General features: G+C 36.5%; 45 protein-coding genes and 1 pseudogene. 39 read left to right on the top strand and 7 right to left on the bottom strand.

Translation table 11 applies throughout. The annotated features are described in order from the left end of the window. Nucleotides 1–319 precede the first annotated feature (319 nt). The 12 genes from hpf (at nucleotide 320) to HMPREF1630_RS03365 (ending at nucleotide 14,256) form a co-directional block, all read left to right on the top strand. Nucleotides 320–859 carry a ribosome hibernation-promoting factor, HPF/YfiA family gene (hpf, locus tag HMPREF1630_RS03420; RefSeq protein WP_037327052.1) on the top strand — a complete coding sequence of 180 codons (540 nt, stop codon included), beginning with the start codon at nucleotides 320–322 and terminating at the stop codon, nucleotides 857–859. Nucleotides 860–980: 121 nt separating this feature from the next. Beyond that, nucleotides 981–2,510 carry a YifB family Mg chelatase-like AAA ATPase gene (locus tag HMPREF1630_RS03415; protein ID WP_037327050.1) on the top strand — a complete coding sequence of 510 codons (1,530 nt, stop codon included), beginning with the start codon at nucleotides 981–983 and terminating at the stop codon, nucleotides 2,508–2,510. Beyond that, nucleotides 2,510–3,694, top strand: coding sequence for a GspE/PulE family protein (locus tag HMPREF1630_RS03410; RefSeq protein ID WP_037327047.1), 1,185 nt, complete (start codon nucleotides 2,510–2,512; stop codon nucleotides 3,692–3,694). Before HMPREF1630_RS03415 ends, HMPREF1630_RS03410 begins: the two co-directional genes overlap by 1 nt. A 113-nt stretch (nucleotides 3,695–3,807) precedes the next feature. Then, the gene (locus tag HMPREF1630_RS03405) at nucleotides 3,808–4,062 is read left to right on the top strand and encodes a type II toxin-antitoxin system Phd/YefM family antitoxin (protein ID WP_004828424.1); all 255 of its coding nucleotides are present in this window, start codon (nucleotides 3,808–3,810) and stop codon (nucleotides 4,060–4,062) included. Then, nucleotides 4,059–4,316: a Txe/YoeB family addiction module toxin gene (locus HMPREF1630_RS03400; RefSeq protein WP_037327045.1), complete on the top strand. Its 258-nt coding sequence runs from the start codon at nucleotides 4,059–4,061 to the stop codon at nucleotides 4,314–4,316. Before HMPREF1630_RS03405 ends, HMPREF1630_RS03400 begins: the two co-directional genes overlap by 4 nt. 17 nt (nucleotides 4,317–4,333) lie before the next feature. After that, on the top strand, nucleotides 4,334–5,632 hold the full coding sequence (locus HMPREF1630_RS03395; RefSeq protein ID WP_037327043.1) for a S41 family peptidase: 1,299 nt from the start codon (nucleotides 4,334–4,336) through the stop codon (nucleotides 5,630–5,632). Nucleotides 5,633–5,774: 142 nt separating this feature from the next. After that, nucleotides 5,775–6,200 carry an Hsp20/alpha crystallin family protein gene (locus tag HMPREF1630_RS03390; RefSeq protein ID WP_037327041.1) on the top strand — a complete coding sequence of 142 codons (426 nt, stop codon included), beginning with the start codon at nucleotides 5,775–5,777 and terminating at the stop codon, nucleotides 6,198–6,200. Between the two features lie 105 nt (nucleotides 6,201–6,305). Beyond that, nucleotides 6,306–7,001, top strand: coding sequence for an isoprenyl transferase (locus tag HMPREF1630_RS03385; RefSeq protein WP_037327040.1), 696 nt, complete (start codon nucleotides 6,306–6,308; stop codon nucleotides 6,999–7,001). Further along, on the top strand, nucleotides 6,998–7,777 hold the full coding sequence (locus HMPREF1630_RS03380; RefSeq protein WP_037327038.1) for a phosphatidate cytidylyltransferase: 780 nt from the start codon (nucleotides 6,998–7,000) through the stop codon (nucleotides 7,775–7,777). Before HMPREF1630_RS03385 ends, HMPREF1630_RS03380 begins: the two co-directional genes overlap by 4 nt. A gap of 9 nt (nucleotides 7,778–7,786) precedes the next feature. Continuing rightward, nucleotides 7,787–8,806, top strand: coding sequence for a M50 family metallopeptidase (locus HMPREF1630_RS03375; protein ID WP_037327037.1), 1,020 nt, complete (start codon nucleotides 7,787–7,789; stop codon nucleotides 8,804–8,806). 10 nt (nucleotides 8,807–8,816) lie between these two features. Continuing rightward, nucleotides 8,817–9,875: a flavodoxin-dependent (E)-4-hydroxy-3-methylbut-2-enyl-diphosphate synthase gene (gene ispG, locus HMPREF1630_RS03370; protein WP_037327036.1), complete on the top strand. Its 1,059-nt coding sequence runs from the start codon at nucleotides 8,817–8,819 to the stop codon at nucleotides 9,873–9,875. Beyond that, nucleotides 9,865–14,256 carry a PolC-type DNA polymerase III gene (locus tag HMPREF1630_RS03365; protein WP_197049852.1) on the top strand — a complete coding sequence of 1,464 codons (4,392 nt, stop codon included), beginning with the start codon at nucleotides 9,865–9,867 and terminating at the stop codon, nucleotides 14,254–14,256. Before ispG ends, HMPREF1630_RS03365 begins: the two co-directional genes overlap by 11 nt. Before the next feature lie 47 nt (nucleotides 14,257–14,303). Here HMPREF1630_RS03365 and HMPREF1630_RS03360 read toward each other — a convergent pair whose 3' ends face one another. From HMPREF1630_RS03360 to HMPREF1630_RS03335, 6 genes are all read right to left on the bottom strand, one after another. Beyond that, complete coding sequence (locus tag HMPREF1630_RS03360) at nucleotides 14,304–16,541, bottom strand: FtsX-like permease family protein (protein ID WP_037327035.1); 2,238 nt, start codon at nucleotides 16,539–16,541, stop codon at nucleotides 14,304–14,306. Beyond that, nucleotides 16,541–17,236, bottom strand: a complete 696-nt coding sequence (locus HMPREF1630_RS03355; protein WP_037327033.1) for an ABC transporter ATP-binding protein — start codon at nucleotides 17,234–17,236, stop codon at nucleotides 16,541–16,543. Before HMPREF1630_RS03355 ends, HMPREF1630_RS03360 begins: the two co-directional genes overlap by 1 nt. Nucleotides 17,237–17,397: 161 nt before the next feature. Then, nucleotides 17,398–19,089, bottom strand: coding sequence for a vWA domain-containing protein (locus HMPREF1630_RS03350; RefSeq protein WP_004828448.1), 1,692 nt, complete (start codon nucleotides 19,087–19,089; stop codon nucleotides 17,398–17,400). Continuing rightward, the gene (locus HMPREF1630_RS03345) at nucleotides 19,082–19,966 is read right to left on the bottom strand and encodes an AAA family ATPase (RefSeq protein WP_004828449.1); all 885 of its coding nucleotides are present in this window, start codon (nucleotides 19,964–19,966) and stop codon (nucleotides 19,082–19,084) included. Before HMPREF1630_RS03345 ends, HMPREF1630_RS03350 begins: the two co-directional genes overlap by 8 nt. Nucleotide 19,967: 1 nt before the next feature. Beyond that, on the bottom strand, nucleotides 19,968–20,282 hold the full coding sequence (locus HMPREF1630_RS03340; protein WP_037327030.1) for a hypothetical protein: 315 nt from the start codon (nucleotides 20,280–20,282) through the stop codon (nucleotides 19,968–19,970). Nucleotides 20,283–20,342: 60 nt separating this feature from the next. Next, nucleotides 20,343–21,797 (bottom strand): carbon starvation CstA family protein, encoded by a 1,455-nt coding sequence (locus HMPREF1630_RS03335; RefSeq protein WP_004828453.1) that lies wholly within the window; start codon nucleotides 21,795–21,797, stop codon nucleotides 20,343–20,345. A 255-nt stretch (nucleotides 21,798–22,052) separates the two neighbouring features. Between HMPREF1630_RS03335 and HMPREF1630_RS03330 the strand changes: the two genes are divergently transcribed. The 18 genes and pseudogenes from HMPREF1630_RS03330 to recA all read left to right on the top strand — a co-directional run bounded on the left by HMPREF1630_RS03330 (nucleotide 22,053) and on the right by recA (nucleotide 39,567). Continuing rightward, nucleotides 22,053–22,496, top strand: coding sequence for a ribosome maturation factor RimP (locus HMPREF1630_RS03330; RefSeq protein WP_004828455.1), 444 nt, complete (start codon nucleotides 22,053–22,055; stop codon nucleotides 22,494–22,496). Between the two features lie 11 nt (nucleotides 22,497–22,507). Further along, nucleotides 22,508–23,731, top strand: coding sequence for a transcription termination factor NusA (nusA, locus tag HMPREF1630_RS03325; RefSeq protein WP_004828458.1), 1,224 nt, complete (start codon nucleotides 22,508–22,510; stop codon nucleotides 23,729–23,731). 28 nt (nucleotides 23,732–23,759) lie between these two features. Continuing rightward, nucleotides 23,760–24,026, top strand: a complete 267-nt coding sequence (gene rnpM, locus HMPREF1630_RS03320) for an RNase P modulator RnpM (RefSeq protein WP_004828461.1) — start codon at nucleotides 23,760–23,762, stop codon at nucleotides 24,024–24,026. Between the two features lie 9 nt (nucleotides 24,027–24,035). Continuing rightward, nucleotides 24,036–26,186 (top strand): translation initiation factor IF-2, encoded by a 2,151-nt coding sequence (gene infB / locus HMPREF1630_RS03315; protein ID WP_004828462.1) that lies wholly within the window; start codon nucleotides 24,036–24,038, stop codon nucleotides 26,184–26,186. Next, on the top strand, nucleotides 26,187–26,570 hold the full coding sequence (rbfA, locus tag HMPREF1630_RS03310; protein WP_037327026.1) for a 30S ribosome-binding factor RbfA: 384 nt from the start codon (nucleotides 26,187–26,189) through the stop codon (nucleotides 26,568–26,570). Next, nucleotides 26,551–27,522, top strand: coding sequence for a DHH family phosphoesterase (locus HMPREF1630_RS03305; RefSeq protein ID WP_004828466.1), 972 nt, complete (start codon nucleotides 26,551–26,553; stop codon nucleotides 27,520–27,522). Before rbfA ends, HMPREF1630_RS03305 begins: the two co-directional genes overlap by 20 nt. After that, entirely contained in the window at nucleotides 27,515–28,411 is an 897-nt protein-coding gene (gene truB, locus HMPREF1630_RS03300; RefSeq protein ID WP_004828468.1) for a tRNA pseudouridine(55) synthase TruB, read from the top strand. The genes HMPREF1630_RS03305 and truB overlap by 8 nt, the downstream gene beginning before the upstream one ends. Beyond that, complete coding sequence (locus HMPREF1630_RS03295; protein ID WP_004828470.1) at nucleotides 28,386–29,330, top strand: bifunctional riboflavin kinase/FAD synthetase; 945 nt, start codon at nucleotides 28,386–28,388, stop codon at nucleotides 29,328–29,330. Before truB ends, HMPREF1630_RS03295 begins: the two co-directional genes overlap by 26 nt. A 108-nt stretch (nucleotides 29,331–29,438) precedes the next feature. Beyond that, nucleotides 29,439–29,702: a 30S ribosomal protein S15 gene (gene rpsO, locus HMPREF1630_RS03290; protein ID WP_197049851.1), complete on the top strand. Its 264-nt coding sequence runs from the start codon at nucleotides 29,439–29,441 to the stop codon at nucleotides 29,700–29,702. 48 nt (nucleotides 29,703–29,750) lie between these two features. After that, a complete protein-coding gene (locus HMPREF1630_RS03285; RefSeq protein ID WP_004828474.1) occupies nucleotides 29,751–31,907 on the top strand; it encodes a polyribonucleotide nucleotidyltransferase in 2,157 nt (718 codons plus the stop codon). A gap of 442 nt (nucleotides 31,908–32,349) precedes the next feature. Continuing rightward, a complete protein-coding gene (locus HMPREF1630_RS03280) occupies nucleotides 32,350–33,717 on the top strand; it encodes a YjiH family protein (protein ID WP_156095804.1) in 1,368 nt (455 codons plus the stop codon). Between the two features lie 165 nt (nucleotides 33,718–33,882). Then, on the top strand, nucleotides 33,883–34,329 hold the full coding sequence (locus HMPREF1630_RS03275) for a hypothetical protein (RefSeq protein ID WP_004828479.1): 447 nt from the start codon (nucleotides 33,883–33,885) through the stop codon (nucleotides 34,327–34,329). A gap of 206 nt (nucleotides 34,330–34,535) precedes the next feature. After that, nucleotides 34,536–34,808 (top strand): type II toxin-antitoxin system RelB/DinJ family antitoxin, encoded by a 273-nt coding sequence (locus HMPREF1630_RS03270; protein ID WP_004828482.1) that lies wholly within the window; start codon nucleotides 34,536–34,538, stop codon nucleotides 34,806–34,808. Continuing rightward, nucleotides 34,798–35,076, top strand: a pseudogene (locus HMPREF1630_RS03265) (type II toxin-antitoxin system YafQ family toxin). Before HMPREF1630_RS03270 ends, HMPREF1630_RS03265 begins: the two are co-directional and overlap by 11 nt. A gap of 122 nt (nucleotides 35,077–35,198) precedes the next feature. Beyond that, nucleotides 35,199–37,484, top strand: a complete 2,286-nt coding sequence (locus tag HMPREF1630_RS03260; RefSeq protein WP_037327023.1) for a DNA translocase FtsK — start codon at nucleotides 35,199–35,201, stop codon at nucleotides 37,482–37,484. 9 nt (nucleotides 37,485–37,493) lie between these two features. Continuing rightward, nucleotides 37,494–38,024 carry a CDP-diacylglycerol--glycerol-3-phosphate 3-phosphatidyltransferase gene (pgsA, locus tag HMPREF1630_RS03255; RefSeq protein ID WP_004828489.1) on the top strand — a complete coding sequence of 177 codons (531 nt, stop codon included), beginning with the start codon at nucleotides 37,494–37,496 and terminating at the stop codon, nucleotides 38,022–38,024. A gap of 21 nt (nucleotides 38,025–38,045) precedes the next feature. After that, entirely contained in the window at nucleotides 38,046–38,459 is a 414-nt protein-coding gene (locus HMPREF1630_RS03250; protein ID WP_037327019.1) for a hypothetical protein, read from the top strand. A gap of 58 nt (nucleotides 38,460–38,517) precedes the next feature. Beyond that, on the top strand, nucleotides 38,518–39,567 hold the full coding sequence (gene recA / locus HMPREF1630_RS03245) for a recombinase RecA (RefSeq protein WP_004828493.1): 1,050 nt from the start codon (nucleotides 38,518–38,520) through the stop codon (nucleotides 39,565–39,567). 41 nt (nucleotides 39,568–39,608) lie between these two features. Here the strand turns inward: recA and HMPREF1630_RS03240 are convergent, their stop codons facing one another. After that, complete coding sequence (locus HMPREF1630_RS03240; RefSeq protein ID WP_037327016.1) at nucleotides 39,609–40,643, bottom strand: DNA polymerase IV; 1,035 nt, start codon at nucleotides 40,641–40,643, stop codon at nucleotides 39,609–39,611. 70 nt (nucleotides 40,644–40,713) lie between these two features. Here HMPREF1630_RS03240 and HMPREF1630_RS03235 point away from each other — a divergent pair, with 70 nt between their 5' ends. The 9 genes from HMPREF1630_RS03235 to lysS all read left to right on the top strand — a co-directional run bounded on the left by HMPREF1630_RS03235 (nucleotide 40,714) and on the right by lysS (nucleotide 48,104). Beyond that, nucleotides 40,714–40,959, top strand: coding sequence for an RNA-binding S4 domain-containing protein (locus HMPREF1630_RS03235; protein WP_004828496.1), 246 nt, complete (start codon nucleotides 40,714–40,716; stop codon nucleotides 40,957–40,959). Then, entirely contained in the window at nucleotides 40,952–41,485 is a 534-nt protein-coding gene (locus tag HMPREF1630_RS09485) for a hypothetical protein (RefSeq protein ID WP_197049850.1), read from the top strand. The genes HMPREF1630_RS03235 and HMPREF1630_RS09485 overlap by 8 nt, the downstream gene beginning before the upstream one ends. Continuing rightward, the gene (tilS, locus tag HMPREF1630_RS03225) at nucleotides 41,469–42,833 is read left to right on the top strand and encodes a tRNA lysidine(34) synthetase TilS (protein ID WP_037327014.1); all 1,365 of its coding nucleotides are present in this window, start codon (nucleotides 41,469–41,471) and stop codon (nucleotides 42,831–42,833) included. The genes HMPREF1630_RS09485 and tilS overlap by 17 nt, the downstream gene beginning before the upstream one ends. Next, nucleotides 42,823–43,392 carry a hypoxanthine phosphoribosyltransferase gene (gene hpt / locus HMPREF1630_RS03220; protein ID WP_037327054.1) on the top strand — a complete coding sequence of 190 codons (570 nt, stop codon included), beginning with the start codon at nucleotides 42,823–42,825 and terminating at the stop codon, nucleotides 43,390–43,392. The genes tilS and hpt overlap by 11 nt, the downstream gene beginning before the upstream one ends. A 43-nt stretch (nucleotides 43,393–43,435) precedes the next feature. Beyond that, nucleotides 43,436–43,927: a DUF986 family protein gene (locus HMPREF1630_RS03215; RefSeq protein WP_004828504.1), complete on the top strand. Its 492-nt coding sequence runs from the start codon at nucleotides 43,436–43,438 to the stop codon at nucleotides 43,925–43,927. Between the two features lie 62 nt (nucleotides 43,928–43,989). After that, nucleotides 43,990–44,781, top strand: a complete 792-nt coding sequence (locus tag HMPREF1630_RS03210; RefSeq protein ID WP_004828506.1) for a type III pantothenate kinase — start codon at nucleotides 43,990–43,992, stop codon at nucleotides 44,779–44,781. Beyond that, nucleotides 44,759–45,757, top strand: a complete 999-nt coding sequence (gene dusB / locus HMPREF1630_RS03205; protein WP_004828508.1) for a tRNA dihydrouridine synthase DusB — start codon at nucleotides 44,759–44,761, stop codon at nucleotides 45,755–45,757. The genes HMPREF1630_RS03210 and dusB overlap by 23 nt, the downstream gene beginning before the upstream one ends. After that, a complete protein-coding gene (greA, locus tag HMPREF1630_RS03200) occupies nucleotides 45,726–46,199 on the top strand; it encodes a transcription elongation factor GreA (protein WP_004828510.1) in 474 nt (157 codons plus the stop codon). The genes dusB and greA overlap by 32 nt, the downstream gene beginning before the upstream one ends. Nucleotides 46,200–46,208: 9 nt before the next feature. Next, complete coding sequence (gene lysS / locus HMPREF1630_RS03195; protein WP_037327012.1) at nucleotides 46,209–48,104, top strand: lysine--tRNA ligase; 1,896 nt, start codon at nucleotides 46,209–46,211, stop codon at nucleotides 48,102–48,104. Nucleotides 48,105–48,160 lie beyond the last annotated feature (56 nt).

Here is a 48,160-nt window from a genome sequence, read left to right as displayed (position 1 = left end):
TGATACGAAACAAAAAATGTCACCCATTGGGGCATAGAAAAAAGAGGAGCGGCCAGGCTCCTCTTTTTTTCAATCCTTGTTTCTTTTTTCTTTCCGTAATTCGAAAAGAATACTTGATAACAAGGGTAATACGAAACTTGATATAATTATAAAAATTATATCTAAAAAAATTTTCCCCATGGGACATCACCCCCTTTCAGTTGGGGATAGTTTTATTATATCACAGAAAAAAATTTTTAAAAAAGTTTAAGGAAAAGGTTTTTGGGTATAAACATAATATAAAAGTTAGCACAGTGCTAACTAAATATAGGAGGCAACTATGAAACTAAATATCAAAGCTAAAAATTTCACCTTGACAGAAGATATAAGAATCGAGTCAGAAAAGAAATTTGATAGGTTAGATAAGTACTTCCATGATGAAGAAGATATGGATCTAAAGTTTGCCAAAGAAGGTGTTGGCTACGAGCTTGAAGCTACTATGTTTTTGAAGGGTGGCACAATCTTGAGAGCCGAAGCCTACGAGGAAACTTATGAAAATGCTATCGACAGGGTAATAGATGCTCTTGTTAGACAAATTAGAAAGCATAAGACCAGACTTCAAAGGGGCAGACAAACTGGCGACAGCATCAAGTTCGAAGCTTTTGACGCAGAGGAAAAGGCTAATGAAAAAGAAGAGGAAATCAAGATAGCTAGGGAAAAAACTATTCCTGTTAAGCCAATGAGTGCAGAAGAGGCTATCCTCCAAATGGAATTATTAAACCACAACTTCTTTGTTTATGAAGACGCAGAAGACATGGAAGTAAGGGTTGTATATAAGAGGAAAAAAGGCGACTACGGCCTAATTGTTCCTACCAAATAAATTTAAACATACGATACCGTAAAGTTATTCGCGGTGTTTTTCTCCTTTCTCCCACCAACCGGTGGGAGTTTTATTTTTGCTCGTAATTTATGTTATAATTATAATAAGAAAGTGAGGAATTATGTATTCTAAAACCAATACCACATCCCTAATTGGTCTTGAGGGCAAGTTAGTGGAAGTTGAAAGCGATATTACATCAGGCATACCAGCCTTTAATATAGTTGGTCTGCCTGATTCATCTATAAAAGAATCCAAGGACAGGGTAAGAGTTGCCCTAGTCAATTCATCCTACAAATTTCCGGCAGGCAGGATTACCATCAACCTATCACCAGCAGATTTGAAAAAAGAGGGAACCCAGCTAGATTTACCGATTGCAATTTCCCTGTTAAGCTCCATGGGAGTTATAGAAAGAGCCTACGACGATTATATATTTTTGGGCGAATTATCTCTAGACGGCAGAATCCTGCCAATAAGAGGTGCCCTGGCTATGGTGATTTCCATGAGGGAGCAGGGTTTTACAAAATTTATAATTTCAGATGAAAATAAGGAAGAATGTGCGATAATTTCTGATATTGAAGTCTATCCTTTCAATAAATTAAATGATGTAGTGGCATTTTTGAATGGGGACTTGAAAAAAGATTCCTACAAGATAAATCCTGCCCTTTTGAAGGAGGAAATTTCCTATGACTTAGATTTTAAGGACCTTAAGGGTCAGGAAAATCTCAAAAGAGCGCTACAAATAGCGGCGGCAGGTGGCCACAATTTGCTTATGGTCGGCCCTCCGGGATCTGGTAAGACTTTTTCTGCCAAACACTTGCCTACAATTCTTCCAGACATGAGTTTTGAGGAGAGGGTTGAGGTGACAAAAATTTATTCAATTATGGGTCTACTTGACAGTGGACATTTGGTTAGCGCTAGGCCTTTTAGGGCTCCTCACCATTCTTCAAGCCAAGTTGCCCTCATAGGTGGTGGCCATTCTGTGCCAAAACCGGGCGAGATTACCCTTGCCCACAGGGGAGTATTATTTTTGGATGAATTTCCTGAATACCAAAAAAATGTCATCGAAGCCTTGAGGGAGCCTCTTGAGAATAAGGAAATAAATGTGGCGCGTGCCCAGGCAAGTGTAAAATATCCATCAGATTTTATTTTGATTGCAGCAATGAACCCTTGTCCATGTGGTAATTACGGCAATCCTCTTAAGGAATGCACTTGTTCTATAAATGAAATAAGGAGATATTTAAGCAAGATTTCATCCCCAATCCTAGATAGGATTGACATTCACATAGAGATTAAGCCTGTAAAATACGACGACCTAAACGATGATATCAAGTCAAAGTCATCTAGCGAGCTTAAAAGTGAAGTGGTGAGAGCGAGAAAAATCCAAGCTGAAAGATACAAGGATGAAAAAATTAAAACCAACGCCCTTCTTTCAACTAGACAGATGAAAAAATATATCAAATTAAGTCCAGAAGTTGAAAAAATGGGCCAGATGGCCTTCAACAAATATAATTTTTCTGTAAGAAGTTATAACAAAATTCTAAAAATGGCAAGGACCATAGCAGACCTTGAGGCAAGCGAGGAAATAACAAGCAAACACCTCTTGGAGGCTGTAAGATACAGGGCTCTTGACGATAAATATTGGAGTGTGTAATGCTTGATCAAAGGCAAATTGCAACAGATATTGACGGATTTATAGAAAATTTAATAGCAACTGCAGTAAATCTTTCTGCCTCAGATATCCACCTTCAACCAGAAGAGGACTTTGGCAAAATCAGACTAAGGATAGACGGAGCTTTGGTTGATAAAATGCAGATTCGTAGGGAATATTTTGACATGCTTTCTTCAAAAATCAAGCTTTCCTGTGGGATGGATATTTCCCAAAAAAGGATGCCCCAAGATAAGTCCGTCAAATACGAAGCCTTTCCCGGAATCGACTTTAGGGTCTCATCTGTGCCAACAATTTTGGGCGAGAAAATAGTAATAAGGATCTTAGCAGTAGACATATTTATGGAAAAGGCTAGACTTTTGGGTTTTTCTAGAGAAAGCAAGGAAAAATTAGAAAGAGCCATAAGGAAAAAATCCGGCATAATTTTAATGACAGGACCAACAGGGTCAGGAAAGACCACTTCTTTGTATGCCCTACTTGAAAAACTCAACAAGGAAGATGTAAATATAATCACCATCGAAGACCCAGTAGAATACAAAATTGATAACATCAACCAAATTTCAATAAACGAAAAAATTGGCCTAACCTATCCAGTCATCCTCAGGTCAATTCTCCGCCAAGACCCAGATATAATAATGATTGGGGAAATCAGAGATAGGCAAACGGCAGAAATTGCAATAAGAGCTGCCATAACTGGCCATCTAATATTATCCACAGCCCACACTCGTGATGCCTTTTCGGGACTTATTAGGCTAAAAGATTTGGGAGTAGACGACTACCTCATAAGGTCAGCAGTAAATCTTTTGGCAGGCCAAAGGCTAGTCAGAAAACTTTGCGATTGCAAAAAGCTAGATAGGATGACAGATTTTGAATACGAACTAATGTCGTCTTACATAAAAGTCGACAGGGAGAGAAAAATCTACCGACCGGTAGGCTGTCCACACTGCAACGGTGGCTACAAGGGCCGACAGGCAGTAGAAGAAGTCATGCCTATAGACAATGAGTTCAAAGATATCCTAAGAAAATATGGCCTAGAAAGCGAAAAAATCAAAGAAAAATTAAAAAAAGATAAATTTAGACCCATGCTAGTAAACGGCCTAATCCAAGTCTTAGAAGGCGAAACCTCCTTCGAAGAAGTCCTAGACGTCCTTGGGTATTTTCCTAAGTGAAATCTATAGGAGTCTTAGGGCATAAAATAGGTTTTAATATATAGTTGAATTGAGCAGAAATGATATTAATTTATTGCACAATATATTGTACAATATTTTAAAGGAGAATTATTATGCTAGCAGTTAATTATAGTGAAATTAGAAATAACTTGAAAGAATATTGCGACAGGACAATAGATAATTTGGAAACTGTTCTAATTACAAGAAAAAATGATAGAAATGTAGTTATGATAAGTCTTGAAGAGTACAACAATCTAGTTGAAAATGCCTATGTAATGAGTAATGCGAACTACTATAAAGATTTAGTACAAAGAGCTAAAGATGTTGAAGATAATAAAACAATTCAAAGAGATTTAATTGAAGAATGAAAATATTATTTCACGAAAAAGCCTTTGATGAATATTTATATTTGCAGAAAAACGACAATAAAACTTTAGAAAGACTTAATAATATTATAAAGGATATAAAAAGAAACCCTTATGAAGGATTAGGAAAGCCAGAGCCTTTAAGATATGCTTTACAAAGCTATTGCTCTAGAAGAATAACCCTAGAAGATAGGATAATTTACAAGGTTGAGAATGATAATTTAATAATAATCTCATGTGCTAAGCATTATGAATAGAGGGTATTGGGCAAATTATGAGAAAATTAGTAAGAATATTAGCTGTCCTATTTGCAATCATAGTAGGAATTTCCTTATCTTTTTTATTAAGAAGCAAGAAAATCCATTTTGATTACGAAATTAATCCTAAATATTATTCCGAAGACCAAAGTCCCTTTGAAAACGACTTTGACTATGCTTTTGATACTTTGGAAAAATATTACGCCCTATTTGATAGGAATGGGACCTATGATTTTTTGGAAAATCGTGATGAGTACAAGAAAGAGTTAAAAAATCTAAGGACTGACAAAGAATTTTTCGATAAGATGAATAAGATTTTGGGAGACTTGGATGATGACCATACTAATCTTTTAGATATTGAGGAAGTTTACGATATGAAGGATACCTTTGTGCTTTCCAATAAGGAGGAAAAGGGAGAGGTAAATGTTGATCTGATAAATTATTTGTTTGGGGCAAAAATTTCTAGTTTAATTGATAAAATTTTTAGACAAGCTAGGGCTGCTACCAAAAATTTAATAACTCAAGATATAAATAAAGATATAGCCTACTTAAAAATCAGGGCAATGATTGATCCCGGGACTCCAGATTTTGAAGAAGATTTAGAACTTTTAAAGACTTATCTTAAAAAATCAAAAAAAAAGAAGGCTCTAATTATAGACCTTAGGGGCAATGGTGGGGGCAATGCTGCCTATACTTGTGATTACCTTTATCCAATGATTCTTGGCACAAAAGATTTTAAAGAAACTCATGAATATATTTTATTTAGGACAGATGAAGTTTTTAAATATGATCCCCAATATCCGGAGTTAAAGAGTTTAATAAGTAAGATTAGGGAGTCAGATTTTAAATATATGGAGGAAAATATTCCTTTTCTTAAGAAGGATAAGAAGATGATGGATAATATCAGAAAAAATTACACCCACATCATCTATGATGCAGGATATGAAAATGCTGGCGACTTTGGTGATGAGTATAAGTTTGATGGAAATCTTTATCTATTGGTAGACAGGGGTGTATATTCATCAGCCCAAAATGCAGCCCACTTTTTTAGGGACAACAATTTAGGAACAATTATAGGGGAAAAGACAGGTGGCGATGGGATTGGGACAAGTCCAGCCATGGTGAAACTTCCAAATACCAAGTATATCCTAAGATTTTCTCACGAGCTAGGTCTTAGGGAAACAGAATCAATGGAAGAATCAACCTACACAATTCCAGATATAGAAATTCCTCAAGAAGATCAATCAGAAATTCCATCTAACGACGGGTGTGTGAAGAAAGTAATAGAAATAGAAAGCAAAAATACGAAGAAATAGAGCCTTTAGGGGCTCTTTTGTTTTTATAAAAAATTAGCAAAAAAATTTGACTTTCTCTGACCTTCCTAGTATATTATGAATGTAAGAAGTTAGCAGTCGTATAACAAGAGTGCTAATAAAATAAAATAAAGGAGTAATAATTATGGCAAATCTTATTAGAAAAAATAATTCATTATCAAGATACAATGACTTTTATGATATGGTGGATTCATTTTTCAACTCACCTATTGAAAAAGATGTGTTTGAGTCTTCTTTTAAGCTAGATGTAGCTGAAGATGATGATAAATTCTTAGTAGAAGCAGAGATGCCTGGTATAGACAAGGACTCCATTGACATAGACTTTGACAGGGGACAACTTACACTAACAGTTAACTCTCACACTGAAAATACAGATGAAAAGAAAAATTATATCCACAAGGAAAGAAAATCTACAAGGATGACAAGGACCATGTATTTTGGTGATATAGATGAGGAAAATATCAAGGCTAAACTTGAAAAGGGTGTCCTTGAAATAGAAATTCCAAAACGCAAGGAAGAAAAAACTAATAAAAAGATAGAAATTAAATAAAATCACAAGCAGCTAGGCTTTCCTGGCTGCTTTTTTGGTCTAAAAATACATAGATAAATTGCCCATCTTTGAGTATAATGACATAAGAATTTTAAAAGGGGACTTATGACTGAATTAAAAATACCGAACCACATTGCGATTGTTCTTGATGGCAATGGTAGGTGGGCAAAAAAACAGAATAGGCCTAGGACATCAGGCCACAAGGAAGGTGCGGAAAATGTGGTTAGGATAGCCAAAGCTTGCAAAAAGTTTGGGGTTAAGACCATAACTCTTTATGCTTTTTCTACAGAAAATTGGAAGAGGCCAGCGACTGAGGTTGGTTTTTTGATGGATTTACTGATCAAATTTGTAAATTCAAAACTTAAGGAGCTTATAGAAGAAGATTGCAAGCTAAATTTCCTTGGAGATTTGTCAAAACTTCCTGAAAAAACAAGAGAGTCCTGCACTTATGCTAAAGAGATCACAAAGGATAATAGGTCCCTTACAGTTAACATTGCCTTAAATTACGGGGGTAGGGATGAAATTGTCCACGCCTTTAAACAAATTATTGAAAAGGGTTATGGCAAGGACGATATTACAGAAGAATTAATTTCTGATAATTTATATACGGCAGGTCTTTCTGATCCAGATTTATTAATTAGACCTGGTGGGGAAATTAGACTTTCAAATTTCCTAATCTACCAGCTTGCATACACAGAATTATATTTTACAGATGTTTTGTGGCCAGATTTTACAGAAGATGACCTAAGGGAAGCGATAATAGCTTATACCAAAAGAGACAGAAGATATGGTGGCATATGATTAAGTTTTTAAACAGGGCCTTTGGGGGCGCTGTCATTTTAACACTTTTAATATTAATAACATATTTGGGGAGGATTCCTCTTGCCCTTGGAGTAGCAGCTTTTTCTTATATTGCCCTTCATGAGATGGACAAGGCTCTCCGTAAGATTGACCTACATTTGCCGATGAAGTGTCTTTATCTTACAAATGGGATAATTATGGCGGCTGCCTTTATAAATAATTCTGATTTGTATATAGCATCCATAGTGGTATCAGTTTTGTTTTTATTTATGTATATTATTTTAAGAAGCCACTACACCCTTTATGATGCTTTTGCTGCAGCCTTTGTCATGCTTTATGTGTCATTTTTGATTTCCCATATTTTGAGGATAAAAAATGTATCCTATGTTTGGATGCTTTATATCACAGCTTGGGGATCAGACACCTTTGCCTATTTGGTTGGCAGTCTTTTTGGCAAGCACAAGATGGCATGGATGTCCCACATAAGCCCACACAAGACCATAGAAGGATCTGTTGGGGGCATTGTTGGTGCGACTATTTTAAATATTGTTTATTGCCACGAGTTTGGACTTGAAAATTATATTAGAGAGATAGTTATTTTTACAATTGTAGCTGCGATTATGTCTCAAATTGGAGATTTGATCGCATCTTATATCAAAAGACAAACTGGAATTAAAGATTTTGGTAATTTGATACCGGGCCATGGGGGCATCCTTGATAGGTTTGATTCTATCATGTTTATTGCCCCTGTCCTTTATCTTTTTTCTAGGGTTTAAGGAGAGAAAATGAGAATAGTTTTAGCGGTAGTTTTATTTTTGTTACTGATAGTTTTTCACGAATTTGGACACTTTATTGTGGCTAAAAAATCGGGCATAAAGGTAAATGAATTTGCAGTGGGTATGGGTCCCCTTATTTATTCAAGAAAAAAGGGCGAGACCAAATATTCCTTTAGGCTAATTCCTATTGGTGGATATTGTGCCATGGAGGGCGAAGATGACGAATCAAGCGACCCAAGGAGCTTTGACAATGCTCCAGCCTTCAAGAGATTTTTAACAATCCTTGCAGGCCCTGTGGCAAATCTAATCATAGCTATAGTAGTTTTTACCATTGTTGGCTTAATTAGTGGCATTATTACAACAAAAATCGGATCTTTTACAGAAAATTCTCCAGCCCAAGAAGCTGGCATGGAAGTAGGAGATGAAATCAGAAAGGTCGGAGATAGGGATATCAAAGATTTTGCTGATATTTCGGCAGGGATTTCTGATTTTTATAAGGATAAGGATTATAAAAAGCCTCTTACAGTTGAGTATTTTAGGGAAAGTTCAGATACTGTCACTGCTGTAGATTTGAAGGTGGAAGTGAAGGATGATCATGCCTATATTGGTATTATGCCAGCTAGGAGGAGTCCAAATATTTTGGAAGCTGTTGGTCTTGGTTTTGGCGAGACTTGGAAAAATGTCAAGATGATTTTTGTGATTTTAGGCAGGCTTTTTACTGGTAAACTCGCCTTTGGAGCCCTATCAGGTCCTGTTGGAGTCCTTAAGGAAATAGGCAACCAAGCCCAAAATGGTCTGGCTAATTTGCTTTATTTTTTGGCCTATATTTCTGTAAACCTTGCAGTTTTTAATCTTTTACCAATACCTGCCCTTGATGGGTCCAAGCTTTTGACAAGTGGGATTGAAATTATTACTGGCAAAAAAATTAATAAAAAAATCGAAGAGAAGGTCACTATGGTTGGATTTTTCATTTTGTTGGGTCTGATTTTGGTGGTTTCTATAAAGGATATAGTAAATTTATTTAGATAAGAAGGTATAAATGAGAAAAGAAACAAGAAAAATTTTTGTAGGAGATGTTGCTGTTGGAGGTGGCTCTCCTATTTCTATCCAATCAATGACAACAGCGAAGACAAGTGATGTAGAAGCTGTAGTTAAGCAAATTAAAGCCTTAGAGGCAGAAGGTTGTGACATTTCAAGGTCAGCTATAAATACAATTGAAGATGCCAAGGCTATTCCTAAAATAAAGAGCCTAACCAATATTCCTTTTGTAGCTGACATCCAATTTGATTATAGGCTTGCCCTCGCAGCTGTGGAAAATGGCTGTGATTGTTTGAGGTATAATCCAGGCAATATCGGTGGCAGGGACAAGGTGGCTCTCCTTGTTGAAGAATGTAAGAAAAGAAGGATTCCAATAAGGATTGGGGTAAATTCTGGTTCGATTTCAAGAGAAGTTATAGATCGTTTTGGGGGAGTTAACAAGGATTCTCTTGTGGCAAGCGCCATAGAAGAGGTAAAAATCCTCGAAGATATGGATTTTCATAACATAAAAATTTCTGTAAAGTCTTCTGATGTAAACACCATGATTGATGCCTATAGGCTTCTGTCATCCAAAGTCGATTATCCACTTCATTTGGGAGTTACAGAAGCAGGTCCACTTTACCAAGCCCTTGTGAAGTCTTCAATCGGAATAGGATCTCTCCTTAAGGACGGGATTGGAGATACTTTGAGGGTTTCTATAACTGGTGATATTGTTGAGGAAGTGAGAGCTGGTAAGGCCATCCTTAAGGCTCTTGGTCTAAGGCGTGATGGACTCGATATAGTTTCTTGCCCGACTTGTTCCCGTACAAGTGTTGATTTGCCAAATATAGTGGCAGAAGTTGAAGAAAAATCAAGGGGGCTGGACTTCAATGCCAAGGTTGCCATCATGGGTTGTCCGGTAAATGGTCCTGGCGAATCAAAGGAAGCAGACTATGGAATTTCTGCTGCCAATGGCATGGGATTTTTGTTTAAAAATGGCAAGACTGTAAAGAAAGTAAAAGAAGAAGAGATTGTCGATACCCTAATTGAAGTTTTAAAAGAAGAGAAAAATGAAAATTGACCTGGCAAAATTAATTAAAGTTGAAGGAAATTTATATACTATCATAAGTGCGACTTATTTCCAAAAAGAAAACCTACTAGAAATTAAAATCAAGGCAGCAAACCCACTAGATTCTCGCCTTGAGAAAGAGTTGAGATCGTATTTTTCCTATGTAGACCTTAAAATCATCTATGAAAAAATTATGCCACCTAGCTATGATGACTACATCCCAGAATATGAGGGAGAGGTTGAATATGAAGATGTTCCCGACAACCTAAATGACGTAATTTTTAAGGAAGAAAATCCTGCTCTAAAGAGCGTTCAACCTATTGAAAATGAACCGATTGTTGAGCTTGTTGAGGAAAATAATCAGCCAATCCCTGTTACAGATGATAAGGCTCTTGAAGTTTTTAAGTCAAGCCAAGATGGTCCTTTAAGTGAAGATGAATTTGCCGAGGATAAACAAAATCCTAGTGAAAGTGATCAAGCTCGCCAAAATTTAACACCAGATGATTTAAAAGGAGCAGCTTTAGAAGCAGAAGATTTAAAAGCAGATGAAGAAGAAGCAAATGATTTAGGAGTGGAAGCTAAGGAGGAAACTTCTTCTTTTGAGGACCTCAAAAAAGCCAAGGAGGCCCAACTTCAAAGAAAGATAGCCCAAGCCCTCAATTACCAAAATAAGCAAAAGGAAAAGCAAGAGGCGAAGACGAACACAGATGGCCTAAATTTTGGCAGAAAAATTAAGGCAGAGCCAATTCAAATAGAGGATATTTATGACAAAAAAGGAATGACCAACTCCCTAATCGGTACAATTTACGGTCTTAGCTGTCTTGAAACCAAGTCAGGATATTTTATCTATACTTTTGATTTGGAAGATAAGACTGATGCTATTTCCTGCAAGCTTTTCGCCAACAAGAAAAATAATTTCAAACTTGAAGACTTGAAAGATGGGATTGCTGTTCAAGTAGAAGGAGTTTTAAACTTTGATGACTATGCCAAGGAAGATGTCTTTACAGTTAATTCTTTAACAACAGCCATAATTTCAAAAAAAGTAGACTTGGCAGCTGATAAGAGGTTTGAACTTGAGCTTCATTCCAAATATACCAACCTTGACGGCTTTGTGGATGACGGCGAGCTCTTGCCTGTCCTTAAGGAATGGGGTTGGGATACAATTGGTATCACCGATACTGAAAATCTCCAGGTTTTGCCTTATGTTTATGACACCTACAAGAAAAAAGGTATTAGGGTTTTAAATGGGGCGGAATTATTGCTTGTAGAAGATGATTTGAGGATTCTAACCAATCTTTCTGGCAAAGACTTGCCTACTTTTAAAAATCTCGAAGACGGGTCTTTTGTTGTATTCGATATAGAAACTACAGGACTTTTAAAATACAGGGATGCGATTACAGAAATCGGTGCTGTGAGGGTGGAAAATGGAGAAATAACTGAAACCTATAACCAATTAATAAACCCAGAAAGAATCCTACCTGAAAAGATTGTAGAAATTACTGGAATCACCGATGCTATGCTTGCTGATAAACCAAAAATTGACGAGGTCTTGCCAGGATTTTTAGACTTTTGTGGCGATAGCCTAATAGTAGGTCAAAATACAGACTTTGACGTAGGTTTCATCAGAGAAAACGCCAAGAGATTGGGACTTAAATTTGATCCAATTTATCTTGATACCCTTCCAATGGCCCGCGCCCTCTTTGATGATATGGGGAAATTCTCTCTTGATAAGATTGCAAGAAAGCTTGATATACCAGCCTTCAACCACCACAGGGCAAGCGATGATGCGAGGGCCACTGCCCAAATTTTTATCAAGATGTATAAGATGATTATGGAAGAGGAAGGTCTTGATATTTCAAAAATTAATAGCCTAAAGACATCTTATCCAAAGGCCAAGCACGAGACTTTTTCCGCCCTCGCCTTTGCCAAGGATAAGACAGGGCTTAAAAATCTTTACAAGTTAATTTCCGAATCAAGGATGAACTACATGGCCAATGGCGAAGCTAGAACACCTATGTCTGTCCTTGAAAAATACAGGGAAGGTTTGGTTTTGGGTGCTGGTGGAGCAGAGGGAATGCTTTTTGAATACATCCTAGGCGATAGAAGCGAGATGCAAATCAAAAAAGTCCTAGACCTCTTTGATTTTTATCAGGTAGAGCCTGTTTCTATGTTTTTGGATAAGGTAGAAAGTGGTAAAATCGACTCCTTAGCCCAAGTTAAGGAAATAAACCAGAAGATAATTGATTTTGGTGAAGAAAGGGGCAAACTTGTGGCAGCCACAGGTGGGGTGAGATACCTTGAGCCGGGCGACTACAAGCTAAGAAACGTCCTCAAAAAGGGTTCCTTCTTCTTTTATAAGGAAAACAGACCTCTTTACTATTTGAGGACCACAGATGAAATGCTTGGTGAATTTTCTTACCTAGGAGATACTAAGGCCTACGAACTTGTAATTAGAAATCCAAAGAAAATTGTGGCAGGGCTTGAAGATATAAGACCAATTCCTCATGGGACCTTCCCACCAAAAATCGCTGGTTCTGAGGAAATGCTAAGAGATACTTGCTTTAAAAAAGCCCACGAAATTTACGGTGACCCTTTGCCAAAAATTGTCCAAGATAGGCTTGATAGGGAACTTCATTCGATAATTTCAAATGGTTACGCAGTTTTATATATTATTGCCCAGAAACTTGTAAAAAAATCCAACGAAGACGGTTATCTTGTAGGGTCTAGGGGCTCTGTAGGTTCATCTTTTGCAGCAACTATGGCTGACATTACAGAAGTAAACCCTCTTTCTCCTCACTATATTTGTCCATCTTGCAAGCATTCGGAATTTTTCGAGGAAGACTTGTTGGGTTCTGGTATAGATTATCCAGATAAGGATTGTCCAGTATGTGGGACACCTATGCACAAGGATGGTCACAATATCCCGTTTGAAGTATTTTTAGGTTTTGAAGGTGACAAGGAACCAGATATAGACTTAAACTTTGCCGGTGAATACCAACCAACCATTCACAAGTACACCGAAGTACTTTTCGGTGAGGGCAAGGTTTTTAGGGCGGGAACAATTGGAAAAATCCAAGATAACACTGCCTTTGGTTATATCAAAAAATACATGGAAGAAAATAATTTAAACCTAACCAACGCCCAGGTCAGAAAACTCCAAAGGGGTCTTAAGGATGTAAAAAGGTCAACAGGCCAACACCCAGGTGGGCTTATCGTTGTGCCAGATGATATAGAAGTTTTTGATATTTGTCCAATCCAATATCCGGCAGATGACCCAGCTAGCGGCAACAAGACTACCCATTTCCCATACAGGGTAATGGAGGAAACTCTCTTGAAACTTGACCTTTTGGGCCACGATGTGCCTTCAGTTATTAGGCACCTCCAAGACCTAACAGGAACAAATCCACTAAAAATAAAGATGGACGACAAAGACGTAATGAAGATTTTCTCCTGCACAGAACCCCTTAAAATTAAACACGATTTTTCAAATAACGATATAGGAACTCTTGGTATCCCTGAATTTGGTACAAACTTCGTTCGTGGCATGCTTAAGGACACCTATCCAAAGAAGTTTTCTGAGATGGCGAGGATTTCTGGTCTTTCCCATGGAACCAACGTTTGGCTTAACAATGCACAAGATATAATCAAGTCCAATACAGCTGGCTTCAATGAGATTATTTCAACCAGAGATGATATCATGAATGCCCTTATCCAAGAAGGTCTTGATAAGAAAAAGTCCTTTATGATCATGGAAAAAGTTCGTAAGGGCAAGGGACTTAGCGAGGAAGAGATTGACTATATGAGGGAAAATGGAGTCAAGGACTGGTATATAGATTCTTGTCTTAAGATTGCCTATCTTTTCCCAAAGGCCCACGCCGTTGCCTATTGTTTGATGAGCTACAGGATTGCCTACTACAAGGTTTACTATCCTGAGGCTTTCTACGCTTCATATTTCTCATCAAAATTGGGAGACTTCACCTATTCGACAATCCTATCTGGCCTTGAATCTGTCCAGATGGCCTTAAATGCCTACAAGGAAATGTTCAATATAAGCAAGAGAGATCAGGATTTAAGGACAGTCCTCGAAGTGGCAGAAGAAATGCACGCTAGGGAAATAAAAATTAGTAAGGCTGATATTTACGAATCTGATGCCACAAAATTTTTGATTAAGGACGGAGCAATCCTCCCACCTTTGGCTGCAGTTGATGACGTCAGCGAGGCTATGGCGAAGGATATAGTTGAAGAAAGGGCAAAGGGCGATTTTATTTCTATAGAAGACCTCACATCAAGGACTTCAGTAAACAAAAATGCTCTTAAAAGCCTAAAAGATTTGGGTATCATAGAAGGCATCCAAGAAGAAAATCAAATGAGCCTATTTGACGGCTTGTTCTAAGAAAAAAACTGTTGGAGAGAAGTTTTGCTTCTTCCAACAGATTTTTTTTACCCATTTATAATTTTCAATTCCTTTACCATATCAATTTTTGAAATTTTTCTTTTTTCAAGCACTTGGACTAGGATAAATATTAGTAAGCTAAGACCTATGGCTTCGATAAAGCTTATAAGTGGAATATTTATTTCTACATAGGCATCTAGTTTTGTGATAGCATATCTTGTCATAGTTCTTATCAAAAAGTCCATCATAGGAATCATGATGATTTCAAAGACTAGGAGGATAAGGAAGATAGGATTTGTGTAAATCGCAGTGCTTTCCCTAGCTCTTATGCCAAAGACTTTTAGGTAGGAGATATTTGTCTTTGACTTATCTATGATTAGACTGGTTACCAAATAGGAAATGATAAGGTAAAAAACGAGGGTTACGACCAATAGACTATCGAAGACACCACCAAAGGAATCTAGGAAGTGGGCCATGAACTTATTCAGATCTTCCTTGTTAATTTCATTGATTAAGATATTTTTGTCAATACTTAGCCTTTGGCTAGACCCGTAAGCGTTGAAATAATCCTTATCCAGACCCAGAATTTTATTTATATTTTCCCTTTTACCAAGGATTTGAAACTGGTTGTTGTCCTTATCTATAGATTTTATCTTAAGTTTAACTTTGTCATAATTGAAATTTTCTATGGCATCAATCTCATCGCCAACCTTTAACTTGTAAACATTAGCAAGACCATTTGAAATTATTACATCTTTCTTATCCAAATTCCCAATATTCAAATCCTTATATTTTGAATCGGAATCTACCCCTAGGCACTGGATTTTTTTCATATTAAAATCTACCAAGTCAAAGCTAAGCATAGAAATTTTATCTGCTTTGATTTTAGGGTCTGGGGCTTTTACCAGATAGGTGTGGTCATATTTCATTGAATTTTTGACTTTTTCTGCATAGTCTGTAAAAATTGGCTTGACTCCTAGAGAATAAATCAAAAGGATGTTGGCAAGGCCTATACCAAAAATTAGGCTGATAATATTGGCCCTATTAGCAAGGATGACCCTTAACCTAAATTTGTTGATAAAGGCAAACTTATCTAGCTTTACCCTCAATCTTGCTTTTGGTGATTTGAGTGTATTTCTTAAAAAGTCTATGGCCTTGTGATTAAGGGCCTTACTTATTACAAAGAAATTTATTATTAAATAAATCAAAAGTGGGATAAGGCTGGTTAAGATAAAGGACCTTAGGTTAAAGGAAACTACAAATTTTGGTAGGTCGTAGGACTTGTAGTAGAGGGCTGTGTAGGTTTGGTAGGCATGGGTGTAGGCAATGAGATTGCCAATTAGGCAAGCAAGCAGGGTAATGAATATCGGCATTAGCATATAAGACTTTACAAGCTCACTTTTTTTGTAACCAGAGGCGAGTAGGGTGCCGATGATTGGCGCTTCCTCTTCAATCATGGATTTTACTTGGATGGCACTGATAAAGGCGATAGCAAGGACTAGGACTACCATAAGGGCTGTCATCATTGGCACATCGCCACCCATGTCTTCTATAAAGTACCTTATGCACTGGTTGTCATAAATTAAAAGCGAATCTGTTACCATGTTTGTTTTGTTAATAATTTTAAGCAAGTCCTTTTGCTTGTCTCTGGCCTTTGACTTTGGCAAATTTTCCTTATCTTTGTAGGAATATTGGTAGGTGATTTGCTCTGAAATGTTTTTAAGCCCATCTTTTGCCACAAGACCCACCCCAAAAAATCCTGGATCCATAACGAGGTCGCTGTTGTTTTTAAGGAGGGTAGAGTAGTCTGGAAGGGCGATTAGACCTACAATCTTAAATTTTTTTCCTTCTAGGCTAAGTGAATCACCAACCTTAAGGCCATTGGCCCTGGCGTAGTTTGCAGAAATAGCGATTTCGTCCTTAGTCTGGGCAAGTCTTCCTTCAAGAATGGATGGGATGTTGATTTTTTCCCTATTTTCAAAGACCCTTAGGGTCTTATTTTCTCCGGACTTTGCCTCAACATAAAAATTTTCGTTTAGGCTTATCTTCTTATTTTCCAAGTCTTTTTTGACTTTTTCATCTAATCTATCAATACAGGTAAAATTTCCATCTTCAACCTTGCCCTGATTTATAAGCTCGTAGTAGAGCTTTTTTGTAGAATCTTGGGCTGTGAAAAATGATGAAGAAAAGATAATTATAAAACAAAGGGCGATGAAAATTGGCAAGACCCTGGAAGGATGAAAGTAGACTTGCCTGTAGGCTCTCTTATAAATTGGATTTTTCATTACCAAGTCACTTCCTTTGCTTGAATTTTCTCATTGTTTTTGACATAGGATTTAACCTTGCCATCGTGGATATTTAAGATATAATCGCACATCTTGCTTATCTGGATGTTGTGGCTTGCTATAAGAATGGTAGCCTTATAGTCATGGTTCATTTTTTCAAGCAAGTAGAGGACATCTTTGGCACTTTCATAATCGAGTGCACCGGTTGGCTCATCACAAATTAAAATTTCCGGCCTTTTGATAAGGGCTCTGGCAATCGAGGTTCGCTGAGCCTGACCACCAGAAACTTCATTTGGATACTTGTAAATTTGATCCTTGATTCCCAAGTCATCGACAAGTTTGTTAATATCGAGTGGATTTTTTGCAAGATACTTGCCTAGTTCTATGTTTTCAAAAATATTTAGGTCGCTAATTAGGTTGTAAAATTGAAAAACAAAGCCCAGCTTATTTCTTCTGTAGGTTTCCAAATCTTTTTTACTCATGCTGGCTAGATTTTCGCCCAAAATATTAACTTCGCCACTATCAATGCTTTCAATACCACCGATTATATTAAGGAGGGTGGACTTGCCAGACCCAGATGGGCCCAAAATACAGATGATTTTCCCACTTTCTATTTCAAGGTCAATATTTTTCAACACTTCAATCTTAGCTTGGCCTTGGCCGTAACTTTTACACAAATTTTTTATTTTTATCATAGGACCTCCTTTTATAACGATAATCTCTATCATTATTATAGCACTGTTAAAAATCATAGACAATAGAAGGTTGCTATTTTAAGAGGATTGCAAAAAAAATCTAGAAAATTTTCAACCAGCAATCATGAATTATCTCCGAAGTTGGTTTTAAATTTTCTAGCTTATTTTTCTAAAGATTGGATTTGTTTTTTGATAAATTTGCCACAGGCCTTTGCAATTTCAGTCGGTTGGTCGATTTTTATAAACTTATTCCTATAAAGGCTTTTGGCGTTGTCTAGGTTATCGCCACTTATGATGGCGGCTATTTGTAGACCTTTTTTTCGAAGGTCATCTAAGTTTTTTCTTGCATCAAAAAGACCGATTTCGTCTTGGTAGGGTTTATTGAGCCTAAAATTTTTGGTTATGAGGGGTTTTAGGTCTTGGGGATTGGCGTCGGTGAGGATTAAAGAAAGGGAATCTTTGATATCCTTATCCAAAATCGCCCTGTAGGCACGAAAAACAAGCCCGTCTCTGTTCCAACCCATGGCCTTAAAACGAAAGATTTTTTTGATTTCTGCTTTTTCGTCATAGTCTTTGAGGATGGTAAGAATGGTAAAGTCGCCAACAGTTTGAAAGGAGACTACCCTGTTTAAGATAGAGTTATTTTCCAAAGACTTGGCTAGGATATAGGCTTCGATGGCTACTTCAGATTCCTTCTCGAGCAGGGAAGCAGATCCGTCAACAAGGAGGTCTACCTTCATAGTAGGGTCAGGTTGGAGGTTTTTTTTCTTAAAAATCTTTGCCTTATCACTTATTTCAGCCTTATAGGCAAGTCTTGGAATAAGTTTGCCTCGGTTGGAGAGGTCTTCGTCCAAAGAAGAAGTTAGGTTTAATTTAAGTTTGATTTGCTTAGATAAAACTGCTATAGCCCTGGTATAGGCAGATTTGTTAGCCTTAAATTTTAAGAGGTGTCTGGCTATAGCCTTTTTATTTAAGTCTTGGTCGAGGTCCTTGTCGTTTTCGGTAATGCCCCTGGTATAAAAAAGTCTGGATTTTTTGTGGCTGTCTGTGCACAAGTCCCTTTCGATACCAAGCCTTATTTTCTCATCAAAAAGAGATTTGCCAAAGGTTTTTTCTATGTAGGCTAGGCTCTCCTTACGTTTTTTAATTTTAAAATCTAGGATAAGAGAGCCAATCCCATGTGATTTTTGCATATTTCCGGCAAAATTTGCTGGCATATTTGACCTCTCAAGGCTCACCATGCCAGCACTTTCAAAAAGAGAAAGATTTAGGGATGGGATTTTTTTCAAGAGGTCACTCTCCCTATAGCCAAGGTAGGTTTTAAAAAGGCTTATAACTCTGCTTTCTACATTAGTTTTATCTGTATCAGCAGGTAGGCTCAATTTTTTGTAGAGGTCCAAGTCTTTTTTTGAAAAATTATTGGTAGGGGCGTCAAGAATTTCCCTCATCCTAATTAGTTCTAGCCTGTAAAGTGCGTTTTGCCTAAGGGCAAGGTTTCTCCTTTGAAGGTCGTACTTATCATCCAGAAATTTTTGGGCGTAGGCAATCCTTAAAGATTTTAAAACTGGTCTTTCGCTTACTTCTTTTTTGTAGGCAAAGTCTTCTAGGATATAGACAAGGGCAAGGTCATACCTATCTCGTCTAAAGTTATAGGCCCAAGCATCAAAGAGCTTTTGAATTTCTCTTTCGCCTAAATATTTGATGGCAAGACCTATTATCAAATTTATGTAAAAATCAGGATTGCCGTCAATATTTTCCCCGATAATAAAATTTTCAAAATCATAATTACCGGCTCCTGCCCACTGGATGTTTGCTATTCGATTTTCATAAAGTTTTTCTTTAGGTCTATCCATTTATCAGGTCTTTTTGGTAAATATTATCTGGAAAACGAGCCTTAAGCAGGTCTTCAATTAGGTCAGCTTCATAGTCATCGAAAATTTTATTGACTAAGCAAAGCCTCATCGCTTCTTTAAATTCAAGGCCTTCCTTCACTAGGTCTAGGCCATCGAAAATCCCCCTCAAATCTGGGGCAGTGTCAGAAATTTCGTGGGCATTAGCCTTATCTTTCAAATCCTTAAAAAAGTTTGCAATGTCGGTTAAGTACCTATCTTTAAGGTCAGGGTAGTGGGTCTTGATGAGGTTTACTAAATCACTATCAGATATCCTTGGCATTTTAATAATGGCAAACCTCGACAAAAGTGCTTCATTTAGGTCACGAGTACCTTCGTAGCCGTAGTTCATAGTTGCGATAAAACGGGTGGCCGGATGGACATTAATTAGTTTATATCCTGGTATATCAATCCTCCTCCTGTAGTCAAGGACAGAATGGAGGACTGCCATTGCTTCGTTTTTTGCCATATTGATTTCATCAAGGACAGCAAAACCACCATAGCGACTTGCAAGGCTTATAGGGCCTTCCCTGAAGGTGACAGACCCAGATTTTAGGGTGTCATCACCGATGAGGCTTGAAGCATCAACGCTTACGTGAAAGGAAATATTCCACATAGGACGGGCAAAAAGATAGGCCAAATTTTCTGCGAGAACATTCTTACCTGTAGCTTTTTCTCCAACAAGCAGGATGTTTTTGCCGGATAGAATTGCTGCAATCGCTTCTTCTAGAACATCATCTCCCATATACAAGAATTTTGGCTTTGGAATCCTTTCTACAAGGTCACTATCGATGGGGTATTTATTTTTAAATTCATCTATTTTTTTATTGAAATTTTCCATCTTAACGCTCGATTGTGTTTATTTCAGTTTTTATGTAAAGTTTTTTAAATAATCCGATACCAAAGGCAGAGATTTCTATTTCCATATCATCCTTCACAAAGGAAAAGAAGTTCGGATTTACAAAAATATCTATGTCCTGATCACTAAATTTTTTGTAGGCTTCCTTATTGCCAATAAGCTTGGTAGAAACATCAAAATCCACAGTGCCTATAGTGCAGCAGGTTTCCTTGCTATCAAGGTCTGGATTTATATAAATTTCTCTAATATTTTTTTTATCGGCAAAATCCTTAGCCGTCTTAGTTATAATAAATTTCATAGCTCCTCCTAGCTTTATTATATTAAAAAAGAGTGGCATAAGCCACCCCTTTTCAAAATTTTAATCTAATATTATAGATTCAATTCTTTCTCTATTTTTCTTGCCAAGTTTTAGTACACAAATTACATATAAAACTGTGATAACTGCTGCAACTGGATAGGCAATTGTATATGGTTGTCTAAGTCCGATAGGGTCTGCATTTATAATAAATGAGAATACTACGAAGCAGTAGAAAGCACCTGGTATTAAGGTGATTAGGTAGTTTTTGTTGGTGTACATTAGGTAAACTGTTGCAACTGCAAGGGCAAAGATAGCTACGAATTGGTTTGTAAATCCGAAGTATCTCCAAAGTAGGTTGAATCCACCTGGGTTTGTCTTAGCAAAGTATAGGATACCTGCTGCAGGAATAAATAATACTGCTGCAAGAATAGCTCTCTTTGCAGGATTTCTTTGGTCAATATTCATTTCTTCAGAAATTATAAGTCTTAAGGATCTAAATGCTGTATCGCCTGATGTGATAGGAAGTGCTATTACACCGATGATGGCAAGTAGACCACCGATATTACCCATGAAGTATTTAGAAATATTACCAACCATGATTGTTCCAGGAGTGTCAAGAGCACTTTCTCCAGAAGAGAATAGAACCATAGCACCTGCTGCCCAAATCATAGCTATAAAACCTTCAGCTATCATAGTTGAGTAGAAGGTCATCCTTGCTTCTCTTTCAGATTTAACTGTTCTAGAAACTAGGGTTACTTGAGAGCCATGGAAACCTGATAAGATACCACAGGCTACTGTTATGAAGAAGGCTGGGATAAATTTTTGTCCCTTTGGATGTTGGGCAAGAAGACCTTGGCCTTCAAAAGCTAAGTGTCCGCCACCTTGGGTTAGGATACCAATTAAAACACCAAAGGCAGAAATGATTAGGAATGCACCGAAAATTGGATAGATTCTACCGATTACCTTATCAATAGGCATTACTGTAGAAAGTATGTAGTAAGCAAATATTACAGCGTAGATAATCCAAATTACTGCACCTTCTGGGTCTTTTCCTAATACGAATTTTGCAATTAAGTCGCCAGGGGTATAAACAAATACAACACCTGTTAGTAGAAGTAGGATTGCGATTACAACGTTATAAAATGCTCTGATTCCGCTGCCTAGGTACTTACCAACAAGTTTTGGTACTTGGCTACCGCCGTTTCTCATAGAAATAAATCCTGTCATGAAATCGTGAACTGCACCTGCAATTACACAACCAATAGGAATAGCGATAAATGCGATAGGGCCAAATAGGATACCTTGGATAGGTCCTAAGATAGGTCCTGTACCTGCTATGTTTAGTAGATTTATAAGCCAGTTTTTGGTCTTGCTCATAACTACAAAGTCGACACCGTCGGCTTTTCTAACTGCTGGAGTTTCTCTGTCATCTGGTTCTAGTTGACTTTCAACATATTTAGAATAGAAATAACCTCCACCTAACAAAATTATAAGTCCAATAATAAATAGTGTCATTGTGTCCTCCTTTATTTATTATCTTATAACCATTATAAGATAAATAAAAAAATATTACAAGTCTTATATCTGAATCTCAACATCTAAAACATTTTCATAATATTAGTTATCATTAAAATATAATTCTCATTACTAGGTGGTTGAGATAGGAATTAATTTTTTAAAACATTGATAAATAATGATAAGCTAGTATAGTAGACTTAGTAAGAGTGGGGCGGAAATTCCACTTTTTTTTAATGTTGGGGGTAAATTGAGATGGATTTAATAGAAAAATTGAAAAACGCTCTGGAAAGTGACATAGAAAATTTAGGCTATGACCTTGTTGACCTTGAGTTTATCGGGGGCAAAGACGGTAATCGACTTATTTTTTATATTTACAAGGAAGATGGAATTACGATTGATGATTGTGAGAGGGTGAGTGGATTTCTTGATGAAAAGCTCGATGAGCTTGATTTAATCAAAAGCTCCTACTACCTAGAAGTATCCTCTCAAGACCTATCAAGACCACTTAAGACAGATAAGGACCTTCTTAGAAATAAGGATGAGCTACTTAAGATAAAGCTTAAAAATGGTGACCTTATCCTAGCTAAGATGAAGGATATCAAAGATGAATCAATAGTTTTTGCCAAGGAAGATGGCAAAGATATAGAGATAAATAAATCGGATATCAAGGAAATAAAAATAGAGATAGTGTTCTAAAAGGAGATATGATGAACAAAGACTTTATGTTGGCCCTTGATGAGCTATGCAAGGATAAGAATGTAGAAAAAGAAGTAATCCTAGATGCTCTAGAAAAGGCGCTTGTGAAAAGTTATCAAAAAAATTATGATAACCAAGAAAATGTTGACGTTACTATTGACCATGAGACTGGGGAAATCGGGGTTTATGCCCTAAAAGAAGTAGTTGATAAGGTGGAAGATCCTATAAATCAAATTAATTTAAAGGATGCAAAGGATCTAGATGCTTCTTTGGCAGTTGGTGATACAGCAAGGATTAAGTTAGTGCCTAAAAATTTTGGCAGGGTTGCTGCTCAAACTGCTAGGAATATTGTTATTCAAAAGATAAGGGATGCCCAAAGAGAATCCTTATTTGGTGACTATCTTGATAGGGAAAATGAACTTATCACAGGTTTAATCCAAAGAGTTGACAAATACAATGTCTATGTAAACCTAGACAGGATTGAAGGAATTGTTCCTCTTAAAGAACAAGTTCCTACAGAATCTTATATCCCAAATGAGAGGATGAAATTCTTAATTAAAGAAGTGAGAAATTCTGGCAAGGACCCACAAATTGTTTTGTCTAGGTCTTCAGAAAATCTTGTTACTAGACTTTTTGAGCTAGAAGTGCCTGAAATTACTGACGGAGTTATAGAAATTTATTCTATAGCTAGGGAAGCAGGATCAAGGACAAAGATGGCGGTATTTTCTAATGATGAAACCATTGATGCTGTTGGAGCTTGTATAGGTTATAAGGGAGCGAGAGTTAATTCTATTGTAGACTCACTCCAAGGAGAAAAGATTGATATTATAAATTATTCTAAGGATATAGAATCTTTTATTTCCAACGCCCTATCTCCAGCAGATATTATAGAAGTTTATGTCAATGAGAGAAATAAGCAATCTCTAGTGGTTGTTGAGGATGACCAGCTTTCTCTTGCCATTGGCAAGGAAGGTCAAAATGCAAGACTTGCAGCAAGGCTTACTGGTTGGAAGATTGATATCAAGTCAAAACTTGAATTTGACAGCCTAAGTCAGGAAGAGATTGATGAAATTCTTTCTATAAACGAAGAAGAAGTTTCTGATGAAAAGTCTACAGATGATAAAGATTTAGAAGCTTACGACTTGGCAGAAGAAAATGCAAGTGATGATAAAGATGAAGAAATTTCTGATGAAGATAAGGAAGAAATTTCTAAAGAACCTACAGATGAAGACTAGGAGCTAGCTTTCAGCAAGGAATAAGGAAATGATAAAAACTCGCAAAATACCACAAAGAAAATGTATTGTGTGTGGTTCGTTAAAAGATAAGGGAGACCTTCTTAGGATTGTAAATAACAAGGAAGAGGGAATCTTGATAGATGAAAGTGGAAAAGTAAACGGAAGAGGTGCCTACGTGTGTAAGGATGAAACTTGCATCAAGGGCCTTAAGAAATCAAATAAGCTAAATCAAGCCTTTAAAATGAAGATAGATGACGAAATTTATGAGGAGTTAGAAGCTTATGAACTAAAATGAGGTGATTATATGGCTGATAAAATAAGAGTATACGAATTGGCAAAAGAAAATGGCTTAGAATCAAAGGAAATGATTAGAATCCTAAATGATGAATTTAACTTAGGTATTAAATCTCATATGTCCATGATAAGTGGGGAAGACCACAAATTAATCAATGATTTCCTAAGTGAATTAAATGATGATTCTAGTGAAGATGTTAGCGTAGAAGAAGAGATAATAGAAAAGCCTAAAGCAAAAGCAAAACAAGAGAAAAAAAGAGAAAAGAAAATTGATCTTAAAAATCTAGACGACGATGATGATCAAGAGCAAGTAGTAAGCAAGAAGAATAGAAAAAAGAAGAATAAGAAGAAAAAATCGAAGAAGAGCAATAGGCAAGAGAAGAGTATGAAAGCTAACAAAGATTCAAGAATAGAAATACCAGAAACAGTAAATGTCAAGGCGTTTGCAGATAAACTTGGAGAAAGCCCAAATTCAGTAATAGGAAAATTGATAGGTCTTGGTACAATGGCAGGACTTAATGACCAGATTGATTTTGATACAGCAAACCTTGTAGCCATGGAATTTGGCAAGGAAATCTTTAAGGAAGAAGAATATGATGCCTTAGAAGAGCAATCATATGATTTAGACTATGAAGATAAGGAAGAAAACTTAATTGAAAGACCTCCTGTTGTATCAGTAATGGGTCACGTTGACCATGGTAAAACAAGTATCCTAGATGCTATCAGAAATACTTCTGTAACTCGTGGAGAAGCTGGTGGTATTACCCAACATATAGGTGCTTATACTGTAGATATCAATGGTAAAGCAATCTCTTTCTTAGATACACCAGGCCACGAAGCCTTCACAGAAATGAGAATGAGGGGTGCTCAATCAACTGATATTGCCATCCTTGTGGTAGCTGCAGATGATGGGGTTATGCCACAAACAGTTGAGGCGATTAACCACGCCAAGGCAGCTGATATTCCAATAATAGTAGCCATAAACAAGATGGATAAGGAAACAGCCGATCAAAATAGGGTTATGCAAGGTCTTATGGAATATGGTCTTGTTCCAGAAGAGTGGGGTGGAGATACCATCATGGTTCCAGTGTCTGCCCACACAGGCAAGGGCATCAAGGACCTGCTTGAGATGGTCCTACTTGTAGCTGAAGTTAGGGAACTAAGGGCAAATCCAAACAGGGATGCTGTTGGTATTATAATCGAAGCCCAACTTGACAAGTCAAGGGGTCCAGTTGCAACTGTGCTTGTACAAAAAGGTACCCTCCGTCAAGGAGATTATGTGGTTACAGGTTCTGCCTCAGGTAGGATTAGGGCAATGTTTGATTCAAAAGGAAAGCCAATCAAAGAAGCAGGCCCTTCTATACCAGCCCAAATTCTTGGTCTTTCTGATGTAGCAGAAGCTGGCGATAAGATTTATGCAGTTAAGGATGAAAAAATCGCTCGTGACTATGCAGATAGGGCTAAAGAATTTAAACGTGAAGAAAGATTAATCGCCAAAGCTAATACCAACCTTGAAGATATGTATTCAGACATCCAAGAGGGTGAATTAAAAGAACTTAATATCATTGTTAAGACTGATGTTAAGGGAACTGTTGATGCTGTAAGCTCTTCTTTAACAAAATTATCAAATGAAGAAGTCAAGGTAACAGTAATAGCAGGTGCTGTTGGTGGTATTACAGAATCAGACGTCCTCTTAGCTCAAGCGTCAAATGCTATTATAATCGGCTTTAACGTAAGACCTACCCAAGGTGCTTTAGAAAGAGCTAAGGATAATAATATAGAAATCAGGACCTACAGCGTAATCTACGAAGCAATCGAAGATGTATCAAAGGCTATAGTAGGTATGCTAGATCCAGAATTTAAGGAAAATGTTCTAGGCAGGGCAGAAGTAAGAGATACCTTCAGGATTCCAGGAGCAGGCACAATCGCAGGTGTTATGGTAACAAGTGGTGTCATTACAAGAAAAGCAATGATCAGACTTCTAAGAGATAACGTAGTTATCTTTGATGGCGAAATTTCATCAATGAAGAGATTTAAAGATGATGCATCAAAACTCCAATCAGGTTATGAAGGCGGAATCGGACTTGAAAGATACAACGACATAAAAGTAGGCGATGTAATGGAAGCCTATGAAATGGTTGAAACAGAAAGAAGTTTATAGATGAATAAAAAAAGAACAGCTAGGATTTCATCTGAGGTTAAAAGGGAAATATCAAAGATAATAATGGATGACCTAAATGACCCGAGATTATCCGCAGAAGCCATGGTATCAGTTACTGATGTAGAAGTTACCAACGACTTATCCTACGCTGATATCTATATATCAGTCCTTGGAGATAATAAAATCAAGGATGGAGTAATGCAAGCGCTTAATCAAGCCAAGGGTTATATTAAAATCCTAATTGGTGAGAGAATGAGACTTAGGTCCATGCCAGAATTTCGTTTTAAATTTGATAATTCTATCGAGCATGGTGCCTACATGGATAAGTTAATAGCAGAAACAATCGCAAAGGATAAAAAAGCAAATGAAGCTAGAGAAGATTAGTAAAGAACACTTAGATAAGTTTTTAGAAATGGTTGATAAGGCAGAAACAATCGCCATTGCCAGCCACGTAAATCCTGACGGAGACAATATCGGTTCGTCCCTTGGACTTAGAAGGTCATTAGAAAAGTATGGTAAAAAAGTTGAAGTAATTGCAATCGACACAATTGACGATTACTTACAATTTCTACCAGAACTTGATCACTACAAGGAAGCTAGCCTTGATAAGTACGACCTATTTATAATTGTGGACTGCTCTGAATTTGACAGGATTGGCAAGGCTACAGAAATTGCAAGAAGATCTGATAAAACCATAGTTATCGACCACCATGTTGGTGGAAAAATCAACTGCGATTTGAATATGATTTATGAAACCTCACCTGCAACATGTGAGTTGGTTTACGAAATAATTGATAGACTAAACCTACCAATGGATAAGACAATAGGTACCCTTTTATTTACAGGCCTATGCACAGACACAGGCAGGTTCATGTATTCAAATGTTTCCGAATACACTTTTAGGGCAGCAGGCAGACTAATTACAGATGGAATTGATTATGAATATATTTACGAAAATCTCTACCAATCCCAACCAGTAGCAGTCATGCAGTTTCATAATGAAATCATATCTAAGGCAGAATTTTTTGACAAGAAGGCCTTTGCTATCGCAACCAAGGCCCAAGTTGAAAAATACGGCGTACAAATGGGTGATGCAGAAACAATTGTCAATAAACTTAGGGACCTTAGAGAAGTAAATGTGTCTATGATTGTAAAAGAATATGACGACGGCGAATACAAGGTGTCTATGAGAAGCAAAACTGCCGATGTAGCCGCAGTTGCTAGAGCTCATGGAGGTGGGGGCCACATCAAGGCAAGTGGTTACTCAATTTTTGATGAGAGTCTAGAAGCTGCTTGTGAAAAAGCCCTTGCTGTATTAAAGGAAATAGATGCTTAAGGGAATCCTTAATGTAAACAAAGAAAAGGGCATATCTTCAGCTAGGGTTGTAAGCCTTGTAAGACGTGCCCTTGGAATGAAAAAAGTCGGTCACACAGGGACCTTAGACCTTGAAGCGAGTGGAGTTTTGCCAATTGTAATAGGCAAGGCTACAAGAGTTTCAGATTATATGATGACCAAGGATAAGGTCTATGAAACAGAGTTGATCCTCGGTGCAAAGACCGATACCCTAGATGCAGCAGGCAAAATTATAGCCAAGAGCGATAAGGTTGTAAGTAGGTATGAATTTATAGAAGCAATGAATACTTTTAAGGGGGAAATAGAGCAAATTCCTCCTATGTATTCAGCCCTTAAGGTAAATGGCAAAAAACTCTATGACCTTGCCAGAGATGGCATCGAAATTGAGAGAAAAAGAAGAAAAGTTAAGGTTTATGATATAGACCTTTTAGACTTTGCCTTTCCCCAAGCGACAATAAGGGTGACCTGCTCAAAGGGGACTTATATTAGAACCTTGGTTGACGACATAGGCGAAAAACTAGGGACCCTTGCCTATGTCAACGAGCTAAAAAGAGTTAGGGTCGGGGATCTGGATGTTAAGGACGCTATAAATAGCGAAGATATATTAAAAATTGCAAAGAAAGATTTACTTAAGAAACTTTATCCAGTAGACTTTGCCCTAAAGGATTTTGAAAAAATCGTTCTTGACAAAAAATATTTAGAAAATCTTGTAAATGGTCAACTGGTAGAAGTCGCAGACAGGTTTGATAAGACTGTAAGGGTCTATGCCGGGGAAGACTTCATCGGGCTTGGTGAAAATTACAAGGAAAATGATAAGAGTTTCTTAAAAATGGAGAAAGTGTTTTATGAAAGAGAAGATAAGAATATATGATTTAAACAGCGACCTACCTGACTTAGAAAAAAAGGTAGTTTCCCTAGGATACTTTGACGGAGTTCACCTAGGTCATCAAAAGTTAATGAAAAGAAATGTAGACTTATCGAAAAAATATGGTTATACTCCATCAATTTTATTATTTAAGGAAAATACAAAAACTACAGTCAAAGACGATAAGAGGTACCTATCAAGTCTTGAAGATAAGGTAGAAATCTTATCCCAGCTTGGCATAAAAACTTTTTGCTTGGTTAATTTTGACGAAAATTTTATGAAACTTTCTCCAACAGATTTTATAAAGACAATCATAGCTGAGAAATTGAATGCGAAAATTATTATAGTTGGCGATGACTATCGTTTTGGCTACAAGGCAAGTGGGACAGTTGACACCCTAAGAGAATATGAAAATATTTTTGCCTACATAACAGATGTTGTTGACTTTGAGATGGAAGACGACCATGCCAAAATTTCTTCAGGGCACCTTAGAAATTTCATAAGAAATGGTGAAATTAAAAAAGCCAATAAGTATTTGGGTAGACCTTATAAAATTCGTGGCAAGGTAGTCCATGGCAAACGCAGGGGAAGGTTGTTAAATTTTCCTACAGCTAACCTCGACCTAAGTTTTCCCTATGTCATTCCTACTGATGGGGTCTACCTTACCATAACCAATATTAGGGGCAAGGATTATTATGGCCTTACTAATATTGGCTCAAACCCAACCTTTGAAGAAGGCGATGATAAAAAGATAGAGACTTTTATCTTTGATTTTAATGATTCGATTTATGATGAAGATATCAGCGTTGAATTTATTGAATTTTTAAGACCGGACTTCAAATTCAATTCGGCAGAAGAATTAATTGCCCAGATGGATAAGGATAAGGAAAATGGTCTTAATTATATTGAAAAACACCTAAAATGATTTGGCAAAATAATATTTGGGGTGTATAATAAAGACGTAGCTTTGCTAGGTATATGAGACCTCGACTAATACATGGCAAAGGCTCTATTAAATAATACGGAGGAAATTATGAACGCAGTAGAAAAACAAGCAATAATTAAAGAATACCAATTAGATGAGAAAGACACAGGTTCACCAGAAGTACAAATCGCTATCCTATCAAAAAGAATAGCTGACTTAACTGAACACTTAAAATTAAACACAAAAGACCATTCTTCAAGACGTGGATTATACAAAATGATCAGACGTAGAAGAGGTATGCTTACTTATTTAAAAGACAATGATATTGATAGATATAGATCAATTATCGATAGACTTGGACTAAGAGGTTAATTATTTTGGCGGGGTATTACCCGCCTTATTTTATATATAGGAGAGATAATGATCAAAAATTACAAATACACTTCAAAAAACGGATATGACTTTGAGGTAACAATCGGCAAGTATGCAGAGCAAGCCAACGGTGCCTGCCTTATTCAAAGCGGCGACACCACACTTTTAGTAACTGCAGTAGCTAGCGAAAAACCAAGAGAGGGTATAGACTTTTTCCCACTTATTTGCGATTTCCAAGAAAAACTTTATGCAGTTGGTAAAATCCCAGGAGGTTTCCTAAGAAGAGAAGGCAAGGCAAGCGATGAAGCAACTCTTATCGCCAGACAAATGGATAGACCTCTTAGACCACTATTCCCAGAAGACTATTACAATGATGTACAAATCATAGCTACAGTCCTATCAATGGACCACGACCACCTTCCAGACCCACTTACAACTATTGGTGCATCAATAGCCCTAGGTATTTCTGACATACCATTTAATGGCCCAGTAGGAGCTTGTATGGTAGGCAAGGTAGATGGAAAATTAGTTGTAAACCCAAATGAAGAAGATAGAAAGAAATCTCAACTTGAACTTACTGTAGCAGGTAGGAAAGGCGCTATCAACATGGTTGAAGCTGGAGCAAACGAACTTGATGAAAGCGAAATGCTTGAAGCAATGCTACTTGCCCTTGATGAAATTGGAGATATTTCTGACTTCATCCAAACAATTATAGATGACATTGGTCTACCTAAAAAAGAAGTTGAAGTCCATGAGGAAACAGAGCTTGATAGACTTATTTCAGAAGCTTTTGAAGAAGACATCAAATCATCAATCAGGACTACAGATAAGACTGAAAGAGAAGATAACATCTTTAGGATTGAGGAAGAAGCTAAGGAGAAATTCCTAGAAGCTTATCCAGAAAGTGAAGATGAAATCCATAGAAGAATTGACAATATCATGAAAAAAGAAGTCAGAAGGATGATTTCTATTGATAAAATCAGACCAGACGGCAGAGAGCTTACTGAAATCAGACCACTTTCTGCAGAGGCAGGAGTTTTGCCAAGAGTGCATGGTTCAGGTCTCTTCCAAAGAGGTCAAACCCAAGTATTATCAATAGTAACCCTAGGTTCTCCAGCTGATAGCCAATTAATTGATGGTTTAAATATCGAAGATGTAGAAAAAAGATATATGCACCAATACAATTTCCCACCATTCTGTGTAGGAGATGTAAGACCACTAAGAGGACCAGGTAGACGTGAAATCGGCCATGGTCACCTTGCTGAGAGAGCTCTTGTGCCAGTACTTCCAGACGAAAAAGACTTCCCATACACAATGAGAGTTGTTTCTGAAGTTTTATCTTCTAACGGTTCAAGCTCCCAAGCTTCAATTTGTGGTTCAACCCTATCCCTAATGGATGCGGGTGTACCAATCAAAAAGCCAGTCGCAGGTATAGCTATGGGTCTAATCAAGGAAGACGACTCAATTTCTATCCTTACAGACATCCAAGGTCTTGAAGATCACCTTGGCGATATGGACTTTAAGGTAGCTGGTACTCGTGATGGTATCACAGCTCTTCAAATGGATATGAAAATATCTGGTATTACAGAAGAAGTCCTAAGACAATCCCTAGCAGATGCAAAAGATGCTAGATTTAGGATACTAGATGTAATCGAAGCTGCTATTGATGCTCCAAGGGCAGAATTATCAGAATATGCACCAAGACTATATACAATTGACATCGACCCAGAAAAGGTAAGAGATGTAATTGGTTCTGGTGGAAAGAACATCAACAAGATTATAGACGCCACAGGAGTTAAAATCGAAACCGAAGATGACGGCCACATCACAGTTGCATCTAACGATGGGGCAAGTGGTAAGAAAGCTATAGAAATGATTAAAGCTATAGTTACCGATCCAAAACCAGGCGATATATATGAAGGCACAGTTGTAAGACTCATGAACTTTGGCGCCTTTGTAGAAATAGCAATCGGCAAGGAAGGACTCCTTCATATCAGCCAAATCGCAAACCACAGAGTTGCTAAGGTTGAAGATGAGCTTAAGGTTGGAGATAAGGTGACAGTTAAGGTTACTGAAATTGATAGGCAAGGTAGGATTAACCTTTCAAGAAAGGCCCTCCTAGAAAAACCTGAAAAAGCTGAAAGACCTGAAAAGGCAGAAGCTTGGCCAGTAGATGAATCTCCATATAGAAAAGACAAAGAATAAGATTAAAGACTGTTACACAAGGTGTAGCAGTTTTTTTATTATTAAATCGACAAGTAAATTGAACTTTTTTATTTTATTTAATTAATTAGGAAGAATTATTATTGCAGAAATATAAAAGATATGTTAATATAAAAATATAAGAAATCGTTATTTTATTTACGAAATATGTACAAGGAGGTAAAATGCCAGTCTTTTTAGCAAAGTGAAAAGATGCGGAAAATTAATCTTAGCAAAAGATTTCCTATAAATAAAATTCATCAATTTTTTAAAATAGGGATCTAAAAAAACTTTGCATAGCCTAGGAGAATTTCTTAGTATTATCCAATTTTTTAAGTGATTTTAAAAATATCCTAGGTAATTGACGTTCGACAAATGCCCTTAAATTAATCATGACTTACATATTTTTGATTTTATGGGCGCTAGTTAAATTAAGAGGTAAAAAATGACAATTAAAAAAGAAAAAATAACATTTGCTAGGGTATTGAAGTTTGTGATCCCTTCAGCCATAGGTGTGCTACTTCTAATGACGCCATTTAAGACAGCTAATGGTGGTTCGACTGTAGCAGTATCAGTAATTTCAAAATTTTTAAACCAAACAATTAACTCAATAGTTCCAATCCACTATGTGGCTTTGGCTTGTATTACAATATCAACCATACTTGGTCTAGCTTATAAATTTGCTAAACCTAGTTTTATTGAGAAATCTCCTATCCTTAAGGAAATTTCAGATATTACTCCTATCTGGCTTTTTGCTAGAGTTGCAGGTTGCATAATCGGCTACATGACAGCCTTTAAACTTGGACCAGAATTGATTTGGTCTGAAAATACCGGTGGTCTAATCCTATTTGAATTAATTGGTGGACTTTTGACTATATTCTTGGTAGCAGGTTTCATCCTACCATTCCTAACAGAATTCGGTATCCTCGAATTTGTTGGTATTTTCCTATCAAAAATTATGAGACCAGTCTTTAAACTTCCTGGCCGTTCAGCAGTAGACTGTGTGGCTTCATGGATAGGTGATGGTACAATCGGTGTTGCCCTCACTGCTAAACAATACGAAGAAGGAAACTATACCGAAAAAGAAGCAGCAATTATTTCTACAACTTTCTCAGCTGTATCAATTACTTTCTGTATGGTTGTACTTGAAAATGTTAACATGGTTGACAGGTTTGGTCTATTTTACTTAATAGTTGGCGTATCTGGTATAGTAGCAGCTTTAATCGTGCCACGTATCCCACCTCTCTCAGGCAAGAGAGATGTAAGGGCAAAAGAACCAGAAAATCCAAACGAAGAAACAGTTCCAGAAAACTTCACCAGACTAGAATGGGCCACCCAACTTGCAGTTTTAAAGGCAGAGAAGAACTTAAATCTAAAACAATTCCTATTAAATGGACGTGACACAGTTTTAAGCCTCTGGCTTGGTGTAACTCCAGTAATCATGGCAGCAGGTACCCTTGCCCTAGTATTGTCTGAATCAACACCAATCTTTACTTGGCTTGGTATGCCATTCTTACCAATCTTAAAACTTCTCCAAGTGCCAGAAGCAGTTGAAGCAAGTAAGACAATGGTAGTTGGTTTTGCCGACATGGTTGTTCCATCAATCCTAGCCAGCAAGGGCATTACATCTCAATTTACCCAATTTGTGGTAGCAGCTGTATCTGTAACCCAACTTATCTACATGTCAGAAACAGGAGCAGTTATCCTTGGTTCAAACATACCTGTAGACCTAAAAGATATCTTCATCCTATTCTTAGAAAGAACATTAATTACTCTTCCAGTAATAGTAATTTTAGCTCACTTATTATTTTAAAATCTTAAATAATTAAAAAATTTACTCCCTTAAGTCATTTTTTGGCTAAGGGAGTATTTTTTTTATTAAAAATCTTAAGTGGTATATTGACAAATTAAAATAATTATTTTAAAATAATAAAAAAAGTAGCTGTGGTTTTACAATAATTCAATTCGGAGGTTTAAAATGAGAAGAAGATTTGTATTTATGACTATTGTTATTGCTTTTTTAATAGTTTTCACTTCTTGTAGGAGCAAGAAAAAAGAAGATAAGATTGAAATATTTGATTCTAACAATGTAAAAATTGCTGAAACAGAAAAACAAGAAGAGTTAGATTATTTTAGTAATTTTATAGGGATGAGCGTAGAAAATGTTAATGATAAGAAATTCGACAATTATTTTAAAGAAATACCTGAGGATGCAATAAAATCTTATTATGTAATATTTACCAGCAAGGGTAAAGATAATGAAGCTACAAAGATAGATTTTTATATGTATGAAAATTATCCTTATATTACAATGGAGGGAGTGCCCATGATCACAACTCCATTTACATGGCAGCTTTCTGAAGAAGATATAAAAGAATTTAATGATAAAGTACAAGATCTTAAGGATATAGATGATAAAAGATAAGGCGTTAAAGATTGAACTGAACCCCAAAATTCAAAATTAGGATGGAGGGGTTCTTATGCCACGATGCATATAAGAATTTAAAGAAAAATTATCTTAGATTACTTATTAGGAATAAAGAAAATCCAAATTTATCGTGGGCAATATAATGACGGTGTATTGACTGCGTACTGATTAAGCTATATAATATAGGCAAAGGAGATGAGCAAATGGCTACAACAAATTTGAACATAAGGACAGACAAGGAAATAAAAGAAGCAGCAGAAAAAATCTATTCTAGTTTAGGTTTAAATATGACTACCGCTATAAATATGTTTTTAAGAGCAAGTATTAGAGAAAGTGGTATTCCTTTTGATTTAAAACTTGATATCCCAAGTGATGAAACCATAAAAGCTATAGAAGAAGGAAGAATGATAGCTAAAGATAAGAACGTTACAGCTTATTATAGTATGGATGACTTGAGGAAAGCTCTTGAAGTATAAAATAAAGTTTACAAGTAGATTTAAAAAGGATTTAAAGCAAGTTAAAAAGCAAGGAAAAGATATTGAAAAACTCTTAGATATTGTTGAGAAATTAGCAAATGATGAATCCCTTGATGAAAAATATAGGGATCATTAATTAGCTGGAAATTACAAGGGGACTCGAGAATGTCATATAGAGTCAGATTTTTTGCTTATTTATGAAAAGTTTAATGAAACGCTAGTCTTAACCTTAATAAGGACGGGATCACATTCAGATTTATTTAAATAGAAGATAGCACCTTTAATATAGGTGCTTTTTTTATGAAAAATTATTTTGAAGACTCACTAGTTGTAAATTTTATATGGTTTATTTTTAATTAATTTACCATATAATATAGGGGAGAGGTGTATATGACAAATAGGAATTCTGGGAGAATTAGGAAAAAGACGACTAGCAAATCTCCCAACAAAAGTAAACAAAAAAAATTCAGGGAGAGATCCTTTGATATAAAGAAATTTTCGATGGTAGTTATGGCCATATCTGTCCTTATATTTATTTTTATTTTATCATCAAGTACAGGACTAATTGGCGATGCTTTAGCAAGATTTTTTGAAGGTCTCTTTGGTAAGTTCAGCCTTGCTTTTCCAATTTTATTATTTGCAAGTTTTTATTTGATCTATAGGGAAAAGTTTAGGGATAATTTAAGTCGCATGCTTTTAATTTATAGTATTTATTTTTTGACCCTTGCTATCTCATCCAAGGATTATATCAGAAATGAGCTGGCTTGGTCAGTAGAGTATTCTGCCTTTAAAGGAAATTTGGGTGGAGGATGGTTTGGAGGTCTTGTTGGATTTTATACCTTAAGCTTTATCGGCCATCTTGGTCTTTATATTCTCTATGCGACCCTAATAGGTTCATTAATAATAAATGTTAGTCCCTTTACCTACAAGGAATTTTTCTTGAAATTAAGAGATGGTTTTATAATTTTAGGCATTGGTATCAAGCATCTAAGCCAAAAAGCTTATCTTAAGATAAGGGAAAAAATCGATGAATCCAAGACTAAGAAATCTTTAAAAGAAGAAAGAATCCCAAGTATCAGGATAAACAATAACTTGGCTGACAATCCTCCAAGGAAGGCAATTAAAAAAAGGCCAAGCAGAAAAGAGGAGGATAGGCCAAGGGAAGAAATTCAAAAAGATTTGAAAAATGATGATTTGATTAGGGATTACAAGTCTAAACAAGTAGAATTTGCAGACCTTAACGAAGATTTAAAAAGAGAATTTGCAGATTATTCCTACCCACCAGTCAATCTTTTGAAAGATGTTAATGCCGAAGGCGGGATTGATAATAGTGAAATCAGGGCAAAGGCAGGAATTATAGAGGAGACTTTGGAGTCTTTTGGGATTGATGGAAAGATTGTCCAGATAGACGTGGGTCCTACTGTCACCTGCTATGAATTAAAACCTGCTAGGGGTGTTAAGGTTTCAAAAATTGTAAACTTAGCTGATGACCTTTCTTTAAGTCTTGCCACATCAGGAATTAGGATTGAAGCACCAATTCCAGGCAAATCTCATGTTGGGATCGAAGTTGCCAACGACAAAAAAGAGATAGTAGGTTTTAAGGAAATCATCTCATCAACTCAATTTATCAAATCAAGACATGCCATTCCTTTTGCCATGGGTAAGTCAATTTCAGGTGAACCAATTATTTCAGCTATCGAAAAAATGCCACACTTGTTGGTGTCAGGTGCGACTGGTTCTGGTAAGTCTGTTTGTATCAACACAATAATTATGTCCATTTTATATAAGCACAGCCCAGATGAAGTCAAACTTCTCTTGATAGACCCAAAGGTGGTTGAACTTTCAATTTATAATGGGATTCCACACTTGATTATGCCAGTTATAACCGACCCTAAGAAGGCATCTTCTTCACTATTTTGGGCGATTTCTGAAATGGAAAGAAGGTATAAACTCTTTGAAGAAAACCAAGTTAGGGATATAAAGGGTTATAAGAGAGCGGCTGAGACCGATGACTCCATGGAAAATCTTCCTTATATAGTTGTAATTGTTGACGAGCTTTCAGATTTGATGATGACAGCTGCAAGTGAAGTTGAAGATTATATTACAAGGCTTGCCCAAAAATCTAGGGCTTGTGGAATACACTTAATAATTGCAACCCAAAGACCAACTGTGGACGTAATTACAGGAACAATCAAGGCAAATATTCCTTCAAGGATTTCCTTTGCTGTTACAAGTCAGATAGATTCAAGGACAATTTTGGATATGCAAGGGGCAGAAAAACTCCTTGGTAAGGGAGATATGCTCTATGCTTCATCTGATTCTATGAAACCTTTGAGAATCCAAGGCGCTTTTATTTCAGATGAGGAAGTTTTAAGCGTTGTGGACTATATAAAAGGTTCTAGCAAAACAAATTATAACGAAGAAGCAATCGAAAAAATTGAAGAAAATGTTACAGCTGACCTTGAAGATGAAGATGACCTCTTGGATGAGGCAATCAAGGTAATAGTAGCTGATCAGACAGCGTCTGTATCCATGCTTCAAAGAAAGCTTAAAATCGGCTATGCCAGGGCTGGCAGGATTATCGACCAGCTAGAGCAAAAGGGGATAGTCGGTGGCTATGAGGGCAGCAAACCTCGTAAGGTCCTTGTGGATAGGACACAAATTGAAAATTTATAGGAGAAAAAAATGAATATAGCAAATAAAGTTACCATGGTAAGATTAGTTATGATACCAATTTTTGTTGTAGCCTTCTACTACTTTGGTACAAGTTATAATATAGCAGCTATTTTATTTATGCTAGCATCCCTAACAGATGCCCTCGACGGTTATCTTGCCAGAAGTAGAAATTTAATTACAAATTTCGGTAAATTTGTAGACCCCCTTGTGGATAAGGTTCTAACAATGGCGGCCTTTATTGTTTTGGTTGAGGCAGGGGTAATTCCTGCTTGGTCTGTTATAATAATTATTTCAAGAGAACTTATAATCACAGGTTTTAGGACACTTGCAGCTGATATGGGTATAACCATCGCAGCATCCATGTGGGGCAAGGCAAAGACAACCAGCCAGATGATTTCCCTAGTTTTATTATTGCTACATAATGAAGTTTTAAATAAATTTGGGATTTACGTATTTTATTTGGCAGTGATTTTGACAATTATATCAGGACTTGATTATTTGATAAAAAATAAGAAAGTTTTAGACTTAGAAAATATTTAAGACTGGACTTTGGGAGTATATATGGATAATGAAAAAGGCAAGAAACTAATAAGAGTTGAGTTAATCCTACTCGTAGTTCAAGCCCTAGCATCTTTTTTTGGTAATTTCATCCACCAAAGGTTTATGTCTGATGGAGCTACGATTACCATAAAAAAGTTTAATTTTATATCGCCTATGACCTGGGGCTACGGCAATTTTTTTCCAATTCTATTTCTAGCCTCCTTGCTTGTGGCTGGGATAATAATGGCAAATGCCATGCGTAAAAATTCGCACTTAGAAGATAAGTTAAGTTCCAATATAGTTATTTTTGGTGGAATTTTATTTTTGATGGTACCCCTAATGATTAACGTTCAACAAATCAATATTGGACTAATTCTGATGGTGACTATTCAATTTATAATTTTTTCAATAAATATGGTTAGAACAAGAAATTAGACTTTAATAAAAAAAGGTATATAATACTATTAAGACATTAAGTGTATAAGGAGTGTATATGGACGCAGATAAAAAGAAGGCCCTAGATCAGGCTTTTAAGCAGATAGAAAAGAAATATGGAAAAGGCTCAATTATGAAGATGGGCGAGGCACCAAGAGTTGCCATAGATTCAATTCCAACTGGTGCTGTCAACCTTGATATAGCCCTAGGTATTGGTGGACTTCCAAGGGGAAGAGTCATTGAAATTTATGGACCAGAATCATCTGGTAAGACTACCCTAGCTCTCCACGTTATAGCAGAAGCTCAAAAACTTGGTGATACCTGTGCCTTTGTGGATGCAGAACATGCCCTTGATGCAGAATATGCAGGAAATCTTGGAGTAAATATTGACGAATTAATCTTATCTCAACCAGATACAGGTGAGGCAGGTCTTGATATAGCAGAAAGTCTTGTCAGGAGTGGGGCAGTAGGTCTCATTGTAATCGACTCTGTTGCAGCCCTTGTTCCAAAGGCTGAAATTGAAGGAGAAATGGGAGACAGCCACATGGGTCTTCAAGCAAGACTTATGAGCCAGGCTCTTAGAAGACTTACAGGTATTATTTCTAAATCAAATACAACTGTAATTTTCATCAATCAATTGAGAGAAAAAATCGGGGTTATGTTTGGGAACCCTGAGACAACCACAGGTGGACGTGCCCTTAAGTTCTATGCTTCAGTAAGACTTGATATTAGAAGGATTAAGACCATAACTGAGGGAGATAATTCAATCGGCTCTAGGACCAGGGTTAAAATTGTTAAAAACAAAGTTGCTCCTCCATTTAAGATAGTGGAATTTGATATCATGTATGGTAAGGGAATTTCAAAATCTGGAGTACTTTTAGATACTGCAGTTGACTTAGGTATTGTCGAAAAAGCTGGGTCTTGGTATTCATACGGAGATGAGAAACTCGGTCAAGGTAGGGAAAATGTCAAAATCATGCTTGAAGAAAATGCCGACCTTGCCAAATTAATTGATGATAAGGTTAGGGAGGCTTTCAAAAAAGATTTGGCACCTGTCGAAGAAGAAACAGAAGAAGCAAAACAAGAATCAATCTTAGATCAAGAATAAAAGTAAAACCCGTAAGTATAGAAATACTTGCGGGTATTTTTTTATAAAAAACTTAGCTGGTTCATATCCATAGTTGACAAATTTGATAGAGAAATACCTATTAGCCTGATGTACTCGCCATTAAAGGCTTCATCTAGGAGCTTTATGGCTTCAAGGTAGATGTCGTCTGCAAGGTAGATTGGCTCTTGGAGGGTTAGAGAACGGGTTTGGTTTTTGAAATTTTCATCCTTCAATTTTATAGAGATTGTCTTGGCCTGAATATCTTTTTTTACCATCTCAATTTCAATCAAGTCAGAAATTTTTCTTAAATAATCTTTCAAAACTTGGATATTATTGGTGTTTTGGCTGAAAGTCCTCTCCTTACCAATAGACTTCCTGTCCCTTGTCGGATTAACCGGCCTTTCATCAATACCCCTGATTACTCCGTATATATAGTCCCCACCCTTTCCGAATAAGCTTTCCAAAAATTCTTTATCGAGCTTTAAAAGGTCAGCCACCTTATAGATGCCAATCCTATTTAGTTTATAAGTCGCACGACGTCCTATGCCATGGACCTTGCCAACAGGTAGGTCTGGGAGAATTTTACTGACGTCTTCCTTGCCAATGTATTTAATCCCATAAGGTTTGTTCCAGTCAGAGGCAAGTTTGGCAAGAAATTTGTTGTAGGAAATCCCGATTGAAATAGGTATTTGAGTCTTGGCAAGGATTTTATTTTGGAGATTTTTCGCAAAGTCTAGAGGATCATTAAGGTCTACTTCTATGTAAGCCTCATCTATAGAAACTTGTTCATAGACTTTGGTGTAAGCTTTTACCAAGTCAAAAACCTCTATAGATTTCTCCTTATAATAGGCATGGTCGACCCTGACTAAAATTAGGTTGGGGCAGAGGTCTTTTGCTATAAAAACGGGCATAGCAGAGTGGATGCCGAATTTTCTTGCCTCGTAATTGGCAGTTGTGATTATGGATTTATTGGATAGACCTCCCACAGCCATGGGTCTTTTTTTTAGTTTTGGATTTCTTATTTCTTCGCACGATGCATAAAAGGCATCGCAGTCGATATGGAGAATGTATTTCATAAGACTACTATACTAATAATCGGGAATTTGGCTAAATTGCAAAAGAGCCTATAAAAAGTACAGTTAAGATATGAGAGTAGATAAATTTTTAAAAAATTCAAGAATTATAAAAAGAAGACAGGTTGCTAAGGAAGCCTGCGAGAATGAGCGTGTAAAAATTAATGATAAGATTGCCAAGGCTGGCAGTGAAGTTTGTAAGGGTGATATAATTGAAATCACCTTTGGCAAGTCAGTCCTAAAAGTGAGAGTGCTTGATTTAATTGAAGGCGCTAAGAAAAATACAGCAGATGAAATGTATGAGGTAATAGATGGCTAGAAATAGAAGAAGGGCGAGGAAAGACTCCTACCTTTCTAAAAGAAGAGAAAAAAATAAAAGATTTTTGCGAATGGTTCTTTCCTTGCTAGTTGTAGCGAGCCTTGGATTTTTGTATTTGAATTACTCAATGAATAAAGAGAATGCAGAAATGACTAAGGATATCACTTCAAGCGAGAAAAAATTAGAAGACGTTAAGGCTGAAATCAATAGTCTCAAAGAAGATTATGAGATGCGAAACACCGACAAATTCAAGGAAAAAGTGGCTGAGGAAAAACTTGGCATGGTTAAAAAAAGCAAAGATAATGATGAAGAAAAAGAAGAATCCTCTGTAATCAAGCCTCCAAAAAAATCTGATGGAGAAAACCAAGCAAACCCAGCTAATAACCAAAATGCTAATCCTAGTGGGGAAGAAAATCCTAGCCAAAATGAAAACAATAAGGCTAGTCAAACCAGTCTACCAAACCCAAACGATCGAGCAACTCAAAATCAGCAAGTAGAGACCAAGACCAATGAAAATGGAAGATAGGGTTTATAAGACCGTTGTCGAAAATAATTTGCTTAGCGAGGGTGATACGGTAATTGTTGGGGCAAGTGGTGGGCCTGATAGTCAATTTCTAATCCATATCCTAGATAAGTTAAAAAATAAATTAGGTATAGATATAGTTCTTGCCCACCTAAACCACCTTCACAGGAAGGAAGCTAGTAAGGATGAGGACCTCGTAAGGCAAACTGCGGAAAAACTTGGCCTAAAATTTTATTCAAGATCAAGGTCCATGGATGAGCTTGCCAAAGAACTTAAGATTTCATCAGAAGATGCAGGTAGACGCCTTCGCTACGAATTTTTCAATGATTTATCAAAAAAATTTCCAATAAGTAAGATTGCTGTCGCCCATAATAAGGACGATCAGGCAGAAACAGCCCTTATGAGGATAATAAGGGGCACAGGTCTTGATGGACTAAGGGCGATGGACTACAAGAATGGAAATATTATAAGGCCTATATTAAATATAAAAAAGAAAGAAATCTTAGCCTACCTAGACTCAAATGAAATTGCCTATGCCATAGACCATACAAATTTTGAAAACGATTATACAAGAAATAAGATAAGGCTAGATATTATTCCTATCCTAGAAGAAATAAATCCTAATGTAGTTGACGCAGTTTTTAAATTATCAGACCTTGCCAGAGATGACTTGGCTATTTTGGAAAAAAGTGTGGATAGCAAGTTTGGTGAAATGGCAAAGGTCAAGCATGGAAAAATTTATTTTGATAAAGATCATTTTGAAAAAACTGACCCAGCACTTCTAAGAAGGATCTTGAGAAAAGCTGTTGGAGTTTTGAAGGGTGAAATCAAGGATTTGTCCAAGGAAAATTTGGATGATTTTTTGAAAATAAAAAATTTAGCCACAGGTAAAAGCATAATAAAAGATGATATATCCTTAAGAATGTCTTATGAAGCCTATGTTTTAGAACTTTTAACCCCAGCGGAAAAATTCAAAACTGACCTATATTTATATGACAATGACCAGGTCCACTTTGATGGAATTTATCTGAAAACAAGTATAATTAATAGTGGAAAATATGAAAAAAATAAAAATGTTGGGTATTTTGACTATGACCTCCTCCACTTTCCTTTGAAAGTCAGGACTAGGCGTGCTGGAGACAGGTTTGTGCCTTTGGGTCATAAGAGTGAAAAAAAGCTTAAAGATTTTTTTATCGACCAAAAAATCGATAGGAAGAAGCGAGATGAGCTACCTATTATTTTGTCAGACGATAAGATTATTTGGCTCGCATCTTTAAGGATAAGTGATGAATTTAAGGTCACAGGTGGTACAAAAAAAATACTAAAAATCGAGGTTTATGATGAAAATTGACAAAGATAATCTGATTGAAAAAGTGTTAATTGATGAAGAAAGTCTTAATTTAAAGATAAAACAATTAGCAAAGACTTTAAACGAACACTACGCTGATAGGGACGAGTTAATTTTAATTTGTATCCTAAAAGGCTCAGTAATGTTTATGACAGAACTAGCAAAAAATTTAAACATTGAAACAAAAATGGAGTTTATGTCTGTTTCTTCTTATGAAAATAACACTTACTCATCAGGCAATGTAAAAATTTTAATGGACCTTGATATTGATATAAAAGATAAGGAAGTCTTGATTGTCGAAGATATAATCGATACCGGTTATACCTTAAAGAAAATCAAGGAAACACTCTTAAAAAGAGAGCCAAAAGACCTAAAGATTATAACCCTACTTGATAAGCCAGAAAGGCGTGAAGTAGATATCAAACCAGATTATACAGGTTTTAAAATACCTAATGATTATGTGGTTGGCTTTGGTCTTGATTATAACCAACTTTATAGAAACCTAGCCTACATAGGTGTAGTTAAAAGATCAGTTTACGAAGATATAGAGGAGATAAAATAGGTCTTAGGACCTATTTTATTTTGTAAGATAAGGGGGAGATAGGATGCAAGGATTTGACAAGATTATATTAATTTTATACGGAGCGATTACAGTTTTTTTCATCTATAGGATTTTTAAGCAGAACAAGGATAAAAACTTGTTGGGAGCTAATGTGACTTCTTTCAAAAGACCTATTACATCTATGGAAATGATTTTATTTTCTATTCTAGTAGTTGTTGGAGGGGTTAATCTTGTAAATGGTTATAAGACTAACGATAAAAACTCCATGATGACTGCTTGTGTGATGGTTGTATTGGCGATAGTATTTATGATTTTCACCCTATGCAAGTTATACATTTCTGAAAAGGGGATGCTAATTAATTCTGGTTTTGTAAATTTTAAAGACCTAAAAAAATGGGGATTTGACACCAATAGGGGTGAGCTTGTTATGGCCATCAAAAAGGATAAAAACACCACTCGCGAGAGTGTAAAAGTCAAAAAAGAAGATATAGAAGAGATAAACGAGCTTATAAGAAAGTATAAACTAGGGAAGTAAGCTTGAAAAAAAGCCTCTTTAACCGTATCATATAAGAGCTAAATCAAACAAAGGAAGTATATATGCTACTGGTTATAGATATTGGAAACACAAATACCGTTATTGGTATTTACGAGAAGGAAAATTTAAAGTCTAGATTTAGAGTGGCAACTGACTTGACCAGCACCAGCGATCAATTAGTTGCTACTTTATTTAATATGTTCATGATTCATGATATAAAGGTCGAAGACATTGATGACACCATAATTTCTTGTGTAGTGCCAGATGTTTTATACAACTGGCAATCAGCAAATAGGAAACTTCTAGACAAGGAAGCCAAGGTGGTCGAATACGATACCTATACAGGTATTACCATTGATTATGAAAATCCAAGCGAGGTTGGTGCTGATAGGATAGTAGATGCAGTTGCTGCCTATGAAAAATACGGTGGACCTTCAGTGGTAGTAGACATGGGAACAGCTATAACTGTTGACGTGGTTACTTCAGATGCCAGGTATCTTGGAGGAGTTATAGCCCCAGGTATAAAAATTGCCCAAGATGGACTTTTTGGCAAGACTGCAAAGCTACCAAAAATCGAATTAAAACAACCAACCACAGCCATTACAGAGTCAACTTCAGAAGCTATCAACGCCGGAATAGTAATTGGTTATATTGGTATGATAGATAAGCTTATAGAAACTATCGAAGATGAGATAGTTCAAAGGCTTGGCATTGATAGGGATGAAATAAATGTAATAGCTACAGGTGGTTTTTCAGAACTAATTTCCCAATCCAGTAAGTATATAGAAACCATAGAGCCAGATCTTATGCTTGAAGGCCTAAGGATAATCTATGAGAGAAACCTTGGTAGATAAAAAGATTATGCTTGCACCCTTGGCGGGTGTGACAGACACTGCCTTTAGGATAGTTTGCGAAAAAAATGGATGCGATAAGACTTTTACAGAAATGGTTTCTGTTAATGCCTTATCTTTCGATAACAAAGCCACAGCTGATATTATGTTTATATCAGATATGGAAAAAAATGCCAATATCCAAATTTTTGGTTCGGATGTTGATAAAATAAAGAGAGTTGTCGAAGAAAAAATAAATCCACTTACAAATATCAAAGAAATTTCTTTTAACATGGGTTGTCCGGCTCCAAAAATTTTTAATAATGGCGAAGGTTCTGCTCTTCTAAAAAATCCCCACCAGGTCTATAAGATAACCAAGGCCTTGAGGGAGGCAACCGATAAGGTGATCAATATTAAATTCCGTCTCGGCGTTGATGATGATGCTATTAATTATTTAGAAAATGGCAAGGCCATGGAAGAAGCTGGTGCAGACTACCTAATCCTTCATGCTAGGACTAGAAAAGCCATGTATTCTGGTCATGCCGACTGGCAGGCGATTAAAAATTTAAAAGAAGCTGTAAATATACCAGTAATAGCAAATGGCGATATTTTTACTCCAGAAGATTTTATAAGAGCAATGGAGATAACCGGAGCTGATGGAGCGATGATTGCAAGGGGTGCCATGGGAAATCCCTTCATATTTCGTTATATAAAGGAATATTTAGAAAAAGGCTCCTACACAAAAGTTACATTTGATGAGATAATTTCTCAAATAAAAGAGCATTATGAATTGGCCCTTAAGTTTAAGGACGAAAGGCTAGTTATAAATCAGATGCGCAAACACGTTGGTTGGTACATCAAGGGTCTTTATATGTCAAGTGACTATAGGGACAGGGTAAATAAGATACATACTAGCAAGGAAATTTTTGACCTGCTAGATGAATATAGAAAAATTTTAGGTGATTATAATGACAGAGAAGAAAGAAGTAATATTAACTAAGGAAAAATTAGAAAAATTAGAGGACGAACTAGAGTATTTAAAAACGAAAAAACGTCCTGAAATGGCAGAAAAAATCAAAATAGCAAGAAGCTTCGGTGACCTTTCAGAAAATGCTGATTACGATGAAGCAAAGAATGAACAAGGTGAAGTAGAATCAAGAATCATGAAGATAGAAGACATGATTAGAAATGCCAAGACTATCGAAGTTGATGAAAATTCTGACACTGTTGGTGTTGGCAATACTGTTTGTCTCTACGATGAAGAATTTGAAGAAGATGTAGAATATAAAATCGTAGGAACAGCTGAATCAAACCCACTTGAAGGGTATATTTCTAATGAGTCACCAGTTGGTGAAGCTATCATTGGTCATAAGATTAATGATAGGGTAGAAGTAGAAACTCCAAATGGCAAGATGTATTTTGTAATTAAGAATATTAAGTAAGGAGAAAAAATGGCTGATAACATTCAAGATTTAAATGAAATGCTTAAGATTAGAAGAGAAAAACTTCATGAACTTAAGGAAGAGGGCAAGGACCCACACCGCATAGTTAATTTTAAAAATAGGATAAGCTCAAAAGAAATCAAGGATAACTTTGAGAAGTATGAAGATCAAACTGTAAGGGTAGCTGGAAGAATCCTTGCAAAAAGAGGTCATGGTAACATGAGCTTTATGGATGTTCAAGATGACCTTGGTCAAATCCAAGTTGTTAACCGTAAAAATGTTATCGGCGATGACTTTAAATATATCAAAAAATACGATATCGGTGATATCATCGGTGTTGAAGGCAAGGTATTTAAAACTAACCAAGGTGAAATATCAATAGAAGTAGCAAAAAGCGACCTTTTAACCAAGGCTCTCCAAATGCTTCCTGAAAAATGGCACGGCCTAAAGGACCCAGACCTTAGATATAGACAAAGATATATAGACTTAATAGTAAATCCTGAAGTAAAAGAAGTTTTTGTTCAAAGATCAAGAATAATTTCAGCAATCAGAGAATTTTTGGACGGTAGGGGATTCTTAGAAGTAGAAACTCCTATCCTCAATACAATCGCAGGTGGAGCTACTGCTCGTCCATTTATTACCCACCACAACACTCTAGATATCGATATGTACCTAAGGATTGCCAACGAACTTTACCTAAAAAGGCTAATCGTAGGTGGTTTTGATAGGGTATATGAAATCGGTAGGATGTTTAGAAACGAAGGAATGGACGCAACCCACAACCCAGAATACACCGCCATGGAATTATACCAAGCCTACGGCGACTATGAAGACATGATGGAAATCACTGAAAACATGGTAGAGCACGTTGCAAAAAAAGTAAAGGGCACAACCCTTGTAGAATTTGACGGCGAGAAAATCGAGCTTAAGGCTCCATGGAAGAGAATTCCAATGATAGAAGCTGTAAAAGAATATTCTGGCGTAGACTTTAACGAAATTAAAACTGACGAAGAAGCCAAAGCCATTGCCAAGGAAAAAGGTGTGGAAGTAAAGGAAACAAGAGGCGAAATTATTGCAGAATTCTTTGATGAATTTGTTGAAGATAAGCTAATCCAACCAACCTTCATCACAGATTACCCAGTAGAAATCTCACCACTTGCCAAGAGAAAGAACGACGATAGGTCACTAACCTACAGGTTTGAAGCCTTTGTTTCTGGAGCAGAAATCGGCAACGCCTTCTCAGAATTAAACGATGCAGAAGACCAAAGAGCAAGGTTTGAAGACCAAGTTAGAAAAAGAGAAGCAGGCGATGATGAAGCCCAAATGATGGACTATGACTTTGTAAATGCCCTAGAAGTAGGTCTACCTCCAACAGGTGGACTTGGAATTGGTATCGATAGACTAATCATGATTTTAACAGGTCAACATTCAATCAGGGACGTCCTACTATTCCCAACAATGAAGCCACTTGGCCTTGAGAAAAAAGACCATGATAAGCAAAAAGTAGCAAGTCTTGACGAAGATGAAGCAGTAGACTTTTCAAAGGTAGTTGTAGAGCCAATCTATGAAGACATTGACTTTGAAACCTTCTCTAAATCAGACTTTAGGGCAGTTAAAGTTTTAGCTTGCGAAGAAGTTCCAAAATCTAAAAAACTTTTAAAATTCACCCTCAACGATGGATCAGGTAAGGAAAGAACCATCCTATCTGGAATCAAGGAATACTACAATGCAGAGGACCTAGTAGGCAAAACCCTCCTAGCAATTGTAAACCTCCCACCAAGAAAAATGATGGGCATAGACTCAGAAGGAATGATAATCTCAGCCATCCACCAAGAAGCAGGCGAAGAAAAACTAAACCTAGTTATCCTATCAAACAGGATACCTGCAGGGGCAAAAATGTATTAAAGAACACGCTAAAAAATAAAGGGGCTGTTGCATAAGTCCCAACATAGAAAAAAGAC

Origin of the sequence: Anaerococcus lactolyticus S7-1-13 (assembly GCF_000758765.1) — a bacterium.
GTDB classification, from domain to species: Bacteria; Bacillota; Clostridia; order Tissierellales; family Peptoniphilaceae; genus Anaerococcus; species Anaerococcus lactolyticus.
The sequence above is the reverse complement of the archived record's forward strand: the minus strand, read 5'-3'. Positions and strand labels throughout refer to the sequence as shown.

Coding starts and splice junctions, on each gene's coding strand:
- hpf (WP_037327052.1), top strand. CDS start 320: ATGAAACTAAATATCAAAGCTAAAAATTTCACCTTGACAGAAGATATA.
- HMPREF1630_RS03415 (WP_037327050.1), top strand. CDS start 981: ATGTATTCTAAAACCAATACCACATCCCTAATTGGTCTTGAGGGCAAG.
- HMPREF1630_RS03410 (WP_037327047.1), top strand. CDS start 2,510: ATGCTTGATCAAAGGCAAATTGCAACAGATATTGACGGATTTATAGAA.
- HMPREF1630_RS03405 (WP_004828424.1), top strand. CDS start 3,808: ATGCTAGCAGTTAATTATAGTGAAATTAGAAATAACTTGAAAGAATAT.
- HMPREF1630_RS03400 (WP_037327045.1), top strand. CDS start 4,059: ATGAAAATATTATTTCACGAAAAAGCCTTTGATGAATATTTATATTTG.
- HMPREF1630_RS03395 (WP_037327043.1), top strand. CDS start 4,334: ATGAGAAAATTAGTAAGAATATTAGCTGTCCTATTTGCAATCATAGTA.
- HMPREF1630_RS03390 (WP_037327041.1), top strand. CDS start 5,775: ATGGCAAATCTTATTAGAAAAAATAATTCATTATCAAGATACAATGAC.
- HMPREF1630_RS03385 (WP_037327040.1), top strand. CDS start 6,306: ATGACTGAATTAAAAATACCGAACCACATTGCGATTGTTCTTGATGGC.
- HMPREF1630_RS03380 (WP_037327038.1), top strand. CDS start 6,998: ATGATTAAGTTTTTAAACAGGGCCTTTGGGGGCGCTGTCATTTTAACA.
- HMPREF1630_RS03375 (WP_037327037.1), top strand. CDS start 7,787: ATGAGAATAGTTTTAGCGGTAGTTTTATTTTTGTTACTGATAGTTTTT.
- ispG (WP_037327036.1), top strand. CDS start 8,817: ATGAGAAAAGAAACAAGAAAAATTTTTGTAGGAGATGTTGCTGTTGGA.
- HMPREF1630_RS03365 (WP_197049852.1), top strand. CDS start 9,865: ATGAAAATTGACCTGGCAAAATTAATTAAAGTTGAAGGAAATTTATAT.
- HMPREF1630_RS03360 (WP_037327035.1), bottom strand. CDS start 16,541: ATGAAAAATCCAATTTATAAGAGAGCCTACAGGCAAGTCTACTTTCAT.
- HMPREF1630_RS03355 (WP_037327033.1), bottom strand. CDS start 17,236: ATGATAAAAATAAAAAATTTGTGTAAAAGTTACGGCCAAGGCCAAGCT.
- HMPREF1630_RS03350 (WP_004828448.1), bottom strand. CDS start 19,089: ATGGATAGACCTAAAGAAAAACTTTATGAAAATCGAATAGCAAACATC.
- HMPREF1630_RS03345 (WP_004828449.1), bottom strand. CDS start 19,966: ATGGAAAATTTCAATAAAAAAATAGATGAATTTAAAAATAAATACCCC.
- HMPREF1630_RS03340 (WP_037327030.1), bottom strand. CDS start 20,282: ATGAAATTTATTATAACTAAGACGGCTAAGGATTTTGCCGATAAAAAA.
- HMPREF1630_RS03335 (WP_004828453.1), bottom strand. CDS start 21,797: ATGACACTATTTATTATTGGACTTATAATTTTGTTAGGTGGAGGTTAT.
- HMPREF1630_RS03330 (WP_004828455.1), top strand. CDS start 22,053: ATGGATTTAATAGAAAAATTGAAAAACGCTCTGGAAAGTGACATAGAA.
- nusA (WP_004828458.1), top strand. CDS start 22,508: ATGAACAAAGACTTTATGTTGGCCCTTGATGAGCTATGCAAGGATAAG.
- rnpM (WP_004828461.1), top strand. CDS start 23,760: ATGATAAAAACTCGCAAAATACCACAAAGAAAATGTATTGTGTGTGGT.
- infB (WP_004828462.1), top strand. CDS start 24,036: ATGGCTGATAAAATAAGAGTATACGAATTGGCAAAAGAAAATGGCTTA.
- rbfA (WP_037327026.1), top strand. CDS start 26,187: ATGAATAAAAAAAGAACAGCTAGGATTTCATCTGAGGTTAAAAGGGAA.
- HMPREF1630_RS03305 (WP_004828466.1), top strand. CDS start 26,551: ATGAAGCTAGAGAAGATTAGTAAAGAACACTTAGATAAGTTTTTAGAA.
- truB (WP_004828468.1), top strand. CDS start 27,515: ATGCTTAAGGGAATCCTTAATGTAAACAAAGAAAAGGGCATATCTTCA.
- HMPREF1630_RS03295 (WP_004828470.1), top strand. CDS start 28,386: ATGAAAGAGAAGATAAGAATATATGATTTAAACAGCGACCTACCTGAC.
- rpsO (WP_197049851.1), top strand. CDS start 29,439: ATGAACGCAGTAGAAAAACAAGCAATAATTAAAGAATACCAATTAGAT.
- HMPREF1630_RS03285 (WP_004828474.1), top strand. CDS start 29,751: ATGATCAAAAATTACAAATACACTTCAAAAAACGGATATGACTTTGAG.
- HMPREF1630_RS03280 (WP_156095804.1), top strand. CDS start 32,350: ATGACAATTAAAAAAGAAAAAATAACATTTGCTAGGGTATTGAAGTTT.
- HMPREF1630_RS03275 (WP_004828479.1), top strand. CDS start 33,883: ATGAGAAGAAGATTTGTATTTATGACTATTGTTATTGCTTTTTTAATA.
- HMPREF1630_RS03270 (WP_004828482.1), top strand. CDS start 34,536: ATGGCTACAACAAATTTGAACATAAGGACAGACAAGGAAATAAAAGAA.
- HMPREF1630_RS03260 (WP_037327023.1), top strand. CDS start 35,199: ATGACAAATAGGAATTCTGGGAGAATTAGGAAAAAGACGACTAGCAAA.
- pgsA (WP_004828489.1), top strand. CDS start 37,494: ATGAATATAGCAAATAAAGTTACCATGGTAAGATTAGTTATGATACCA.
- HMPREF1630_RS03250 (WP_037327019.1), top strand. CDS start 38,046: ATGGATAATGAAAAAGGCAAGAAACTAATAAGAGTTGAGTTAATCCTA.
- recA (WP_004828493.1), top strand. CDS start 38,518: ATGGACGCAGATAAAAAGAAGGCCCTAGATCAGGCTTTTAAGCAGATA.
- HMPREF1630_RS03240 (WP_037327016.1), bottom strand. CDS start 40,643: ATGAAATACATTCTCCATATCGACTGCGATGCCTTTTATGCATCGTGC.
- HMPREF1630_RS03235 (WP_004828496.1), top strand. CDS start 40,714: ATGAGAGTAGATAAATTTTTAAAAAATTCAAGAATTATAAAAAGAAGA.
- HMPREF1630_RS09485 (WP_197049850.1), top strand. CDS start 40,952: ATGGCTAGAAATAGAAGAAGGGCGAGGAAAGACTCCTACCTTTCTAAA.
- tilS (WP_037327014.1), top strand. CDS start 41,469: ATGAAAATGGAAGATAGGGTTTATAAGACCGTTGTCGAAAATAATTTG.
- hpt (WP_037327054.1), top strand. CDS start 42,823: ATGAAAATTGACAAAGATAATCTGATTGAAAAAGTGTTAATTGATGAA.
- HMPREF1630_RS03215 (WP_004828504.1), top strand. CDS start 43,436: ATGCAAGGATTTGACAAGATTATATTAATTTTATACGGAGCGATTACA.
- HMPREF1630_RS03210 (WP_004828506.1), top strand. CDS start 43,990: ATGCTACTGGTTATAGATATTGGAAACACAAATACCGTTATTGGTATT.
- dusB (WP_004828508.1), top strand. CDS start 44,759: ATGAGAGAAACCTTGGTAGATAAAAAGATTATGCTTGCACCCTTGGCG.
- greA (WP_004828510.1), top strand. CDS start 45,726: ATGACAGAGAAGAAAGAAGTAATATTAACTAAGGAAAAATTAGAAAAA.
- lysS (WP_037327012.1), top strand. CDS start 46,209: ATGGCTGATAACATTCAAGATTTAAATGAAATGCTTAAGATTAGAAGA.